The sequence below is a fragment of the Virgibacillus sp. MSJ-26 genome (assembly GCF_018918075.1).
In the GTDB taxonomy this organism is placed as follows: domain Bacteria; phylum Bacillota; class Bacilli; order Bacillales; family Amphibacillaceae; genus MSJ-26.
The window spans coordinates 1-57,671 of the sequence record NZ_JAHLPW010000017.1; the positions used below are offsets into that span (position 1 = coordinate 1).

Below are 57,671 nucleotides of genomic sequence, written 5' to 3' on the forward strand. Positions count from 1 at the left end.
AAAAACAGAAAACTCTAATGCCGCCAAACTTCTAAAATAATTCATTTTTATAATGGATGACAAAAGCACACGCTCTAAGTTTTGAACGTGTGCTTTCCTTTGCCACCACTCCTCCTTTGGAACAAGCATAGGAGGTAAAAGTGATAAAAGATAGTAGTTTTTTTCAAAGTGTCCTTGACATGGGGTCCACTTTATTGTGATAAGCTGTTTTTTTAAATTACGCTAATTTTATTTCTTTTACTTTATCAGCATCAAGCTTTTTAATCGTTTCTACAATTAATTTTACGGCATTTTCAAAATCATCGCGGTGAAGGATTGCTGCATGAGAATGAATGTAGCGTGTAGCAATCGTAATCGATAATGAAGGCACTCCATTTGCAGTTAAATGAATCGAGCCTGAGTCAGTTCCGCCTCCTGCAATCGAATCAAACTGATATGGAATCTCGTTCTCTTCCGCAGTTTCAACAACTAAATCACGTACTCCTTTATGAGAGATCATTGAAGCATCATAAAGAATGATTTGTGGTCCTTCACCAAGTTTACTATCCGCTTCTTTTTCAGAAATCCCTGGTGTATCACCTGCGATTCCCACATCAACGCCAAATCCGATATCAGGCTCAATTAAATGAGCTGATGTTTTTGCCCCTCTTAAGCCCACTTCTTCTTGAATTGTGCCGACACCGTAAACGATATTAGGATGGTCAGCGTCTTTTAGCTGTTTAAGTACTTCAATAGCTATTGCACAGCCAATACGATTGTCCCAGGCTTTAGCTAAAAGCATCTTTTCATTTTTAAGCTGAGTAAATTCAAAATACGGTACAATTGAATCTCCTGGTTTTACACCGAATTCTTTAGCTTCTTCTCTGCTGGAAGCACCAATGTCAATAAACATATCTTTAATTTCAACCGGCTTTTTACGTGCTTCTGCGGTTAAAATATGTGGTGGTTTTGAACCAATCACTCCAGTGACATCACCTTGTGAAGTCATAATTGTCACTCGCTGTGCAAGCATAACTTGACTCCACCAGCCTCCAATTGTTTGAAAGTATACAAAACCTTTATCATCTATTCTTGTCACCATAAATCCAATTTCATCTAGATGCCCAGCTACCATAATTTTAGGACCGTTCTCATCCCCGGTTTTCCTTGCAACCAGACTGCCAAGATTATCCGTAAATACTTCGTCTGCATGAGGCTCGATATACTTGGTCATCACGTCTCTTGCTTCTTTTTCATGACCTGATATACCTTTTGCATCAGTCAGGTCTTTAAGCATGGCTAGTGTTTCATCCAATTTTGTCATATGTAGCTATTTCCTCCTTCAATAACATGTCTTCTTAATTATAACTTTTTTTTGAAAAAATAGACACTATTTAATCTTTACTCTATTGGATATTAATTGCTTTTTCTACTATTACCCATTAAAGCGAGTTGACCGTATATAATTCCCTTAATTAGTAACCCTTATCTTGTCTAATATAGTTCACTTCATTTTTACTTATGTAGGCTTTCCTAATTTCTTCCTCATCGATATCCATTTGAATACCTAACTGTAAATAGTTATTGAAAAGATTTTCATAACTTTTTTGCGTTGGGTTATTGATAAATACAGTACATGCTTCAAAGACATTTAAAAAGACTTCTGTTAACTGTTGTTCTGATTTAGTTAATGGCTTCGAGTTGAAAGAGAGACCTTGATCAATACCCAATGACATAATAAAATGAACACCGTCAACATATTCCTCTAATACAGTCTCTCTAGCACTACTTGGTTTTGTACTCCAAAATTTAAAGCAACGTGTTTCGTTAGCTAATTCGCCTAACTCAACAAGAAGCGCTAAACTTTTTTCATGAAATAGATCACTAGTCAAATCGTGATTTGATTCTATATAGCGGTCTAACTTGTCCTGCATTTTAAATAAAGATGACCAATCCACTTAATACAACTCCTTTGTCAATTTCATTTATTGTATCATTTTTTCCTACACCTTATAAAACATATTCTATCTCTGTTTTATTGTATACACTGTACCGGCTCTATAAAAGACATGAGTAAACAAAAATGGTATAATTTACTTGTACGAACAAGTAATAAAGTTGTTAATATTTTCTTAGTACCTGATCAAACTATTAATAAAAGTAGGAGTGATTTTAATGGGAAGATTAGAAGGTAAAGTCGCATTAATAACAGGTGGAGCATCAGGAATTGGGTTATCCACAGCAAAGCTCATGGCTAAAGAAGGTGCAAAAGTAGTTATTGGTGATTTTAATGAAGAAGGTGCCAAACAAGCTGCGAATGAAATTATAGCTGATGGCGGCGAGGCATCTGGTATATTCCTTGATGCATCAGTACAAGAATCAATTAAAGATGCCATTGATTATACAGTTAATAAATACAATTCCTTAACCATTCTGTATAATAATGTAGGTTTAACTAACCTTCAAAAAGACTTAGACGTTGTAAACATAGATTTAGATGAATGGGATCGTTTAATGAATGTTAATCTTAAGAGTGTGGTTGTAGGTTCTCGTTATGCTATTCCACATATGAAAGATGCAGGTGGTGGTTCCATTATCAACACAGCTTCCATGGCGGCATTCGCAAGTGATTCGATTCGTTCAGCCTACGGAGCCTCTAAAGCTGCTGTGGTACATTTGACTAAATATATAGCTACGCAGTATGGTAAAGACAATATCCGTTGTAACGGTGTTGCTCCTGGACTTATTTTAACACCTGCAGCTAAGAATAACTTATCTGAGGACTTGCAAGCTGAATTTGAAAAACACAATGCTCTTCCTTATCATGGAGAACCAGATGATATTGGTCACGCAGTTGTGTTCCTTGCTTCAGATGAATCCAAATTCATGACCGGGCAAACTCTACAAATTGAAGGTGGCCATTACTTGGCAAACCCGACAACTCCTTTCTTTAATGAACTCGCTAAAAAGAATAAATAACATTATTCAAGCACGAAAGGTATAAGACATTTTCTTTAAAAAAGAAGATGTCTTTTTAGTAGATAAAACATTAATTAATTTTTTAATGATTAATGAAACCTCTTCCCACCTTTTTCCGTATATATGGTAATATGGTTCAGGGAGTCGATTGATCATGATTGTGATAATGTTCCGCATCCTTTTACTTATGGCTTTAGTAATACTTTTCTACACTATTTTACAATATCTTAAAAATCCACAAAGACGACTAGAAATCGCGAAATCTAGCAATGACTTTTACTTTGTGGACGAAGCTAATAATAGTAAAAAAAATCTTCAATTCGTTTATAAAGGATGTCTTTTTGAAGGTGAAAAGTATTTAGGAACTACGGAAGAATCTTTTGAAGTTGTTGATATTCAGATTACAGCACGTCAACCTATGGATTTAAAGGGGTTTACACGTGATGATCTCTATTTTCTAGAAAAAGAAATCCTCATCCGTTATCCTTACGCCAAAATAGAATGGAAACATCCTATCAATCAGCTCTTGTTGAAAATGGATTGAGTCATACAAATCCCTACTTGTACAGTTTCCATGAAAGCTCATCATGTTGTGATGAGCGTTTTCATGTGCTCACTTGGAAAAATTCTTGCCAAGTGATAGTTATTTCTTTTTTTCGTAAAATAAAAATTAAGAATAATAATGAAGATAACATCGAGAAGATGTGCAATGAGGATAAATTTGATAGTTGTTGACCAATTGAGGTATACACGATAGCTAAGGGGATGTTTGAAATAAAGGATGATTTCATATAATCTTTAAAGTTAGCTGTCATGTCTATCAAACATAAAGATAATAGATGAAAGTGAATAAAAGGAACTAAACGCAGTAGAGCTATTTGCGATGTTGTCATCTCCGTACGTTGCCCTATTAATCTCCCTTTTAGCGCCGTCAACCTTTTCAGCATCCTAGGCATTCGTTTGATTACTCCATAAAAAAGAATACTTGATAATGTAATACCAATTAATGAATATAATGTGCCTGCAAGAGTTCCAAATAAAATTCCGCCTGAAATACAAATGAACATGACTGGCAAAAATAAGATGGGCCTTAATAAATGAAAGCTAATGAACAGTAGAGGGCCAAGCAATCCTCCTGTACCAATATACATCATAATATTGTTACCAATTAGTTCCATAACTAACCTCCTTAAGAAGCTATTTTCCCACCTCATTAATATATATGACAAATACCAATCGTATATGACATACATCAGAATTAGAATAGAATAAACTCATCCCCATCGGACTAACGGATTATCTTCTTACATAATAGATATAAACTGTGAAGTAAGATCCTTTACCTTGGTCTATGCGTCTTCGTTCGGCTCCATGCGTCTTCATCCTCGATCTATGCGTTCTCACCCCGATCTATACGTCTTCTTCACGGTTTCATCCTGTGCATAGAAGTCTAAAACAGTGTCCATGGAAAGCAGCCATCCGGAAGATTCCAAACATTCGCGATGACGTCTGCTTTGAAAACAGCCCGTTAGTTACTGCATAGTTTGTGAATTATATGAGATATAAAAAAGATCAAACCGATGACGGTTTGATCTTTTTTATAACAATTAACTTATTTAAGAGCTGCTTTTGCTTGTTCAGCGAGCTGAGAAAATGCTTTCTCATCATGTATTGCAAGTTCTGATAACATTTTTCTGTTAACTTCTACACCTGCAAGTTTTAGACCGTGCATAAGCTTATTATATGACAAGTCATTCATACGAGCAGCAGCATTAATACGTGTAATCCATAGTTTACGGAAATCACGTTTTTTCTGTCTGCGGTCACGGTATGCATATTGACCTGATTTCATAACTTGCTGTTTTGCTGTTTTAAATAAAGTTCTTTTAGAACCATAATATCCTTTTGCTAATTTTAATACACGTTTACGACGTTTACGGGTAACTGTACCACCTTTAACACGTGCCATTGAAATTCCCTCCTAGTACATTCAAAATCTATGAAATGTAAGTTTATAAATTATTTTTGATTTACGGAAGCATATTTTTAATGCGTTTATAATCTCCACTTGCTACAATAGCTGATTTACGTAGTTTACGTTTTTGTTTTTGTGATTTATTTGCAGCCAAGTGACTTGTATAAGCATGGCCTCGTTTCAATTTTCCTGAAGCCGTTCTTTTAAAACGTTTTTGTGAACCTTTATGAGTTTTCATTTTAGGCATAAATATTTCCTCCTTAAATTTCAGTTAAATTTATTTGTCAGAAGACGGAGCTAACATCATAAACATATTACGGCCTTCCATTTTAGGTTTAGATTGAACAGATGCAACATCTTTTAATTCTTCTGCTAAACGTTCTAGAACTTCGCGCCCTAAGTCTTTATGAGTGATCGCACGTCCACGAAAACGAACAGATGCTTTTACCTTATCTCCGTTTTCAATAAACTTTCTAGCATTTCTTAATTTCGTGTTGAAATCATGATCGCCAATTGCTGGTGTAAATCGTACTTCTTTTACGTTAATTACACGCTGCTTTTTCCGTGCTTCTTTTTCTTTTTTCTGTTGCTCATAACGATACTTCCCATAATCCATAATTCGACCAACTGGTGGTTTTGCATTAGGAGCCACCAATACAAGATCAAGATTTCTCGTCTCGGCAATTTCCAGTGCATCTTTGCGAGATTTCACTCCTAGCTGGTCACCATTTGAATCAATAAGTCGTATTTCTCTCGCACGAATTTTTTCATTGACATTCATTTCTTTGCTAATAGCCAGCCACCTCCAAAAATATTTGTGTTGCTGATCTGACATTGACAAGTAAATTATATTCACTACAAAATCTTACAACGAATTGAATGATTGATTATCTTTCGTTTTCTAAACACATAAAAAAATGCAGGCACACAAGGGCACCCACACGTCTCCAACATTTAATAGAAAAATCTTTGGAACCAGTCGACTACGGAGAACCGCGTCAATCAGGTGAGAAGCGGGTGCTTCTACTTGTCACAGATCATTATTGTATTAAACAACTTTTATAGAATAACATAAAAATAAACTACTGTCAATTAGTTTCTTGCTTACCTGCTATTAATAGTATAGCATAGGTCAACGCCAAAATAAAGCGTTCCTATGCTATACACCGTGCTCTTAGTTATTTTTATTTGTAATATTATTTTTTATTTAACACTTTATTATCAATTTCTTTTTTAATCAACTGTTCAAACTCATCATAACTAACTGTATTGGATTCTTTTTCACCATATCTTCTTACATTGACAGCATTTTCCTCAATTTCTTTATCACCGACGACTAAGGCGAATGGAATTTTTTCAGTTTGAGCTGAACGAATTTTATAACCTATTTTTTCGTCTCGATTGTCAACTTCTACACGAACACCATCAAATTGTAGTTTTTCAGCAATCTTCTCAGCATAATCTAAATGTGCATCTAGAGAAACAGGTATGATTTTAGCCTGTACTGGTGCAAGCCATGTTGGAAATGCACCTTTATATTCTTCAATTAAGAATGCGACAAAGCGTTCCATCGTGCCAACTACACCTCGATGAATAACAACTGGACGATGTTCCTTTCCGTCTTTTCCGATGTAGGAAAGATCAAATTTTTCCGCTGCTTGGTAATCAAGTTGTACTGTGGATAAGGTTTCATCATGTCCGAGAGCGGTTTGAACTTGAACATCTAATTTCGGGCCGTAGAAAGCCGCTTCTCCAATTGCTTCAACATAATCTAGATTCAATTCATCCAAAGTTTCTTTTAATGTTGATTCAGCTTTATCCCACATCTCATCATTATCAATATATTTTTCTTTATCTTCTGGGTCACGATAAGAAAGACGGAAATAATAATCTTCGATACCGAAATCTTTATACACATGTTGGATAAGTTCAACGACACGCACAAACTCATCTTTCAACTGATCTGGACGTGCAAAGATATGGGAGTCATTTAAAGTCATGGCTCGTACTCTTTGTAATCCAGCCAAAGCACCGGACATTTCATAACGATGCTGCATGCCTAGTTCTGCAATTCGAACTGGTAGATCTCGATAACTGTGTAGCGTATTTGAGTACACCATCATATGATGTGGGCAATTCATCGGGCGTAAAATTAATTCTTCATTATCCATTTCCATAAATGGGAACATGTCGTCATGGTAGTGATCAAGGTGCCCACTTGTTTTGTACAACTCTTTACTACCTAAGACTGGTGTGTATACATGATCATAGCCTAAACGCTCTTCTATATCCACAATATATCGTTCGATTTCACGACGGATTGTTGCTCCATGAGGTAGCCACAGAGGCAAACCTTGTCCAACTTTTTGAGAAATAGTAAATAAATTTAATTCTTTCCCCAATCGACGGTGGTCCCTCTCTTTGCGTTCCTGTAACAGTTGTAAATAATCATCGACTTGGCTTTTCTTTTCAAAAGCAGTGCCATAAATACGTTGTAATTGTTTGTTATTACTATCCCCGCGCCAATAAGCACCGGAAATACTCAATAATTTAAAAGCTTTAATCTTATTCGTGGATGGAACATGGATTCCTCTACATAGATCGAAAAATTCGCCTTGTTTATAAATCGTGACTTGTTCATCCTCTGGAATATCATCAATCAGTTCTAACTTGAGATTATCCCCTATTTCTTTAAACATTTCTTTTGCTTCTTCTCTTGAAACTTCGATTCTTTCGATTTCTAAATTAGCATCGATAATCCGTTGCATCTCTTTTTCGATTTTCGGTAGGTCATCTGGAGTTAATTTATGTTCCATATCCATATCATAATAAAATCCTTCGTCAATAACAGGACCTACACCAAATTGAACATTCTTATAAAGTCGCTTAACCGCTTGAGCCATTAAGTGAGCTGTAGAATGACGCATCACTTCAATGCCTTCATTATCCCTCGCAGTAATAATTTCAATTGCTCCACCGTGAGTTAATTCTCTTTTTAGATCAATGAGTTCACCATCTAACTTAATAGCCAATGCTTGTTTCTTCAACCCTGGTGATATAAAAGCCGCTATCTCTTCACCTGTTGTTCCTTCGTTAAATTGTTTACTCGCTCCATCTGGAAAAATGATGTTTATTTCTGCCATGTTAACCACTCCTTTAGCAATTTCACTATTTTATTTTCTTAGAATCTCATGAGCTTAAAGTGAGTATTTATTATCTAAAATTTCAAAAAACGCCCGTACCTCTGCTGATATGCAAAGGGACGAGCGTTGTACACGTGGTTCCACCCTTATTTCCGTACTTAAAAAAATTACGAAAACGGCTTTGGTATCATTAACGCTGACAAGCGCTACTGTTTACTTTAGTTCAACAGTAGAGTTCAAAGGTGGTAGTCACTTATAGGTCAGAGGAAACTCTCAGCCTTGGCTTCCATCTCTTATCAAACCTTGTACTTAAATGACCATATCCTTATCGTTACTTTTGAATTTAATAATTTTATAGTATATTATACCGAATTCTGTCATAAATGCAAGCTGTTTTCTTTATTTTTTTAAAAGTTACGTAAGAAAGGGAATTGCTTATAAGATTTAAATTTAACTTTTTCCTCAAAGATATTAATAACAGTAAGTGTCTTTGGCTCGGAAGGAAGATCGCCATATATATGAATATTGTTAGGAGCCATAGCAATTAATGGAGCTAAATTCCATTCATTTTCATCGAGTCCAACAATATATAAAGGCTCTTGTTTCATGAGTTCTTTCAATTCAACTTTACTGAACTTCTCACCATTAGGTTTATAGAATGAAAAAGATGGACCTTGAACTACATAAATAGTTGGATATGTACTTTGTTTATTGGTAACATATTCACGAACCATATTTATAAAAGTCTGATGTTCTTCCTCTCTCTTAAACTCATCAATTGCCAAGCCAACAAAATGAACAAGATTTTCTCTAAAAACATTCAATCGGAAATTAATGATGGAGTCGTAATGAACGGTAGCGGAATCTTCAATATTTGATTTAAACAAGGTATAGAGCAATCCTTTAGGATCTTTGCCTCGTAACAATATTGTATAATCTTTTCCAGTCACAATCCCAAATGCTATAGATAAAATACGTTCAATTTCTTCATGGTTAGAATAATAATATTTTTTCTCAATCACCTCTCTTATCATTTTATTAAGTCGATATTCAATAAAAACGTCTACCATCGACTTAATAATCGCTTCGTCATTTTCATTCTTGGAAGTACATTTTTTAATGATTAATTGATTTCCCCACTCTTCGTTTGTTTTCCAATGTACTTCTATTCTTTTGTTGTAATGAAATACTTGCTCACAAAAACTTATCACTTCTTTATTCGATTCAAAAAAAACTTCTAGCAAACCTGCATCACCCTCATCCATAAAACAAACTGTTACATTATATGGACAAGGAAGTGAAAAAATGTATATTCTTCTAAAACTCACTAATCAATATTTAACAACCAGATTAGTCTCTTCTGTTTTTTCCTTTGACCGGGACTTCTCTACTTACTTGTTTAATTCGTTCAAGCAATCGTCCTGCTTTTACTTTATCTATTCCGTCTCTTGTAGACGCAATCTGGACTTCAAGTTGTTCTAAAGTATAATTTGAAGTAAAGAAAACAGGAAGTCTTTCCATCATTCTATACTGCAAAATTGAACCAAGGATTTCATCTCTAAACCAAGCTGATTGCATTTCTGCACCTATATCATCAAACATAAGAACATCGGCTTTTTTAAAATAATCTACCTTTTCATTTAAAGTGTCATCTTTTAAAGAAGATCTTATTTCGCGAACAAACTCTGGCATATATATAATCATAGATGAAATTTGAAACCTTTTTAGCTCATTGGCAAGAGCACCTAAAAAGTAAGTTTTCCCCACACCAAATGGCCCCGATAAATAAAGTCCTTTTCGAGGTACCTCCGCTTTAGACATTTCAAGAAACTTTATTAATTCCCGAACGGCAGACCCTCGTTTTGGATCTCGATCAATTTCTTCAATGGAGGCATGCAAGATTTCTTTTGGTACGTATAGACTTTGAATTAGTTTTTGCTGTTTTTCTTGTTTCTCATGCATTATTCTATTTGGACATTTTTCATAGCTAAGATGAATGTCATTATTATCCATTTGAAGAATGGGTGAATACCCTTGCAGCATGTTTTGACAGTTTTCAAATGAAGTACATTGTTGGCATTGTTTTGATTGTGTTGCATACTCATATAACTTAATGAGATTTTTATCTATCACATTTGCAGTAAGCTCTGGGTGCTCAGATAAGAAGGTTTTAACTTCTGGGTTATTCAGTATATCATGTTTAATTTTCGTATAGTTCTCTTTAAAGTTTCCGTTATCTTCCATCCATCTTTTCAGAGAGGTTTGTATTGGTTTCATAGAATTCACCCTTGATATAGATTGTTGTCATTTTTGTATTGCTTTAATAAGAGATCTAACTCCTCTTTTTCTTTTTCTTCGTCTATCCTACTCTGTTCATCAATTACATCACTTTTTGGTTTATTTCTATTCTGGAACCAATCGGGGATAACTTCTTTTTGATTTGCTCTCCTATTACGTTGATAAGAACGCTGTTGATTTGGTTTATTTTGAAATTGATTTAATTCTTTTTTTGCAAATTCCATCGCTTCTTTTGCTGTTTTTAAGTTAGCCCTGGACCAGTGACTCGCAATTTTTTCGATATAAGCTTTAGATAGTTTCATATTTGATTGCAGTAATACATAATGAATTAATACGTTCATTACAGGAGCTGGCAGACCTTGGGAAGTCATAACATCACGTATCACACGCATATCTTGTTCAGAAGCTTGATTTCCACTTGATAAGTCAGCTAGTAGTTGTTTTGGGGAAATCGTTTCTAATTCGCGAATGAGCATTTCTTCTTTGGTCTTAGGAGTCTGAAAATTATCTTTCTCCAAATTCATTGTCTTTTGCTTTTCAGATAACTTAATCTTCCTGTTACTTTGTATTGAATTAAACATATTGTGACAAGCTTCTTTGAATTCATCAATATTCAACATATTCTCTTCGTTGAGTGACCATAATAATATTTTCTCTATATCATAAGAAGTTAAATCATATAACGTCATCATTTGCGAAATGACTCGTTTATTCTCTTTATTTAACACTCTTTTAACTGGGATTAGTCTTTGCTTCAACATTTGTTCTATCCAGGTAAAATCAATAGACTCAACATGAGGACCTGTACCTTTTTGCGATGAAGCAATTAATTCGACATTCACGGGAGCAGGCTCAAATGTTTGAAAAACCTCGTCAAACGATACCGTGATATCATTACTATCTTTTAAGAATGTCGGTGGAGCAAAATGAGTTCTTAAATGTTCATATTTTTCTCCACCAAGATGGTGAAATAATAACTGTGAGAGCATCGCATCTTTAAAAAAGTTTCTTGGAGAAAATGGGCTTAATAATCCATATATATAATGTTGATTTTTCGATTCATTCTCTTGATATGTATTTAATAACCCAATTCCCTCAAGTTTTAACCGTGCTTTATACAAGTCATCCAGTGGCATATTCATATAATTCATCAACGTATGGTGGGTCTGTATACACGATTTCTTCTGGAAACTAACCTCATGGAGCAATGTATAATAAAGCATAACAGCCTGCATACCAATTAAAGGTTGATACAGATGAGTTAGAGAAATCGAATAATCAGTAGGTAGTTCTTCATCTATATATACCGTATAGCCATCAATTGGCAGTAACTTTCCAATAAAATTCATTTGAATATTCCTTTCCTTTTATTTTATCAACCGGACGAGAATACTCGTTACTTTAGTCATAAGAGGTCCAATCCTGTGTACATTACTATATAAAACAAAAAGAGCCTACCACCTTGGCTCATCATTCATCTTTATCTGTTGTATTAATTAAGTCTTTCAATTCATCAAGAAAAACACTTATATCTTTAAATTGACGGTATACAGAGGCAAAACGAACATAGGCCACTTCGTCAACTTCTGAGAGACGATTCATTACCATTTCACCAATTTCTTTACTATCAATTTCGGCTACACCTTTGTTACGTATTTCTTTTTCCACATCAAGAACAAGCGACTCTATCGTTTCTATTGAAACTGGTCTTTTTTCACAAGCTTTAATTAAGCCTCTAATCAGTTTGTCGCGGCTATATTCTTGACGGACTCCATCTTTTTTGACAACAATAAGTGGGACTTCTTCCACTCGTTCAAATGTAGTAAAGCGATAGCCACAGCGCTCGCATTCACGACGTCTACGTATTGAACACCCTTCTTCTATCGGGCGTGAATCCAAGACTTTTGTACTTTTATTGTGGCAGTTAGAACATCTCATTTTGTACGACCCCAATCTTTTAAACTCTATGAATGATTGTCTAATAAAGGTAAATCTTTACTAATGTTTTCATATAACTCATTAATTACTTTTGTGCTATGACCAAAGTCCATTGGTATAATTGACTCTGTCATGACAGTAAAGTCGATGGCTGTTTGAAAAGGTCTTACCATAATGACTGTAGCAATAATAAATGCTTTTTTTCCTTTTACCAGATTAACGCTTATTTCGCCATGTTCTTCAGACATTGAGTTTATTTTGAATTTAGGTGAGTTTTTAAAGTAGTTTTCTAAGATAGCTAAACCTTTATCTTTAGTTGTTTTATAATATCTAGTTTGTAATTTTTCATCCCAGTGATTATCTCTTGTTTCGGCACGATTACTGAAAAACCGTGCTAGCTTTTGGCTAAAAGACATGTCTTCCACTCCATTAAAATGTTTTATCTATTTTTGTACATATCTATTATATCATTTTAACATGGATTCGATAAAAGCTATAGTAATAATTGTTTTAAATAAAATCAGTTTTTTCAAAGCCATTAACCTGCAAGTCGATATAAACTTTTCAGTAACTCTTTCTGGCACTTTGAAACCGAAGTTGGTAAGTGTTAGTCCCTCGCTACGGAAATACACTCCGTTTTCCAGGGGGGCGGTGACTTTTAAAATTTAAAACCATTTTCTTCGTGCGATGTAAAGCTGCCGAAGTCTTTCTTGTCCTGCCGGAACAGCAAATGGGTTTCGATGGGGCGAACGATAGTGCAGTCCCACGAGTCCGAAGACCCCGCAAGAAGCGTTCTTTGCTTCTGAGGGGCTGAGGCCGTGCCCGCGGAAAGCATCCGCCCGGAGCAATCCCAGACGGTGGAAACTACGCTTGCTCTGAAAACAACCTTATTGGTACTGCGCAGTTTATGTAAACTGATCATTCTTATTTATATGTCTTATTGAGAAATCAAATATTTTTTGGGGGGAAATAATCGCTGACGTGTTATCTTTATTTTAAAAAACATAAATAAAAAACGCCTCACCTTTTACCAACATGATGAGACGTTCGATTTATAGTGAATAATTTGTTATGAAATTTTTTCTTTAGAGTATAGGCGGTTTCCAACAAGCTTGGTTAAATCAACTACTCGTGCTGAATAGCCCCATTCATTGTCATACCAAGCAAGTACCTTTATTTTATTATCTTCCATGACGATTGTTGATAAGCCATCAATTATTGCTGAATAATTGGTTGTCGTATAGTCAATTGAAACTAGCGGATCCTCGCTATACTTTATAATCCCTGATAATTCATTCTCCGCCGCTTGTTTAAACACATTATTAACGTCTTCTTCTGTTACTGACTGTTTGATATCAACAACTAAGTCGACTAATGAAACATTTGGCGTAGGTACTCTTAAAGCCATTCCGTGTAATTTTCCATTTAAATGTGGTATAACTTCTGATAAAGCTTTAGCAGCTCCTGTACTTGTCGGGATAATCGATTGAGTACAACCTCTTGCTCGTCTTAAGTCCTTATGAGGGTTATCCAAGTTTTTCTGATCATTTGTAAAAGCATGAACAGTCGTCATTAAGCCATTAACAATCCCAAATTGATCATCCAAAACTTTGACAACTGGCGCTAGGCAATTTGTTGTACATGAAGCGTTGGAAATCACATCGTCAGTTTCTTCATTATATTCATCTTCGTTCACACCGATAACAATCGTATTATCTACTTGTTTACCAGGTGCTGTAATAACTACTTTTTTAGCTCCAGCTTTAAGATGACGTCCAGCTTCTTCTTTTGTTACAAATTGTCCTGTCGCTTCAATAACCACGTCGATATCATATTCTTTCCACGGGAGCTCCTCAGGATTTCGAGAATTAACAAGTGATATTTTGTGACCTTCTACTTCTATACCATCATCTAATGGTGTCACATTTGCATCAAAGGCACCATGAACACTATCATATTTAACCAAATGAGCTAATGTAGCTGATGGATAGCTGGCATTAATCGCTACAACCTCTATTTGACTGTCCTTCATCGCCTGTCTAAATACCATTCTTCCAATTCGTCCAAACCCATTTATTGCAATACGTGGCTTTCTCATTTGTGATCCTCCTGTATATGTCATACTTTTTATCGATAATCTAATAATAGTATAACATATTGAGGTGGAAAATGTTCTTGTTTTTGTAAGTTTTAGATGTTTATATATTCAAAAATATCTTTACATTTTTCGCATTATAGAACATGCCATTTTTTCAACAGGGATTCCAACTGGATGTAAGAGTCATGTTTAGACCCATTATTGTCAATCACTTCATCTGAAAGGGTTGCCTTTTCTTTTACAGGCATCTGTGATTTGATTCGTTTAAGCGCTTCTTCTTCTGAATAATTATTACGTTTCATTAATCGCTCCAGTTGTACTTTTTCATCTGCGTAAACAACAATCGTTTTATCCACTAAATGGGTTAGTTTACTTTCGAATAATAAAGGTATATCAAGGACTACACTTTTAAATTGTTTATTTATCAATTCATCTCGTTGACGTAGCATTTCTTTTCTAATCGCTGGATGGATAATATTGTTTAATTGAATTCGCTTCGCTTCATCAGAAAATATTAAATCCCCTAATGTAGCGCGATTTATTGTTTTTTCATCGGTTAAGACTTCTTCACCGAATTGATTAATAATTTCCTTGTATGCTTCCATTCCTGGTTCAACTACATCTCTAGAAATTTTATCCGCATCAATGACAGGTATGTTGAAGTCATCGAACATTCGTGATATCGTGCTTTTTCCTGTAGCAATACTTCCGGTTAAACCAATTGTTAATGTCATAATAAAACTCCTTCATACAACTCAGCTGTACTGGATAAATAGGTTATCACTTAACACCTAATCCATCATACTCTTGGCATTTTGTGCATATGTGAGTTCCCCGTCCACCAACTTTTATTTTTTCAATAGCTTGGCCACAATGTTTACATGGTTGGTTTTCTTGACCGTATACAAACAGTTCTTGTTGAAACATTCCCATTTCACCTTGTCCATTAACATATGACCTAATCGTTGTGCCACCTTTTGCAACTGCTTCTTTTAATATTGAGATGGCTTGTTTCCGGACAGCTTCGACTTCATATTCGGACAATAAATTAGCCTTTTTCTCCGGATGTACGCCAGCTTTAAATAGCGTTTCATCAACATATATATTCCCTAATCCAGCAACCACCGACTGATCAAGTAAGACTACTTTAATGACTCGGCTAGTTTTATTTAATTTATTATAAAAATAATCAAAAGTAAATTCATCATCAAATGGATCAGGACCAAGTTGTTGCAACGGCTTTTGAGACTTTTCCTGTCCCTTAGTAAAGAGATGCATTGTCCCGAATTTGCGAACATCGTTATATCTAAGTTCTGTTTGGTCAGTAAAACTAAATATCACATGAGTGTGCTTCTTTAACGGGGCATCATTAGAATGGAGACTATATTTCCCTTCCATACGTAAGTGGGATACCAGCATATAATCATCCAATTCAAATAATAAAAATTTACCCCTTCGATGTATATCATTGATTCTTTGACCGATTAACATATGTTTAAATGCCTCAATATCATCTGGTTTCTTAATAATATTTGGCCAATAAACACTAACTTCTTTAATTGTCTTATTTAACACTAATTGATTGAGTGTCTTTTTTATTGTTTCAACCTCTGGTAATTCAGGCATCTTGTTCTCTTCCCCTTACTTTGCGTCAAACCAACTGTTCCCGAAAGAATAATCAACTTTTAAAGGAACGTCTAATTGTACCGTATTTTCCATGACATCAGGAACAATGGTTTTTAATTCATCTATCTCTTCTTGTGGAGCTTCTAAAATAAGTTCGTCATGAACTTGCAAAAGTATATTTGCTTCCATTTTTTCATCTTTTAATCTTTTATCTAAATCAATCATAGCTTTCTTAATAATGTCCGCAGCACTCCCCTGAATTGGCGTATTCATCGCAGTTCGTTCTGCAAAACTACGTAAATTAAAGTTCCTACTTGTTATTTCTGGCAGATATCTTCTTCGCTTCATCAATGTAGAAACATACCCTTGATGCTTAGCCTCTTGAACAATATCATCCATATATTTACTAACACTTGGATAACTCTTAAAATATCTTTCAATGAAATGTTTAGCATCCTTACGAGTTATCCCTAAGTTTTGGGAAAGACCATAGTCACTTATACCATATACAATACCAAAATTGACGGCCTTTGCTTGTCTGCGCATATTTGAATCAATCTCGTCACGATTAAGATGGAATACATCCATTGCCGTTTGAGTATGAATATCTGTATCATCTTTGAATGCATTGATAAGTTTTTCATCTTTGGCAATATGAGCTAAAACACGAAGTTCAATTTGCGAGTAGTCGGCTGAAAAAATAACCCAATCTTTTTTTGAAGGAATGAATGCTTGTCTAATCTTTCTACCTTCCTCTAGACGTATAGGAATGTTTTGCAGGTTAGGTTCCACCGAACTTAAACGTCCTGTCTGAGTTAATGCTTGATTAAATCGTGTATGAATTTTATGAGTATCATTATCAACAACTTTTATTAAACCTTCAATATACGTTGATTGCAGTTTCCCCAACTGTCTGTATAAAAGAATCTTGGAAATGATTTCATGCTTATCTTCAAGTTTTTCAAGCACATCAGCAGCTGTTGAATAGCCTGTTTTCGTTTTTTTAATAACTGGAAGTTTTAGATTTTCAAACAGAACAATTCCTAGCTGTTTCGGTGAATTAATATTAAATTTTTCACCAGCAAGCTCAAAGATTTCTTTCTCAATATCATCTAGTCGTTGCTTTAATTCTATACGCATTTCTTCTAGGCGATCTACGTTAACTTTGACTCCAAGATGTTCCATTTCTCCTAGAATTAACGCAAGAGGCATCTCTAACTCTGTTAGCAATTCATATTGTGCATTATTTTGAAGTTCTATTTCAATATCATTTTTCAACTCAAATAAAAGCTTGGTTTTTCTTACGACATGTTCAGCTAATACAGATTGCTCCGGCAAGCTTAATTTTGCGCCTTTACCATATACTTCCTCATCAAACAATACATTTTTCTTGCCGTATCTGTTCGCTATCGCTGGAATACTATGATGATTTTCAGCAGGATTCACTAAATATGATGCAAGAAGCATGTCAAAATCTATACCTGCAAGATGGATCTCTTTATTTAATAGAGCAACCAATGCTTTTTTCGCATCAAAGACTATTTTCTTTTTATCCGAATCCTCTGCCCAGTCTTTGAATATTGTAGATTTAACAGCAACGTCTGTAGGGACAAAATAAGCCTGTTCGCTATTAACTATTCCAATTCCTTCGACTGGTGCTTGATGGTAATTATCGGTTAACATCTCTACAAAAATAGCTTCATTGCCAGTAAATATCGAGCCTGTCACTTTATCTAGAATTTGATATTCGATTTTTTGTAACTCGGCGCTTACTTCTTCATTTTCTGCATCCTCCCCATTTAATTTATTTAATAGGGAATTAAATTCTAAATCCTTGAATAGGTTGTGTACTTTACTTGATTCGAAACCAGTATAAGCAACATCATCCAGTTTAATTTTTGCAGGTGTACTCAAATCAATAGTTGCAAGTTCCTTACTTAAATAGGCATCATCTTTATAAGTAATAAGATTTTCTTTTAGTTTTTTTCCACTCACTTCATCTAAATGCTCATAAACATTATCTAGCGTTTTATATTCTTTCAACAGTTTCACAGCTGTCTTTTCACCAATTCCTGGAACCCCCGGGATATTATCTGACTTGTCTCCCATTAAGGCTTTCATATCAATGACCTGATTAGGTGATATTCCTACTTTTTCTTCCAAAATCTGAGGTGTATAGGCGTCTACTTCGCTGATTCCTTTTCTCGTTAAATTAACTGTTACTTTATCTGATACAAGTTGAAGTAAGTCTTTATCACCAGAAATGACTGTAACATCCCACTCTTTTTCTTTACCTTTTTGAGCAAGTGTTCCAATGATATCATCTGCTTCATATTGATCTAGTTCATAATGAGAAATATGGAATGCATCAAGCAACTCTCTTACTAAAGGAAATTGTTCTGATAGTTCTGGTGGTGTTTTTTGGCGGCCACCTTTATAATCCTTATATGTTTTATGTCTAAAGGTCGTTTTTCCTGCATCAAAAGCTACGAGCATATGTGATGGCTGTTCTTCTTCCAGGATACGAAACAACATGGTAGAGAAACCGTAAACAGCATTCGTGTATACACCTTTATCATTATTTAATAATGGTAAAGCAAAAAAAGCTCGATAAATTATACTATTACCATCAATTAAAACTAATTTTTTATTTGCCAACTGACTACCTCCCAATTTTTACACCTAATTATTTTTCATCATTCTATCAATGATTCGTTTATATCACTAGTTTTTCTAATTAGTAAAAGTTAGTTCCTTAGGAAAACAAACAGTGAAAGAAGAGCCTTTATTAATTTCACTCTCCACATTTATTTTCCCTCCATGAACTTCTACAATATGTTTGACAATAGCTAAGCCAAGACCTGTTCCACCTGTATTTCGGCTTCTAGCTTTATCTACCCGATAAAAACGTTCAAAGAGACGCGGTAAATCATCCTGATTGATTCCTATACCAGTGTCTTTAACGTTGATACGAATAAATTGATCAATTTCATCAATAGTTAATGTAACTTCACCTTCATCGGGTGTATAGCTAATCGCATTTCCAACCAAATTAATTAAGATTTGTTTTAATTTCTCACCATCTGCTGTTAAAATATACTCTTTTTCCATAAAATAATTAAGTGTAATATTTTTCTTTTCTGCTTGAAGCTTTACCATCGGCCACATATCAGCCACGATTTCTGATAGGTTGGTATTCGATATTTTCAGTTGAAAATCATCTTTTTCGAGCGTGGAAAGTGTTAGCAAATCTTCAACTAAAAATTGAAGCCGACTACTTTCTTCATAAATAATATTTAAGAAATGATTCTCAGTTTCTTTATTAGTTGCTTTATTATCCAATAAAGTTTCTGCAAATCCTTTAATAGAGGTGATTGGTGTTTTTAATTCATGCGAGACGTTTGCTACAAAATCTTTTCGCATCATAGCAACTTGTTTTAATTCGGTAATATCGTAGAGTACAATTACTGCACCTTTTAACATCTGTCTTTCATTGAATATTGGCGCACTTACAACTTCTATATATCTATCACCTGCGTCACTTGGAAGCGTAAAAGATTGTTTTATGTTTTTTTCATATAAAAATGCTTCCTGAACGGTATTCTGAATTTTCTCATCCTCGATGACATCGTAGTAAAGATAACCAATGTAATCATCTTTACTTTTGTTAAAAAGACTAAGGAATTTTCTATTGACTAAATGTAAGTATCCTTTTTCATCAACAAGCGCAAGGCCACTCTCTGTATTATTTAAAACAGTTAACAACTGTTTCGTCTTCATTTCTTCTTGAATGGTTAGTTCACTCAAACTCCTAGCTAGTTGATTGATGTTTTGGTTCAAATCAGCTATCATACCTTGAGCTTGATAGCGAACCCTTGCCCTGTAATTTCCCTGCACTAATTCTTCGATTGTTTCAACTGCTTTACTAATAGGTTTTAAGTATTTATTATAGACATAAAGTAACATCATTGAGAGAATAATAAATTCAATCCCTAGTATCGCAATTAAGATAATATATTCATCAGTTAGTCTGCTTAAAATAGCACCTGAGACAATCAGAAGAGCTAGAACTCCTAATAAGTATAGTGATAATGGTTTTTTGAATAGTGGTTTCATATCTTTTCTGGGTCCTCCATTTTATAGCCGAGTCCGCGTATTGTTATAATGTATGTTGGTTTTTTTGTAGATGGTTCAATTTTTTCTCTCAGTCGCCCTATATGAACATCGACAATTCGAGTATCCCCAACAAAGTCATAATCCCAAACATCTTTTAGTAATTGATTTCTTGATAAAACTTTTCCCTTATGTGTTACTAGATATAATAAAAGTTCAAATTCTTTTCGAGTGAATGTTAATTTCTGATGCTGAATAGTTACTTCGTTGCTGTCTGGATAGATGACTAAATCACCTATTTTTATTTTAGTATGTTCTAACGTTCTACTCAATTCAACCCTACGTAATATAGCATTTATACGTGCTATAACTTCTTTTGGGCTGAATGGTTTTGTTAAATAGTCGTCAGCCCCTACCTCTAATCCTTTAACCTTATCCATTTCATTATCTTTGGCAGTTAACATTAGGATGGGTGTATCTACATCGTGTTCCCTCAAATACCTGCATACTTCCATGCCATTTATTTCAGGAAGCATTAAGTCCAATATAATGAGATGGAAATCATGTGACATGGCTTTATTGATAGCATCCTTTCCATTATAGGAAACTTCAGTCATATAACCAGCTCTCTGAATATTAAAAGTTAATAACGTCACAATGGGTTCTTCATCATCTACGATTAAAATTTTTTGCTTCATCCACATTCCCCACTTTAATAAACAAATTGAACGTACTTAATCATTAAAAAATTAATCTCTTTCTATTATAATGCATTTAATCCATATTCGAAAACATTGTGTAAGATATGACAATTAAGGATAGGGCTTTGTTGTTTAAGTTAAATTTTTCTGGTATAATGGTAAGCGCTTACATTGCTGAGGGGGGTACCAAATTGATTGGTAAGAAACGAAAACTTGGTAAAAAAATTGAGGAACTTCGTATAGGTGATACCTATACAGCAGAACATATTATTTTAGATAAAGAATTATTATTGTATTTAGGTTTAACAGATGATGCAAACCCACTTTATATTCAACATGACTATGCATCACAAACACCTTACAATGAACCGATCGTGCCATCAGTCATGTTATTTGGAATGGTGTCTTCCGTTGTATCCATGCATTTACCAGGACCGGGAAGCCACATTATAAGACATGAAATGGCCTTTCCTAAACCTGTACACCATGAATCAAAAGTAAAATTAAATCTCGAAATCACTGCAATTCATAAAAAAGAACATTTTGTAAATATCAATATCGTTGGTTTTGACTTAAATGGTGATGAGGTAATTAAAGGAAATCTCGATGTCCAACCCGCCTACGAACTAAAATCCATCACCGCCAGCTCCTTAGAAAACTTTCTTTAAATAATTATAGAACAAACTTAAACTATCCAACCTTATAACTATAATAATACACAGTTGATATATTATGTGCAGTAACTAATGGGCTGTTTTCAACGCAAGCGTAATCATGACCGTCTGGGATCGCTCTGGGCGGATGCTTTCCGCGGGCACGGCTTCAGCCTCCTTGCCCCGGCAAGGGGTATGCCGGCGTTGTCCGCAAAGGACGGTTTTAGTCGGCCTTCATTAGCTTTACCCACTCTGCGGGGTCTTCAGACTCGTGGGACTGCACTATCGTTCGCCCCATCGAAAACCATTTGCTGTTCCCGCAGGACAAGAAAAACTTCGGCAGCTTTGCATCGCACGAAGAAAATGGTTTTAAATTTTCGAGGAGTCACCGCCCTGCGCTCACCCAGACTATTAAAGTTATTTAATACTATTATAAGCCAATTTTGTACAATGATATTACGCTGAAATCAGCGTAGGAAAAAATGCGGAGACTCCTGTGGGAGCTGAGGCCTAGATGAGACCCCGGAGAGCGTAGCTCGAGGAGGCTCATCAGCCGCCCACGGAAAGCGTAGCGTTTTTTTCCGTAGCGTTCGGATTATCGCTTACTTTCACAGAAGTGGTAAAGATTCTTAATCCAAACTATGTCGCAGTTTATGTATGATGCGATAGTTAGAAAGGTTCATTTAAAAAAGCATCTGTCATTTTGTATGACAGATGCTTAATAAGTTACTTGAGAATAGCAAGGACGTTTTTGACTGAGTCGGCTGATTTGTCTAAGGCTGATTTTTCTTCGTCAGTTAAATCAAGTTCTATTATTTCTTCAATTCCGCTTCCTCCAAGGACTGTTGGCACTCCTAAATAGATATCTGAATAACCATATTCCCCTTCTAAATAGGCAATTGAAGGTAGAACACGTCTTTGATCTTTCAAAATCGCTTCAGCCATTACAGTAAGTGAAGCGGCAGGGGCATAGTAGGCACTTCCATTGCCTAATAAGTTGACAATCTCCCCGCCACCTTTTCTTGTACGTTCTACAATCTCATCGAGTCGATCCTTTTCTATTAATGTTTCAAGTGGAATACCACCTGCATAAGAATAACGAATAAGTGGTACCATATCGTCTCCGTGACCACCAAGAACAAACCCTGTAATGTCTTTAACTGACAGATTTAATTCCTCAGCAACAAATGTGCGGAAACGAGCTGTATCCAACACGCCAGATTGTCCTATAACGTGCTCTTTCGGAAATCCAGACTCTTTAAAAACTGTGTACGTCATCGCATCCACTGGATTTGTTAAGACAACGATATAACAATCTGGAGAATATCGAACAATTTCCTTCGTTACAGATTTCATAATCTTTGCGTTTGTATTAACAAGATCGTCTCGACTCATTCCTGGTTTACGTGCAATGCCTGCCGTAATGATAACTAAATCTGAATCCTTTGTATCTTCGTAATTAGTGGATCCTAAAACATGAGCATCAAAGCCTTGGACAGGACTAGCTTCTAGCATATCCAATGCTTTACCTTTCGTTGGATTTTCCATATCGGGAATATCAACCAGCACAACATCGCCAAGCTCTTTTTGAGCAAGCATTAACGCGGTCGTCGCACCAGTGAATCCTGACCCCATGACCGAAATTTTTTTACGTCTAATTCCCATTGGTAATCCTCCTACTGGAACTTAGTCCATGTTTTTAATTAGTTCTTTACCAAATTCAGATGTCTTAACTTCTTGTGCACCATCCATCATACGAGCAAAGTCATATGTGACAACTTTTGATGCAATGGTTTTATCCATAGCTTTAGTAATTAAGTCTGCCGCTTCTCTCCAACCGAGATGCTCTAGCATAAGGACACCAGATAAAATGACTGAAGAAGGGTTAACTTTATCTAATCCTGCATACTTTGGTGCAGTTCCATGTGTTGCTTCAAAGATCGCATGACCTGTGTCATAGTTTATGTTCGCTCCCGGAGCAATTCCGATTCCACCTACTTGAGCTGCGAGCGCATCAGAGATATAATCTCCGTTCAAGTTCATAGTAACTACGACTTCATGATCTTTTGGACGAGTTAAAATAAGCTGTAAAAAGATATCTGCAATTGCATCTTTCACAATGATTTTACCCGCTTTTTCAGCTTCTTCTTGAGCTTTATTAGCAGCATCTTTACCGTCTTTTTCAACGATACGGTCGTATTCGGCCCAAGTAAATACTTTATCACCGAATTCTTCTTCTGCTACTTCATAGCCCCAAGTTTTGAAGGCACCTTCAGTGAACTTCATAATATTTCCTTTATGAACAAGTGTAACACTCTTACGCCCTTCATCAATTGCATAATTAATTGCTGAACGAACTAAACGCTTTGTTCCTTCTTCGGAAACTGGTTTAATTCCAATGCCAGAAGTCTCAGGGAAACGAATATTTTTTACATCCATCTCGTTTTGTAAAAAGTCGATAACCTTTTTAACCTCAGGAGTTCCTTCCTGCCACTCAATTCCTGCATAAATATCTTCTGTATTCTCACGGAAAATAGCCATATCAACATCTTCCGGATGCTTTACAGGTGAAGGTACACCGTCAAAATAACGAACTGGGCGTAGACATGTAAAGAGATCCAGCTCTTGACGTAAAGCTACGTTTAATGAACGGAATCCTCCCCCAATTGGTGTTGTTAATGGACCTTTGATGGCAATTTTATAATCATCAATTTGATCTAATGTTTCTTGTGGCAACCATTCGCCTGTTTTATTATACGCTTTCTCTCCAGCATAAACTTCTTTCCACTCAATCTTCTTGTCACCGTTATAAGCTTTTTCAACAGCTGCCTCTAAAACATTCTTAGCTGCTGCCCAAATATCTGGACCAGTTCCATCTCCCTCGATAAAAGGAATAATTGGTTCGTTAGGTACATTTAATTTTCCGTCTTTTTCTACAGTTATTTTTTCCCCATTTGTCATGATTAAATCCTCCTATAATCTTAATCCACATTACATATTATCACATTACACTGTTTCTTGCCTTATTTTCATTCGAATATAGATATAAAAGAACAAAAGCTGAAGCGCTCGGTTAGCCTCAGTCAAAGCTTAAGCAATGAGTCGCCGTGGCATCTTATGCCTGCAGAGATTAATTGCTTAAGACCTCGAGGGGCTGGGCGTTGAAGTTAGACGAACACTTTCAATACTAAGTTGACCAACCAGAATTTTTAATGTTATAGCGTCCTAAAGAGCAAGCAAATAGCCGGCATAACCGGCCATTTGTACTTACTTTCTATTTTCAATTGAAACATATTCTTGGGTATTAGGCCCAATATATTCAGCACGTGGACGGATAAGACGATTATTATCATATTGCTCGAGAATATGAGCAATCCATCCTGACACACGACTTACTGCAAAGATTGGTGTGAATAAATCATGTTCAATACCCATACTGTGATAAACTGATGCAGAATAAAAGTCAACGTTTGCTGGTAATCCCTTATCTTTTTTAATATAATCTTCAATTTTAACGGACATATTGTACCACTTTTCTTGTCCTGTTAGTTTTGTTAATTCTTTAGACATTTTCTTAAGGTGCTTCGCACGTGGGTCACCTTTACGGTACACCCTATGTCCCATTCCCATTATTTTTTCTTTTTTAGCGAGAGCATCTTTGATATAAGGAATCGCATTATCTTCTTCGCCAATCTCCGTTAACATTTTCATTACCCGCTCATTAGCCCCACCGTGTAATGGTCCTTTTAAAGCTCCAATAGCTGCCGTTACTCCGGAATACATATCCGATAAAGTGGCTACACATACTCTGGCAGTAAATGTAGAGGCATTTAACTCGTGATCAGCATGTAATACTAATGCTTTATTCATGGCTTCTATTTCAATATCCTCTGCTTCTTCTCCGTTGAGCATATATAAAAAGTTTGCTGCAAATCCCAAATCCTTTTTTGGTTTTACAGGATCTTTTCCTTGTCGAATTCGAGCAAATGCAGCGACAACTGTCGACATTTTCGCTTGAAGTCGGATAGCTTTTCGCATATTAGCGTCTTTCTCAACAACATCGGCTTCTTCATCATATAACCCTAAGATAGACACGACACTTCGAAGGGCGGCCATTGGATGGACAGATGATAAGTCATATGAACGTAAATGATCAATGACACCTTCTGGTACATCCATATTTTTTACTAAGTCCTCTTTTAATTCATTTAATTGTGATTCAGTAGGTAATTTTAAGTTCCATAATAAGTAAATGACTTCCTCAAAACTTGAATTTTCGGCTAAGTCATCAATTCGGTAGCCAACATATGTCAGCTGATCATCAATAATTGAACTGATTGACGATTGAGTTGCTATAACCCCTTCTAAACCTTTTGTTGCTGTCATAACAAACCCTCTCCTTTTTATATTTTTCTAACACTTATAAATAAAATATTAATATTTTATTGTCATCCCCATCCGTAATTATAGAGTATTCTGTCGCTAATGTGAATTGAAACCGACTATTTTCTTATAAATACTTTAATAATAGCAGTTTATATTCATTTTTCTCTATATAAGTAAGGCAACATTTTACACATTTTTCGTGAAAAATTCATTCTTCTAAATTAAGATTTATCAGCATATGTAATAGGGACAATCATATTTTATATTCTATTTAATGGAGTTGTTTATATATGTCTAACCATTATCTACTGATTATCCTAAGGTGTTTACTCGTTATCGGAGCTGTTTTTGTTTGTTATCTTCTATTCAAATATATTTATATATATATTTATCCATTTTTAATAGCAAGTGTACTTGCTCTTCTGATTATTCCATTAGTTAACCGGTTAGAGAGAACTGTCAAATTACCAAGAACAATTGCTACTCTACTTGTGATGGGTGTGATCTTAACAAGTTTATTAAGCTGTTTGGTATTAATTAGCACAGAAGTCTTTCATGGGACTTTGTATCTCGCGGATAAAATACCAACACATTTTCAGACATTCATTTCAATGTTGGATTCATTTATTAGCACAAAAATCATTCCCTTTTACGAAAAAGTCATGTCTTTATTTTATTCATTAAATCCAAATCATCAAGCAACCCTTACGAATTATATTCACAGTTTGAATAATTATATTGCTGATAAGGGGGCTATGCTTGTCCAAAGTTTTTTCTTGAAAGTCCCTTCTTTATTAACCTTACTTCCTAACTCAATTACAGTGACAATTTTTATAATATTAGCTACTTTTTTTATTACTAACGATTGGAAGTTAATTCAAAATCAAGCACTCAGAATTTTCCCTAGTTTACATCATTTAACTCAGGAATTATTAGGACATTTAAAAACAGTGATTTTAGACTATTTAAAGGCTCAATTAATATTGATTTTCATTACCAGCTGTCTCATTTATTCTGGTTTGCTAATATTAAAAATCGAACATGCTTTAACAATCAGCCTCTTTATTGCTTTTGTAGACTTACTTCCTGTGGTTGGAACAGGTTTCGTACTAATACCTTGGATATTATATTTATTTTTCACGGGGAATTATCCATTAACTATAGGATTAATTGTTGTCTACATGGTCGTTGTTTTAGTTCGTCAACTACTCGAACCTAAGATATTAACTGCAAGTATTGGCATTAATCCCCTTGCCGGTTTAATCATTCTTTTTATAAGCATACAAGTATTCGGAGGGATGGGGTTTTTAATGACGCCATTCATCCTTATTTTCTTTGCTGTGATGAAAAAAAGTGAGTTGCATATTAGATTGCTCCTCTTTATTAAAGGCGAAACTTAAAACTGCACTATCAACGACGATAAATTATTTTGTTCTTGGCAATCATTCGTTTAATCGTGTTCATTATCATGTGTTTAAAAATATTGCGTGTCACTGGTATAACCAACATGAATCCGAAAAAATCCGTGATAAATCCCGGGGTGAACAAAAAAACGCCTCCAACAAAAATACATATACCATTAATAATATATTCAGTAGGCGGTTCGCCGGCATTGATGGCTTGCTGGCCGCGGCGCCAAGTTTCTAAACCTTGTTGTTTAGTAATCATAACACCTAGCATACCTGTGACTAAAATTAAAGCTACAACCCACCAAGGTCCAATTATACCGCCAGCCCATATAAACACACCTATTTCAAGAGCTGGCAAAACTAAAAACAATATCAATAACCATCGCATATACAAGTTCACCCCACAAGTTTTAATTAGATATCTTATCTAAACATCTTAAAATCAGCAAAAGAGAAGGGTCTCCCCTTCTCTTCTTATCATAGCAGAGTAATACAAACAAAATAAAGACAAAAACCATTGCTTATAATACGTTGGCATGTCCCTTGTAGATGTCACCTTTCGTTCCATCTACAGTGATGTCTTGACCATCTTTAATCAGTTCAAATGCATCTTCAACTCCTACAATGACTGGAATCCCTAAGCTTAATCCAACAACCGCTGCATGAGAGGTTAGTCCACCTTCAACGGTTATAATTGCGGAAGCTTTTTCAATTGCTGGCATCATTTCTCTATCAGATCCATATGTGATAATAATATCGCCATTTGCAACGTTATTAATGGCTTCTGTAGCACTTTTAGCATGAACAGCCTTACCATAAGCACTTTTCTTACCTATACCTTGTCCTTTTGCAAGTACATCGCCGATTATATGAACTTTCATCAAGTTCGTTGTACCACTTTCACCAACAGGTACGCCGGCAGTTATAATAACTTTACTGCCTCGTTTAAACAGATTGGAACTTAACCCTTTATCAATCGCTACATCTAACATTTCATCCGTCGAGTTTGCTTGTTTACCTATAATAGGATAGACACCCCATGCTAAAGCTAATTGGCGACTGATTGCCCCTGTAAAAGTAACAGCAACAATTGGAGCTTGTGGTCTATATTTTGAAATCATGCGTGCCGTATGACCACTTTCAGTTGGAGTTATAATCGCACTTACTGATAAATTCATAGCTGTATGTGTAACAGATTGGCTAATTGCTTCAGTAATAGACATTGCAATTGATTTGGAACGTTTCTTTAAAATCAATTTATGATCTAGACCTGTTTCTGTTTTAACAGCTATATCATGCATAGTCTGAACGGACTCAACTGGGTAATTACCTGCAGCTGTTTCACCAGATAGCATAATAGCGTCAGAACCATCAAAAATTGCGTTCGCTACGTCAGATGCTTCAGCTCTTGTTGGTCGTGGATTACGCTGCATTGAATCTAACATTTGAGTTGCAGTAATGACTGGTTTTCCTTCAAGATTACATTCTTTAATGAGCTTCTTTTGTGCAAGAGGAACGTCTTCAGGAGGAATTTCCACACCTAAATCACCACGAGCAACCATTACTCCATCACTAACTTCCAAGATGCTTTTAATATTATCTACACCTTCTTGATTCTCAATTTTTGGAATCAAATGAATGTGTGTACCATTATTTTCTTCTAATAGTTCTCTTATTTCAAGAATATCACTTGCTCTTCGCACAAAAGATGCAGCAATAAAGTCAATGTCTTGTTCAATACCAAACAAAATATCCTTAGCGTCTTTTTCAGTAATTCCAGGTAAATTAACACTTACATTAGGAACATTGACTCCCTTATTATTTTTCAATTCACCTGAATTTAGAGCTTTTGTTTCAATCTCGTTAGCTTCATGGTCGATCTTTACAACTTCAAGCTCAATGAGACCATCATCAAGTAATATTTTTGAACCTTTATGAACATCATTAATAAGACCTTCGTAAGTTACTGAGAAACGCTCTGCAGTACCTTCAATATCTTTCATGGAAACATAAACAGTGTCGTCTTTATTGATATACACTTCACCGTCAACAAATTTTCTTGTTCTAATTTCTGGACCTTTTGTATCAAGTAATATGGCAACTGTTTTCCCAGTATTTTTAGAAGCGGTTCTAATATTTTTAATGCGCGCTTGATGTTCTTCAAAGTTACCATGTGAGAAATTCAAGCGAGCAACATTCATGCCTGCATGAATTAATTTCTCTAACGTCTCAACTGATTCTGATGCTGGACCTATTGTACAAACAATCTTTGTTTTCCTCATAATAATTGCCTCCTAATGAATATACTACCCGGTGTCGATTAATCAATTAAATTGATAGTTCTTGTGATAACTTATACATATCCATATTTACCACATGCTTTTCTGCGAGAATCTCTTCAATAGAAAAGTCGATCAATTCATTATTATATAATCCTACCATCCGGCCTTCTTTACCTTCTAATAATAAATCAACTGCTTTTGCACCCAATCGACTCGCAAGCACACGATCAGCTGCTGTAGGAGAGCCGCCACGTTGAATATGACCTAAAACAGTGACTCGGGTTTCTAAGTTAATGGCTTCTTTAATTTTATCACCATACTCTATACCACTGCCAACCCCTTCAGCAAGCACGATAATACTATGTTTTTTACCACGTTTCATACCTTTTTCAAGTCGCTCTATAACATCATCAAAGTCAGCTTGTTTTTCAGGAATTAAAATACTTTCCGCCCCGTCTGCTAAGCCTGACCATAAAGCAAGATCTCCAGCATCTCTTCCCATAACTTCAATCACGTATGTTCTCTCATGAGATGTTGCTGTATCACGTATTTTATCAATTGCTTCAATAATTGTATTCAAAGCCGTATCAAAACCAATTGTAAAGTTTGTTCCTGCTATATCATTATCAATTGTTGCAGGAACACCTATGCATGGAAAACCTTTTTCCGTTAGTTTTTGTGCACCATGAAAAGATCCATCTCCGCCAATAACGACCAAAGCATCAATACCAAATTTTTCCAATTGTTCAATGCCTTTTTGTTGACCGGCGTCTGTTTTAAATTCTTCACAACGCGCTGAAAAAAGGATGGTACCGCCTCGATGAATTATATCACCTACAGAGCCCAATTCCATTTTCTTAATATTACCCTCAATAAGTCCTTGATAGCCATTATTAATACCATAAACTTCCAGACCGTGATATATACATTTTCTTGTCACTGCCCGTATCGCTGCGTTCATTCCAGGGGCGTCTCCCCCACTTGTTAATATCCCTATTTTATTCATTCTTTCACCTCTAATTTACCTTTCTTCAAGAAAAAAGTTTTTAATAAACGAATCATTTTTACCAATTTAATCATGTGAAATTTATTCATTCATTATTAAGATAAACCGACCAGTATAAAATATCAATCAAAAACAAATGAATTATCCATTCTAACTTAATTTCTTAAAAACTTATGACAGATAACTTCGATAAATACTTTCATCTAATGTTTACCCGTAAACCAGTGTAACTAAAAACATTAAAGAGGTTGACCTTTTGCCAACCTCTTTAAATGAAACATTATGATTCTATATAATCCCCGATTTGTTTATACTTTTCCCATCTTTTTTCTAACAAGTCATCAATCGGAATTTCTCTTAATTTTTTTATTGATTGCTCTAATATAATATCTATGTTTTCCGCTTGCTGTTTCATATTTCGGTGAGCTCCGCCTTTTGGTTCGGGAATGATTTTATCAATGATTTCAAGTTCGTGTAGATCATAAGATGTGATTCTCATGGATTCAGCTGCATTTTTTGCTAATGCTGAATCCTTCCATAATAAAGCTGCAGCGCCTTCTGGGGAGATAACAGAATAAGTTGAGTTTTCAAGCATATGAATATAGTCACCAACTCCAAGGGCTAAAGCTCCCCCACTACCACCTTCTCCTATAACAATACAAATAATAGGAATCTTTAATCCAGCCATTTCTACCAGATTACGCGCGATAGCTTCACTCTGGCCACGTTCTTCCGCTTCCTTACCTGGGTGAGCACCTTTCGTATCGATAAAACATATAATAGGCCTATTAAATTTTTCAGCTTGCTTCATATGACGTAACGCTTTTCTATAACCTTCTGGATGAGGCATCCCAAAGTTTCTGCGTATATTCTCCTTTGTATCCCTACCACGTTGATGTCCAATAACAGTAACAGGATTATCCTTATAGTAGGCCACTCCCGCAACAATCGCTTCATCATCTCCAAAAGCACGGTCCCCATGAAATTCAATAAATTCCGTGAAAATTTCATCAATATAGTCCAGCGTCGTTGGTCTCTCCTGGTGTCTGGCCATCTGAACACGATCCCATGGTTTAAGATTACCATATATTTCATCTTCTAAGTGAGCCAATCTTCTTTCTAAAGTACTCACTTCTTCAGATAAATCAATGTCACTGTGTTTTGTAAACTCTTTAAGTTCAGCAATTTTTTCTTTCAAACTAACAATAGGTTTCTCGAATTCAAGGACTTGTTTCACTTGCCAACACCACCTTTAGCATGCATCTCTAATAATGTTTTGAGCAGGTGTTTCATATCATGTCGATGAACAACTTTATCCAACTGGCCATGTTTCATTAGAAATTCAGCAGTTTGAAAATCATCTGGAAGTTCTTCTCGTATTGTTTGCTCAATAATTCGTCTTCCAGCAAAGCCAATCAAAGCTCCAGGTTCTGCAAAATTATAATCACCTACGGATGCGAAGCTTGCCGAGACACCACCTGTTGTAGGGTGTGTCATGACGGAAATCATTAAACCTCCTGCTTCTGAAAACCGACTTATAGCGACTGAAGCTTTAGTCATTTGCATCAAACTTAGAACACCTTCTTGCATCCGAGCTCCACCAGATGCTGTAAATATTATAAAAGGCAATGATTCATTCTTCGCATTTTCAATCGCCCGGGCTATTTTTTCCCCAATAACTGAGCCCATGCTGCCCATTCTAAAACCTGCATCCATGACTGCAAAGGCTGTAGCTTGTCCGTCAATTAAGCCTTTACCGGTAACAACTCCTTCATTTAAACCGGTTTTTTTACGATCCTTTTCAATTTTCTCTTCGTAATCTGGAAAGGACAATGGATTACTAGAAGTCATCGATTGATCCCATTCCTCAAAGGTGTCTTGATCAAACAAACTATCAATTCTTTCCCATGCGCTAAGCTGATTATGAAGTCCGCAGTTAGGACAGACGTTTAGATTTTTCTTCAATTCTTTACGATAATATATTTTATAACAATTATTACATTTTTTCATAATTCCTTCTGGTACTTCTGATTTAACTTGTTCACTTGGTATGGTTGCATATCTTCTTTTTTTGCTAAATAGATCTTTAAAAATGATTAATCCCCCTTTGCCAAACCATATCTTTTATGTTGTTTGTTCTACTTCCTTCTTCTAGTTTATCTTATTTAGGTTAAAAAATATGTCATTATTTGTCTAGAACCATATAATTATTATTTAAAGTGATTTTCAATGTTTTTTAGAAGTTGTGTTAAATACTTTGTTTTGAATTATGATAGTTTACAAATAATCCTTCAATCGCTTGGAAGTCTCTAGCTTCATAAATATGAACAAGCTTTGAATAAAATGAACGCTCATAAAATGATTCACTTATTTGACGGGAGAATTCTTGCATTAATCCCCATATTTTTATTAGAAATAAGTTGTTTGTTCTGTTAAATACATATTCAAAAAAAGCAATATGACACTTTATTGGATTATCTTCATATGAATGAATAATTGACTTTAAATCTTCCAAATTATTTTGTTCTATATCATTAAAAGCAAGCTTTAAACCTTCTTTTTCTAAAGATTGCTTTACAAATAAGATATCCTTCTTTGTATTGCTCTCAAGGAGGATGAATGAAGCTAGCAACTCTACAGTATGAAAGGGACGATAAGTGCTCAAATATGTTCCTTCCCCGTGCCTCACTTCAATAAGACCTAATAACTCCATCGATCTCAATGCTTCCCTAATCGAAGACCTTGATGCCCCAAGTTTTTCCGATAAATCTCGTTCTGAGGGCAATTTATCTCCAGATTGTAAGTTATGCTTTTCAATAAATTTTCGAATCTCGTTTAAAACGTCTTGGTAAACTTTTTGCTTTGGCGACATGGACACAGCCATGATCCACTCCTTTAAGAAATTCCAATCGAATTATTTATCAATTTGTGATAGTTGTCTTGTTCTTTCTGCCACTTCGTCAGGATCGACTTGAATACGAGCTACCCCTGAATCCATAGCTGCTTTAGCAACACTAGCGGCCACGGCTGAAGCAACACGTGGATCAAATGGTCCTGGAATAACATAATCTTCATTTCTCTCTTCATCACTAATTAAAGTAGCAATCGCTTCGGCGGCTGCAATTTTCATTTTTTCATTAATTCGGGTTGCCCTAACATCTATAGCACCACGGAATATACCTGGAAATGCAAGCACGTTATTAACTTGGTTAGGAAAATCTGAACGGCCAGTGCCGATCACTCTAGCGCCTGCCTCTTTTGCTTCATCTGGCATAATTTCAGGTTCAGGATTGGCCATCGCAAAAAGTATTGCATCAGAATTCATCTTACTGACCATCTCTTTTGTTAAAGCTCCACCAACAGACACGCCAATAAATACATCAGCACCTTCTAACACATCTTCTAACTGGCCTTCTAATTTATCTTTATTAGTAAATTTTGCAATTTCTTCTTTCACTTCATTCATGCCATGATCTCGGCCTTCATAAATTGCTCCTCTTGAATCACATAATATTATGTCGCGAACGCCGAAACTATATAGTAAGCGGATAATAGCAACTCCTGCAGCACCCGCGCCATTAGCCACTATTTTAATATCTGAAAATGATTTATTAACTTCTTTAAGAGCGTTGATTAAGCCGGCCACCGTAACAATAGCTGTTCCGTGTTGATCATCATGAAAAATCGGGATATTTGTTTCTTTCTTTAGTCGTTCTTCAATTATAAAACAGTTAGGCGCAGCAATATCTTCCAAGTTAACTCCACCAAATGTTGGTTCCATTAACTTGACGGTTTGCACAATTTCATCGATATTTTCTGTATCTAGACATATTGGAAAAGCGTCGACCCCTGCAAAACTTTTGAAAAGAACAGATTTCCCTTCCATAACAGGAAGCGAGGCTTCAGGGCCTATATTACCTAATCCAAGTACAGCCGATCCATTACTGACGACAGCAACCATATTACCTTTCATTGTATAATCGTACACCGTCTCTTTACGATCATAAATTTCTTTACAAGGTTCCGCGACACCAGGTGAATAAGCTAGACTTAAATCCTCTTCATTTCTCACTTCCACTTTTGCTTTCGTTGTAAGTTTACCTTGTTTTATTTTATGCATATGTAAAGCTTTATTACGCAAGTTTTTCATTGTTACGTTCTCTCCTTTTAACTAGGTGGTCTGACCACTTTATTATAACAGATGGTGCATGTCTGTAAAGAGTGAGCTTACATCATGACAATCATCATCTTTTAGATTAAAATCATTTCCACGGATATCTTTCAAAATTTTTTTACTACTTCACATTTTTTTGGGTCTTATCCTTAACAATAATATTCTGTCTACCAAAATATTCGTTTAAAGTTTGTAAACAATCATAACCCGGCTGAATATGAAATTTCTCTGATAATTTATATGTCTGATTTGATTTTTCATCATGGACAATAACTGGAGTCTTTCCCGGAAATCGCTTGGCAGTTTCTTTAATTTTTTCCATAGCTTTAAAGCTCTTTTGCTCAGTAACTTTGATGAACATACGTTGGTTCGAACTTGATGTTAGATTTTTCACGTTGAAAGTCTCTAATAAATTAATTATAAACTGGACTTGATCATTCCTTAATTCGACTGTTCCTGTTATAAACACCATTTCATTTTCTTGTAATAATCTATTTATCTTACGAAATAAGTCAGGAAAAACAACAGCTTCCATTTCCTTTGTCTCATCACTTAATGTTAAAAAAGCCATTGGATCTCCACGTTTCGTTCTTATCGTTTTTATATTCTGGACAATCACAGCGCTTTTCAAATTTTTTCTTCCGACTAATTTCTGTGCATGGTTTAATGATACATAACCATTTGCACGCAGTTGTTTCCTATGTTCGGCGAGAGGGTGGTTGGACAAATAAACACCAACTAGTTCTTTTTCGTCCGCTAATTTTTTCATATCACTAAAATCATCGATAGAGACATAGGCAGTTTCTAGTTCTAACTTATCTTCAAACAGACTTGGTACGTCACTAAATTCACGGAATAAAGCCCCCTGCTCCATTGCTGTGTCAATCGAAGCAAGTAGACTCGCCCGATTATCATAAAGTTCATCAAACGCTCCAGCTAAAATTAACTGTTCTAATGTTGCCCGATTAATAACTGAAGAAGAAATACGTAAACAAAAATCAAATAAATTTTTAAAAGGGCCATCTGTTCGCGTCTTAATTATTTCATTTACAACTTGATGCCCAATTCCTTTTATCGATAGTAACCCCATCCTGACACCCTGTTTTTCAACAGTATACTTCCCGTAACTTTTATTAATCGACGGAGGAATAATATCGATATTAAGCTCTTTCATTTCATTAATATAAAGACGAATTTTCTCATGTTGATTAGCTATAGAGCTAAGCAATTCCGAGTGAAAGTTTCTAGGATAATGAGCCTTTAAAAATGCAAGTTGATAGGAAATCTTACTATATGCTACAGCATGGCTTTTCGGAAATCCATAATTAGAGAATTTTACAATCCAAGCAAATAGTTCCTCGCTGACTTCCTTCGTATAACCTCGCATCATACATCCGTTTACGAAAGTTTCTTTTTGTTCATCCATAAGTTTATGTTGTTTTTTACTGACAGCACGGCGAAGTAGATCTGCTTCACCTAATGAATATCCAGCAATATCATGAGCGATACGCATGATTTGTTCCTGATAAATTAATACCCCGTATGTCTCCTCTAATATATGCTTCAAGTCAGGGTGAGGATATAAGACATCCTGCTCGCTATGTTTTCGTTTGATGTATATTGGGATAAAATCCATTGGTCCTGGCCGATAAAGTGCGTTAACTGCCACTATATCTTCAAATTCTGAAGGCCTTAAACGTTTTAAGACACTCTTCATTCCAGCTGACTCAAGTTGAAATACACCATTTGTTTTACCATCTTTCAATAATCGGAAGGTTTGTGGGTCATTTTCTGGGATTTTTGTTAAATCAAATTGTTTATTTTCGGTATAGCGAATTGATTTTACAATCCGTTCAATCAGCGTTAAGTTTCTTAATCCAAGAAAGTCAATTTTTAAAAGACCGACTGCTTCTAAATCATTCATAGAGAATTGAGTAAGATGAAGATCTTGCGTGCCGCTTATCAGTGGAACATGGTTGACCAAAGGTTGTTCAGATATTACAACTCCTGCTGCATGAGTGGAAATATGCCTAGGCAATCCTTCCAATTTAATGGCTACTGAAAATAATAACTTCATTTGATTAGATTGCTTAATATACTGTTTTAATTCCGAAGAACTATTTATTACTTCCATTAATGTTTTTCCTGATTGAATCGGAATGGATTCTAAAATATAGTAAGCATCCTGCTGATCGATTCCCATTGTTTTGATTAACTCTCTCATTATAGAACGTGCTCCAAAAGTTCCAAATGTAATAATTTGAGCAACATGTTCATCTCCATATTTTTGGCGCACATAATCAATAACATCATCGCGCCGGATATCTGAAAAGTCTATATCAATATCCGGCATTGTAATTCTTTCCGGATTAAGAAAACGTTCAAACAACAAATCGTGCTTCAGTGGATCCACCTCTGTAATCCCCAGGACGAAAGCAACGATAGATCCAGCAGAAGACCCTCTCCCTGGTCCCACTAAAATATCTTTCGACTTCGCGTATGTAATAAAATCCCATACAATTAAAAAGTAATCGCTGAAATCCATCGATCCGATAACTTCAAGTTCATACTTAAGTCGCTCTATAACTTCATCTGTTATCGCTTCGTATTTCAACTTAACATTTTGAAAGCATATCTCTTCTAAGTAGTTATGGGGTGAAATTTTGCTTGGTACAGGGTAAGAAGGCAACATTCGCTTATTAAAATCGATTGTTAACTGACATCTCTTGGCAACACGATTTGTCTCCTCTAAAACATTTGGCCAAAACGCTTCGAATATTTGTTCCATCTCAAACGGAGAACGTAAGTGGTGATGATTAATCTCAGATGTGGACTGCTTTCCATTCCATTTTACACCTTTTTTCATCGCTTGAAGGCAGTCATAAGCTAATATATCTTTTTCTTTCAAATAGTAAACATTGTTAATAGCTACAACAGGAAGTTTGTAATAATCACTAAATGCTTTTAACGGTTGTTGCAAATTTCTTTCTTCCGTTAAACCATGATCTTGGACCCCTAAATATAAATTTTCTTTATTAAACATGCCTTGCCATACATTAATCTCTTTCATTATTACTTCATAGGTGGAATTTCTAATCATGTTTTTTAACTTACTATGGAAAATAGGTAAAATACAAATGAGCCCCTCTGAAAAGTGGAGTAAGTCATCTTTTTCCATAGCTTCTTTTTCTTTTGTATTAAGCTCAGTACTTAAACGGATCAATTGTTGATAACCTGCTGTATTTTTAGCTAATAATATACATTGCTCAATCGTCTCATCTTGTTCTCTAACATTAACAGTCATGCCAATAATTGGTTTAATACCATGTTTCGAACAAGCCTTATAAAAGGGGATCGCTCCGTGAAGAACATGGTGGTCTGTCAAAGCTAGTGATTCAAATTGGAGTTCTTTTGCTCTCTCCACTAATTTTTCTATGGTGATTGCGCTCTCCATTAAGCTGTAGCCGCTTTTAACTTGTAAATGTGTAAACGACATGTAATCCCACCTTCTAGTGTCTACTATTTATTATAACGAATATAGAAACGTTCTGCATCCACACCATCTTTTCTATGTATATCTCGTCCAAATCGCTCATAGAATGTATGAGACTTGATTATCAAGGTGTTTGCATACTCTTCCATGTAGGTTCCTAACACAATACGTCTGAACTGTTAATCATATGTGCGACTATAGCGTCAAGTTGAGGGTTGGTGATAGAGTGGAAGAAAGATTTTTTGCTTCTTTTATACATTGCTATTTTATAGCCTTTGGGGTTGTAATGGGCGGGACGATTATAGGGAGTATCGGCTCCTTTTTAACAGGAGATGCCCCTTTAACAGCGATGAATCGAATTGCTAAAAGTTTAAGAATTTGGGCAATTGTTGCAGCTATCGGAGGTACATTTGATGCGATAGCCAATTTTGAAAAAGGAGTTTTAGACGGATCAACGATTGATCTTTTCAAGCAAGCAATGCTCATACTCTCAGCAATGGGGGGAGTCAAAACAGCTATTTTGTTGATCACTTGGATTGTTCAGGAGGAAGTCGGATAATGCATATCCCACCCTATCATAAAAAGATGAGTTGGCAGCGTTTTTTCATCGGTCTATTTTTTGGTGCACTTATTTCTTATGGAATTGTTATTTATATGTATGGTCAAATGTATGAGGACTTACTTGAAAAAAACTTAGCTTTACAGTCAGAATTAAGTGATGTTAAAAAACAAAATGAATCCTTATTAAAAACCAATGAGGATTTAGATGAACAATCTAAAAAACCGATTACTGTTGAGTCAATAGATATGGTTATTGAGAATAAAGAAGAACTTAAACTAGATACATTTACCGTTCACAAGTTAGAAGACTTGATCAAACAAGAAATAGATCATCTCGTTGGCCAAGATGTATATATCGTTTCAGAGAGTGAGGAACTATTAATCGCGGCTATAGAAAATAATGTTTATGAAGCGGATGATTTTTCTTATGAATTTGAAATCTCCAAGCTAACTATCTCAAATCATATTAAAATAACAGTAGATGCAAAATTATCTTAAAAATCTATAGCACATTTTTTGTATGACAGCATATACTATCTTTATATTCAAAAGGGGGCTGCTATATGGAAAGAATTATGCGAGAACAAAAGGTCAACTTACTTAAGAATGGTTTTTCCGCATATGCTGAATCAGCTGAGTTAATCCGTTTAATTAAACGCGATATTTTTAATTATGCGCTAAATGTTTTTTATGACGAGACTTCGAGCGGTTGTTGGTTTATACCTCTCTCGTCAGAAGATACTTCTGAAAGTGTTTAAACAAACCACATTCGTTCTAATGACAGAAGGACGTTAACGCCCCCACGGTGGGGCGAATCAATTAGTAAGAGCTGATTCCCTTTTGGAGAATCAGCATATTTTTAATTAATGATTTTTATCAACCTGATAGGATCGGCATGCTTTATCTAAGTCATTCATCACCTTATCATAATCTTCCCAATGATAGATCGTTGCGCCTGCCGCGAGTGGGTGTCCACCCCCATTATATTTTTCCGCAATTTTATTAATGGCAGGTCCTTTTGATCTAATTCGTACCCTGATAGAATCTTCTTCATCGACAAAGATTGCCCAGGTACAGATTCCTTCAATATCACCAAAGGTCCCAACAAGTTGACTTGTTTCTAGAGCGGTTACGCCATATTCTTTTAAAATGTCATGAGTTAACTTAATTGAACTTACCCCTGTAGGTGAAAGTTTAAAGTTTTGTAAAATATAGCCTCTTAGCTTTGCAATATTATTTTTTTCGCTATACATTTGTGTATATAAAGTTGGTCGGTCAAAATTATATGTCACCAAATCTGCTGCGAATTGGAACGTTTTTTTCGATGTACTTGGGAATAAGAATCTTCCCGTATCACCGACGATTCCAGCATAAATTAGTCTTGCAGCCTCATCGGTTAAATGGAATCCCTGTGATTTAGCTTGAAGATAAAACTCATAAATCATTTCGCATGTAGAACTGGCTGAGGTGTTCACCCACTGAACATCTCCATATTGATCAACTTCAGGATGATGATCGATTTTAATGAGCTTATCAGCCAAGGTATATCTCGAATCGTCAATTCTTCCCCTATTTGCGGTGTCACAAATAATCGCAAGAGCGCCTTTATAAGTTGCATCATCAATTACTTGCATACGTGTTAAATAGTTTAATGACTGATCCTCTTCACCTACAATATAAACACTTTTCTCAGGGAAAGTTTGCGTAATTATCTCCTTTAACCCAGCTTGAGAACCCAAAGCATCAGGATCCGGACGGACATGCCGATGAATAATAATAGTATCGTACTCAATAATCGAATCGATAATCTTTTGTATACTCATATGTACTTACTCCTTCTTAATTTACTATCCATATTTGTAAACATACTGTACTAAATAACAGCTTACTCTGGAAAACTTGTACAATTAAAGTTATAATAAATGAAGTAAGTCTTTAAATCAAATCAGGAGTCGATAAGATGTCATTTACTATAATTTTCCCTATAATTATTGTTCTATCAGTTGTTTTATATATCTATTATAAAGTAGCTATTTTAAAAACAAAAGATGACTTAAAAAAAGCTTACTTCAATGCGAAATCTCGAATTTGTCTTGGAAGTTTAGTTTTCTTTTACGGCATTAACCAGTACATCTTTTATGAGACTAGACTTTCCCTTTTTATCGGTATAGTCTTTCTAATCTTAGGCGGTATGCAATTAAGATTCGGTTTAAAACTGACCAAGCATTACCGAAGTGAGTGGAGACGTCTTTACCCTCAATAAAAAATAAGAGCTAACCAGCACTGGTTAGCTCTTATTTTTTATGCATAATTATCGATCCATCAGTTGAGCCATGATCATCCCTTTACCAACAAGTTTTCGTCCATAGTGTACACTTACATCAAGTTTTGCATAGCTGCGACCTGCCTCAAGTAGAACTGGTTTAATAATCAGTTTGCTATCAATTGGAACCGGTTTAATAAAATATACAGTTAAATTCTCTACAACTAAATCACCTTTATTATAAACCTTTAATAATCGACTGCTTGCCTCAGTAATTAAGGCTGTAAAAACACCATTAGATAGTGTTCCTAATTGATTTGTCATTTGTGGTATAACTTTAACCTCAAATATTGTCTCATCGTCATCAGTCGCTTCTAGGTGACGCGTAACAATGTCTTGAAGTGTATCACCTACTTGAGGTTGTCTTTGGATCTGTTGTAGAGCTTTTAAAACATCCTGTCTAGAGATAACTCCTTCTAAGGTATGATCATCTGTTACAACAGGGATTATTTCAATCCCTTCCCACACCATCATATGTGCCACAGAAGCCAGTGAAGTTTTTTCTTGGACAACAAGAGGTTTCTTTGTCATTAACCTTCCTATACTTACATCTCCAGCTTCTCCCATGATATCTTTAGGAGTGATCATACCGACAACGCGTTGTTGATCATCTAACACGGGATATCTAGCATGTCGTGATTCTTCATTTAACTCATACCAGCGTTTCACTGGATCAGAAGCATAAACATAGAAGGTTTTATCAACAGGAGTATAGATATCTTCTACAAAAATAATTTCCTTTTTAATAAGTTGATCATAAATAGCACGATTAATCATCTCAGCAACAGTGTATGTATCATAGCTTGTGGAAATAATAGGTAACTTACGCTCGTCAGCCAGTTTTTTTATTGACTCATCAGTATCAAACCCACCAGTAATCAAAACTGCAGCACCTTCATTTAAAGCCATTTCATGTGCTTTCACTCGGTTACCAACAATTAATAATGAATCTGGTTCTGTATACTGTTCCATCGCTTCTAGTTGCATGGCACCAATGAGGAATTTGTTTAGAGTTTTATGGAGCCCCTCTCTCCCTCCTAAAACTTGTCCATCGACAATATTTATAACCTCAGCATATGTGAGTTGTTCAAAGTTATCTTTTTTCTTACGTTCAATTCGTATTGTACCAACCCGTTCAATTGTACTGACTAAACCTTGATTTTCCGCTTCTTTAATCGCACGATACGCTGTACCCTCACTGACATTTAACGACTTTGCGATCTGCCTAACAGAAATTTTCTTCCCTACCTCTAGTCGTATAATATGCTGAATAATTTGTTCATGTTTTGTCGTCATTTTAGTCACCGGCTTTCAACTGTACTAATCCCATATCTGTTATTAATTATACAGTTGATTAGGCCTAAACTCAAAGTCTATGCCGTTCTCGTTGTCTTGTCTCTTTCTGTTCTATTATTGGAGGTGCTACCATTTGTAAAAGTGTTGCAAGATTTGCTCCAACGACAAGAAGAAAAAAAACAAGCCATGCTCCCCAAAAAAGGAGTTCTAATTGAGTGACAGCTTCTGGTATAAATGGCCAAGCAAAGTATAATAAAAAAGCTGCGAATAATAAACGTAAAATTGCGTAATGTTTCATTATATCTCCTCCCGTATCTTATTACTCATCTTATGTATGTCCAGCTCAGTTAAGAACTGAGAGACAGTAAGAGGAACAAAGAAAATGGGATAGTATATAGATAAAATCAAAAAACCGAACAATGAGTTTATATTAATTGTCATTGTTCGGTTAATTTATGTTACCTTTTTACCAAAGCAAAGTAGAAAATGGATAATTCTTAAAAAAATCACGTTGTGTCGCTACCGTAGCATTCCTTGTTCAGCAGAGAAGTGCTTTCGGTGGGGCAAGCATTTAAGCGCAGCCCCATAAGCGGCCCCGTAGATCGTAAAGGTGAGGACCGACTAAAAAAGAAGAATGAACTCCAATTCTCTCCCCCTGCGGAAAGTGGAGTGTTTTACCCTAGCCATGGTGTGGATATATATCGTTCATCTTTAATGTTTCACCTTATCTCCTCAAATTTATAATTTAAGTACCTCGCCAACCTTCATTGCTTTTCCTTCACCCGTTTTTACCTTTGCAGCAAAATCATCTGGATCTTGCTTAATGACTGGAAATGTATTGTAATGTACAGGAACAACAATTTTAGCATTAATCCAATCTGCTGCAATGAGTGCATCTTCAGGTCCCATTGTGAAATTATCTCCAATCGGTACGAAAGCTAAGTCAATATTATTCATTTCGCCGATCATTTTTAAATCAGAAAATAAAGAAGTGTCCCCTACGTGATAGATGGTTTTATCATCAATAGTTAATAAAATTCCACCGGGCATTCCGGTGTATACAAACGTACCATCCTCCTCTTCATATGACGAACCGTGGAATGCATGGGTGTACTTTACGCGACCAAAATCAAAATCATACTTCCCACCTATATTCATTGGATGAGTCTTCAATCCTTTTGAACCTAAGTACACTGCTAGCTCATTTAAAGCTACGACAAGCGCATCATTTCGTTTGGCGATTTCAACCGTATCTCCGACATGATCGTTATGTCCATGTGTCAAAAGAATGACGTCTGCTTCAACGGTGTCTGGATTTAAATCACACAACTCGTTTCCTGTTATAAACGGATCAATTAATATGGTGTGTGTGTCTGTTTTCATTTTCACTACTGAATGTCCATGATAAGAAATTTCCACTCTTAATCTCTCCTCCTAATGTATCGGTTCTTATATATTTCTACAAAAGGTCGAAATACCTTTACATCAAAGTGTAGATGTTAGGTGGCAAAACGTCAAAGCATACAATTTAAATTTTGCGATAAAGAACAAAAGCGCGGGGCGCCCGTCTAGCAACGTACGGACTGGACTGAGCCGTAGGAGATAAAGGAAACATGCCCCTGCAAAAGGGGTATGCCGACGTTAGCCGCAAAGGCTGAACTTAGTCGGCCTTCCTTAAGTGGAGCCGTTTGGGAGGTTCAGTTAAAACCGCGACGTCCTGGGGCTGCAGCAAGCTTCGCCCCATCGAAAGCCCTTTGTCGCAACACTGAACTACCCACCTCCTGTGGGTATTATCGTGTCATGAGGTGAAGAAAGTCTCGCTAGTTGCTGGGCGCCCCCAGCTGAACGTGGCCAATTTCAGTATAAAGTTATCCACAGAAGTTTTAATGTTATAGTACGCTAAACGATAAAAAATGGGAAGTGTTCCCCTTGAGGCCCCTTCTACCTGGATATCAACTATTTTTTCCCATTGATTTCTTTAATTCAGCTAGTTCATCTTCTATATCATTATCCAATTTAGCAAATTCATCATCTAACGTATGACTTTCTCTAGACAGGTCTTCACTTGTTTCAGCTTCAGCTTCATATTGAATCACTCGTTCTTCCATTCTTTCAAAGCCCTGTTTTGAAGCGTCACTGCCAATTGCTGACATGGTATGATTAACTTTAGTTTTTGTTTTAGCTGATTCTGCTCTCGCTTTTAATGAATCTTTCTTTAATTTCATTTGATGATATTCGCTTTTCATCTCATCAAGTTTACTCTTAAGTTGTTCAGTATCTTGTAATGCATGTTCCCAAGAATCTTTTAAAACGTTTACTTGTTCTTCATATTCTTTTTTATTTTGAAGTGCACGACGTGCCAAATCTTCTTTGTCAGCTTCAAGGGCTTGCTCAGCCTGCTCCTGTCGCTTATTAATCATCGCTTTATTATCATCGAGCTTCCTCTTTAGTATTTTTTCATTTGCAATTTGCTTAGCAACAGCTGCTTCAACATCCCGAATATCTTCCCCCATTTCTCTCATGAACTGATCAAGCATTTTCACCGGATCTTCTGCTTTATCTAACATGGAATTCAATTCAGAACTTACTACGGTTTTCATTCTCTTAAATAATTTGAACATAATTAATCCTCCTTTTAAAGAATATATAATTAAGTGTATTCCCTATGTAATACGTGGTTATACCGAAAAAGTTTCATACGAATGAGAAGATTTTACATTTTATTATATTTTATAATTTTATCTGTCTAATAAAGCATATATTATCCAAATAAAGTTGTCCATCTTTTTCAAAAAGATGGACAACTTTACTTTTATTTACTCTGATTGTTATACGTGTAAATGTTTTTATTATTCTCTAGGTGATCTTCTACCACACCATTTTGATAACTCTCTAATAGTTGATTTTGTACAGCTTGGACACCTTTTTTATCTTCAAATATCTTTTCTCGTTTGTTGTTTTTCTTGGACATAAAATCACCTCCACTTATAGTTTGCTCTATTTTAGGAGTTAACTACCTGTTTTCTTTTTCCAAAACAAGCCCTTTATAGTGTATAATAGAAGTAGAGGTTAGATTTGAAATATTTTAATAAAGGGAGAGATGAGCCGTGGAAGCAGTTGAATACAATAATATTGTCGTTGCAGTTGATGGATCAGATGCATCAAAAAAAGCTTTTAAGAAATCACTGAACATTGCAAAACGTAATAATGCTCGTCTAATCATTACAAACGTCGTAGATTCTCGTACTTTCGCTACTGTTGAAGCTTATGATCGAACATTAGCCAACCGAGCAGAAAACCATGCGAAAGAATTGATCGATGATTATGTAAATTTAGCTCATAATGAAGGTGTAACAAATCTTGTGCGTTGTATTGAGTATGGTTCACCTAAAGTGAAAATTTCTAAAGATATTGCTAAAACATTTGATGCCGATTTAATTATCTGTGGTGCTACAGGATTAAATGCGGTGGAGAGGTTTCTAATCGGAAGTGTTTCAGAAAGTATTGCACGTTATGCCACCTGTGATGTGCTTATTGTTCGCTAATATGTTGGATTTGCTCCAATGGGGGGAGCTTCCCCCCTAAATTTAACTACTGTCATTCTTTAATGTCTTTTTTTATTTCTCCTACGACATGATTGAGTTCAGGTAAAATTAATCGATTCATTGCCAGCTTCACTGCTCCTGATGAGCCCGGCGTGGAAAAAATTGCTGTATGTTTATAAACACCTGCAATAGCGCGTGACATAATAGCAGCTGAACCGATATCTTCTTGATAACTTAACATTCTAAATAACTCGCCAAATCCTGATAGTTCTTTTTCTAATAAACTTTGAACTGTTTCATAGGTGACATCCCGGTGAGATATACCCGTTCCTCCATTAATAAGTATCGCATCAATCTTTGGGTTTTCTGCCCCATTTTTTATTAACTCAGAAATCTTCTTTTTATCATCAGTCACTATATCTCTCATTTTTATTTTATGATTATTTTCGTTTAGCAGATCAAACATTAAGTTCCCACTTTTATCTGTTTCAGATGTTCGTGTATCACTCACTGTGATAATCATACAATTAACTGGCTTTTTGTCTTTTTTGTGATTATGTACTGACATATGTACTCTCCTCTTTTTATTTAATTAAAACCTAAAAGGCTCTGGTATCTTTAACATACCAGAGCCTTTATTATTTTGCTAATCTAACTGTATCCCTTGCGATCATAACTTCTTCATCAGTAGGAATCACTATAACTTTAACAGGCGAATGAGCGTAGTTAATAAACGCCTCTTTTCCCCTTGTTTTATTTAATGCTGGATCCCAGTAAACACCCATAAATTCAAGTCCATTCAAAACACTCGCTCTAACTGTATCACTATTTTCTCCTATACCTGCTGTAAAGATAATTGCATCTACACCGGACATCCGTGCGGCATATGATCCAATAAATTTGTGGATACGCTCAGCAAACACATTAAGAGCAAGATCTGCCCGTGGATTTTCACCCGCTTCTTGCTCAATGTCTCTTAAATCACTGGAAAAACCTGATAAAGCAAGCATCCCACTTTCTTTATTCAATACTTCTAGTACTTCTTCTGCTGTTTTACCCGTCTTTTCCATAATGTATGGAATTAATGCTGGATCAATATCTCCAGAACGAGTTCCCATTGTGACACCTGCTAAAGGAGTAAAACCCATAGAGGTATCAAGTGACTTCCCACCCTCGATTGCTGTTATACTTGCTCCATTTCCTAAATGACAGGAAATTAAACGTAATTGTTCTAATGGAACTCCAAGTAAATCTGCTGCACGTTCAGAGACATATTTATGAGACGTTCCATGGAAACCATATTTACGAATACCGTACTTTTTATAATACTTGTAAGGTAAGCTATATAAGTATGATTCCTCTGGCATTGTTTGATGGAATGCCGTATCAAAGACAGCAACCATTGGGACCTCAGGTAATACTTCCTGGAAGGCTCTGATACCTGTTAAATTTGCTGGATTATGCAGTGGGGCCAGTTCAGATATTTCTTCTATTTGATGGATAACATTATCATTAATTTTAACAGAGTCATTAAATCTTTCTGAACCGTGCACAATCCGATGACCAATCGCGTCAATTTCGTTTAATGATTGAATAATCCCTGAGGTTGTCAGGGAATCTAATAGTTTTTTAACAGCAACTTCATGATCAGATATATTTAAAGTCTCTTTCTTCTCAACGTCATTAACTTTTATTTTAAAGACAGAGTCAGATAATCCGATTCTTTCAATTAGCCCTTTGGCTAATACTGTTTCCTCAGGCATTTTAAATAACTGAAATTTCAAAGATGAACTCCCAGCATTAATTGATAGTATTTTAGACAAGATAACCATGCTCCTTCATTAACTGTTTAATTGGTTGTGAGAGAACCAGTTATTCATTTGTCGTAAAATATCTTCCATTGCAACCGTGTTTTTTAATGAAGGTAATTTTACGAGCAAAGGTTGTTTTGGTGCATTAGTGTTTACCCCTTTTTTCTGCAGAATTAAAATACTTTTTGCGTGCTGTTTAGATTTAAAAATCGTTTCAGGTAACTGAAGTAAGCCGACAATATGTGCGTGATTATGGATGAAAGCATGAAGCTTATCAGCTTGGTCACTTTCAAACAAAGTATCAGGGACAATTAGAACTAAATATCCACCGTTCTGGGTATAATTCATGGACTGTTCAATAAGTAAATGATGTGCGTAGGAATGACCCTCGTCAGCTTTTAATTCGAATTCAGTTGCTCTAATATCATCCGGATAATAGCCTACCGGTAAATCAGCAACCACCACATCTACAGGATCTAATAAAAACGGTCGCAAACTATCTTGTTGGAAAAATTCCACGTCAATTTTTTGCAAATTAGCACTTGCTAGTGCCAAATGAAGTAACGACCCGTCAATTTCACTGGCAAAAGCCTCTACTTGCTTTTCTAACGTTCCAACGACAGTTAATAATAAATTACCTGTACCACAAACTGGATCAAACATCCGAAACGTTTCTTTATTAGCTGTTAATTTTTCCACAAGATATTTAACCAATAAAGCCACAGTTTCCGGTGTCATCAGGTGGTGCTGTTGTGTTGAGTCTTTCATTCCTTTTAATATGGCCAATTGAATGGCTTTACGAATTTGTTCTCGATTATAGGTGTCTATATGAATACTTTTTAAGTTTTCCTCGAGTTTATGGGTCAGCAGATCGTCCATTTCTGGTGAAGTCTCACCAAAAAATAACGTTTCTAAAGCCATTGACAAGCTATCCAAGTATGGTTCATTTTCATGTTGTTGTATTGTGTTTGTTGTTTCATCTAACCAATTAAAAATTATTTCTACATTCGATTTATCCATTTTTAAAACCCTCTCTTCTAGACAAAATACAAGCAACTGGTTGCTCTTAGCCTCGTTAAAAAATGTATGATTAGAGCAAATATTTATTGACCTTATTAATCATTCGCTGTATCTACCTTATCAACCAGAAACACTATTTTATCAAATAGTTTATTGCTTGCATAATTTTAGAAGGTTAAAGATGGACCATTTCACAATATTAAGTCTCCCCCTTAGAACAACTAAGAGAGAGACTTGTAACTGCTAGTCATTTTGCCTTTTTAGCTTGAGCTAAAGCCTCGTCATAATTCGGGTGATCGGTCACTTCATCAACATATTCAACATAAGTTATTTTATCCTCTGAATCAACGATAAATATAGCCCTAGCCAGCAAACGTAATTCCTTAATTAGAACACCATATTTTTCTCCAAAATCAGCATTACGATGATCAGAAAACAAATCAACATTTTTTACGTCATTGACTTCACGCCATCTGGCTTGTGCAAAAGGCAAGTCCATACTAATCGTTAAGACATTAACGTTATCCAGTTTTTCAGCTTCGTCATTAAAACGCTTTGTTTGTTTTGAACATACGCCAGTATCTACAGATGGAACGACACTAATGAGTTTTACTTTCCCCTCATAATCCTTCGAACTAACTTCCTTTAAATCATTTGACAAGACTGTAAAGTCAGGTGCTTGATCCCCAACTTTTAATTCATTACCAACTAATGTAACTGCTTCTTGTTGGAATGTAACTTGTACCATTTTTTTCATTCCTCCCCTTGTCTAGATTATACCCTTTAATTATGAATAATAAGCGTCAACTTGTCCAATAAAGTGCAATGTTTCACAACAACTATGAAACATACTAAATCTCAAAATTAGTTGACTCTGACACACCCTTTTTCTTAGGTTTACTTTGATGATTCGTTTCTTTTAAAATTTGCTGTATTTTGTCCACTGCTTTAGGGGCAAAATCAATCATCTTTTCATAAATGTGAATATTTTCATCCAAATGAACCATTTTTACACCTTTAGAATTTACAACAAGAAATGCGATAGGAGTTATTGATACACCACCACCGCTTCCTCCTCCAAAAGGCAACACTTCTTCATTATCTGAAGATGATTGACCTGCCTCAAATTCACTCCCCCCAGCTGCAAAACCGAATCCCAATTTTGACACTGGAATTATGACACTGCCATCAGGTGATTCCACAGGATCACCAATAATTGTATTAACATCAATCATATCTTTTAAGTTTTCCATTGCCGTTGTCATTAATCCTTGTATTGGATGTTCTTCCATGTAATAACCCTCCTCTAAGTTGATTAAATAAAACTTTAATTTAGTCGGTTTGTTTTGTTTTACTAGCGCCAATCATTTTTATTAATATGAATATAGCTTTAACTATTTTAATCGAAAAAATGCACATAAAATCAGATTTAAACACTTTATGTTGAAAATAAGGAACAAGCCCTATTTGCGGCTGACAGTACAAGGTGTTAAGCAAATGTGTTGAACGCTCAACTGCTCCTTTAACTGCCCATAAGCCTCCTGAAATAAGTCCAGTTGAACTAGCATCACCTGTACCTAAATAGGTAATCCAATCGAGCTTATGTATCATAGTATTCCTTATTAATAATTCTCCCACTTGTTTTATCTCTTTTAAAAATTGAACTACGTCACAAAACCCTTTATCTATTTTTTTATTCTTCAAGCCCGTTACGTATTCAACAAGGTGTTCATCAATAATAGATGGCTCTATATCGTCTATACTGTCCCACCTTTTTTCATAAATCTTCAATTTTAGGAGTGATATCCTAATGGAAGCGAACGGTTGTCCATTTATAAAACTTAGATGAACATTGACATATATCGGAAAAAAAATAATAAAAACAATTAGTATCAATAAAATTATTAAACTAATTAATATGATCATCAAAGCCACTCCAAATATTAGTTGCCTATAGTTTGCTACATCCCCGTTATTTTTAATCATTATCTGTTTAATATTAGGAGAATTAAACAGATAATGATAATATGAAATTACAAGTTTTAGAGGAGGCAAGATCCATGACAGACAGGAAGAGTATTTTTTTCTACTATAAACCCGAAGATAGGTTAAACAAAAAATTGGAACCTCTATTTGATTTAGCAGCCAACAATGGATTTAAAATTGTAAATGACGCAAAAGAGGCCAATATTATTATCAGTATTGGCGGAGATGGTGCGTTCTTACAAGCTGTGCGCAAAACGGGCTTTAGGCAGGATTGTCTCTACGCCGGCATCACACGTGAAGATGAATCAGGACTATACTGTGATTTTGAATTAGATAACTTTGACAAAATGATAGAAACTATGCAGTACGCTCCACTAGAAGTTCGTCGTTTTCCAGTTATTGATGTTTGTATTAATAATGAATCTTCTTTTAAGTGCATTAATGAAGTAAGTATCCGATCACAAATCATTAAAACAATTGTCATTGATGTCATGATAGATGATATGTTTTTCGAAACATTTCGAGGTGACGGGCTAATTGTTGCAACGCCTACAGGTAGTACAGGGTATAATAAATCAACAAATGGAGCCGTTATTGATCCATTGATTCCATGTTTTCAAGTGTCGGAATTGGCTTCTTTAAATAATAATCGCTATCGTACCTTAGGTTCATCCTTTATTCTGAGCAAAGGACGTGCCTTAGAATTAGACATCATTCAAGACGGCAATGACTACCCAATCATAGGACTCGACAATGAAGCTTATTCAATTAAAAACATTAAAAATATCACAGTAACCATGGATGACAGCGTCATTAAAACCGTAAAACTAAAAGATAACTCATACTGGAACCGTGTAAGAAAAACTTTTCTGTAGTTCAACAAACTTAAAGGACTATTCTCAGTGAAGAGAATAGTCCTTATCCATCATTTTTAAGTTTTATTGATTTGAGTAACCACTATATTGTTGTTCAGCCATTTGAACAAGACGTTTAGTAATTTCTCCACCTACTGATCCATTAGATCTTGAAGTGGAATCTGCACCAAGCTGTACGCCAAATTCAGAAGCAATCTCTGTTTTCATTTGTTCTAGAGCCTGCTCTGCTCCTGGTACTACTAATTGGTTAGAACTATTGTTAGCCATGTTCTCACCTCCTTGGTACACCTTATATTGTGTACTTAGGAAGGATTTCATTCACTTAAATTTTTGGTAAGTCTTGTAAACGATAAAACGATCTTATAATCAATTTTTTCTTTATAATAAATCTTTGAAAGCATCTTCTTCATTTTTATGATCATTAACTTTAATTAACTTACTCTCTTCCACAGCGGTTCCAAGCAACTGCTTATAATCCATTTTAGCTTCGAACTGATTTACTTTGTCACGTCTTGGTCTTGTTTTAGGTGACTTAGGAACAAATACCGTACAACAATCCTCGTATGGTCTAATTGAAATATCGTAAGTCCCAATATCTTTTGATATGTTTATAATTTCACTTTTGTCCATAGCGACTAATGGACGAAGAATAGGATAATTAGTCACCTCATTAATCGCATTCATACTTTCCATCGTTTGACTTGCTACTTGTCCAAGACTTTCTCCAATCGTGATTGATAAAATCCCTTCTTTTTCACAAATTGCTTCACTAATTCGCATCATCATCCGTCTCATGACTGTCATGGCATAGGCTTCAGGAATTTCTTTAAAAATTGCTTGTTGCAATTCAGTAAATGGAACAATATGAATCTTCACTTGATGACCGAAAGTCATTAATTCTTTAGCTAAATCAATAACCTTTTGTTTGGCTCGTTCACTTGTGTAAGGTGGCGAGTGAAAATGGACTGCCTCGATTTCAACTCCCCGCTTCATTGCAAGATATCCTGCCACTGGGCTATCAATACCACCTGATAGCATTAATAACGTCTTTCCAGCTGTTTTAACTGGTAATCCACCTGCCCCTTCAATCACACTTGAAGTTATATACGTTGCTTCCACTCGAATTTCTACTTTAATTATGACATCTGGGTCATGTACATCGACAGTATAACCAGTTGAATTCTTCAATAAATGTGCACCTAACTTTTGATTCATTTCCTGTGACTGGATGGGAAACTCCTTATTTGCACGCCTAACTTCTACTTTAAAAGTTGTTCCTGATGGATGATCAAGCAGTGTCTTTAATACCGTTTCATTGATTATTTCTAATTCATTGTCTACTTTAACTGCCAAACTCAGACTATGAATTCCGAATATTCGACGGCATTTTTCTATAATTGGTTCCGGGTCTTCTCCATTAAGTAAGATAAACATTCTTCCTTGTGTTTTCTTAACCTGAACCTCTGGGAAATCCATTAATTGGTGTCTAATATTATTTTGAAGTTGGTTTATAAACGTTCTTTGATTTCTGCCTTTTAATGCTAACTCGCCATAGCGAATCAATATATGGTCATATTTCATCATAATCTACTCCATTATTAGTTTTAATTGATTAACTATTTTCTTAAAAATATTTAAAAACGTATTTATATCGTCTTCTGTTGTTTGATAAGACATACTAATTCTTAAAGCTGTTGTAGCTCGTTCAGAACTAAAGCCACAGGCCGTTAAAACACGGCTTTCAACATTATTTTTGGAAGAACACGCTGATTTTGTCGATATAAAAATATGTTCTTCACCGAGTGAATGAATAATGACTTCAGGTTTTAATCCTAAAACAGAGATATTCATTAAATGGGGAGCCCCATTTAATGGTGTATTGATAATAACCCCTTTTATTTCCCCGAGTTCTTGTCGTAAATGATTGTTTAAATCGGTTATTTTATCTATATTCATCTTCATATTTTCCATACTCATTCTCAATGCTTTTACTAAGGATACAGCACCAGCTAAATTTTCAGTACCTGATCGATAGAATTCTTCCTGTCCCCCTCCATGTAAAAGAGGATGTAGTGTGACTCCCTCGCCAACATATAATATTCCTGTCCCCTTTAATCCGTGGATTTTATGGCCAGACATCGTACACAAATCAATACCATATTTTTTGAAGTTTAATGATATTTTACCTAAACCTTGCACATAATCAACGTGAAAAAACAATTTTGGATGCTCTTTGGCAATTTCACCTATCTCTTCGATGGGCTGAATGGTTCCTAACTCATTATTCACATGCATAATACTGATTAAAATTGTATCTTTACGAATAGACTTTTGTAATTCAGTAAGTGAAACAATCCCTTCTTCATTTACAGGCAAATAGGTAACCTTAAAACCTAATTTTTCTAGACTTTGACAAGCCTCATAAACAGATGGATGTTCAGTTTGCGAAGTTATAATATGTTTACCACGATTTTGATGTTCAAGTGCAATACCTTTAATAGCTAAGTTATTACCTTCTGTACCTCCAGAAGTAAATACGATTTCCCTCTTGTTGACCCCTAGTAATTCGGCAGCTTGTTCTCGTGCTCTTGTCAAAAGAGTCTCTGTTCTGCCTCCCAACTGATGGATGGAAGATGGATTAGCAAAAAATTGAGTTGATGCATTTTGAAAGCTTTCCAATACTTCAGGGTACGGTTGCGTTGTTGCACTATTATCTAAATATATCATTTGAAACACTCCAACTAATTAACTTTTTAAATAAGAGAAGGCTGACTTTGAAGAGGTGTACGTCACCTATTCTAAAGCAGCCTTTCGAGCCATTCAAATTATTATTTAATTTAATACAGATAAAGATTGATATTCTTCTATTTTCTTTAAAGCACCAGGCTCCACATCTTCAATCGCCTTTGCCGCTCTTTCTAAAGCTAATTCATAATCATATTGTCTAAAAAGATTTTCTGCTTCAGAAAGCTCAGCAGCTAACGCTGGGACTTTACTTCGATATCTATTGGCATATTGTATGACCTGTTCTGTAAGATAGGCTTGATCAAGCATCATATCTGTTTGTTCAATTAAATAATCTACTGCTGTCTTCGCTTCCTCTAGTGTATGCTGAACTTTGTTCATATCAAGTGGCTGTTTTTCAATAACACTTAAAACCTGTTTACATTTATTACTCGCTTCTTCCATATAACCCCAAATAAACCGAGGTACTCCAGGAATATTACTCTTTTGGATTCGCCGATTGGTTGTATTAATTTTTTCACGTAGAGCTGATAACTTTTCTTGTGCTTCAAGTTCATCTTTTCGCAAGCTTTGAATCGTATCGCGAAATTCCACTAACTCTGTTTCTAGTTCTTTAACTTGGCTAAATCCTTTTTCAAGTTGCTCTCTTAATTCCGTATGTGACGTGCCTGATTCACTAATTTGTTTGTCCATCATTTCTTTTTCATTTATTAATCGGTTAATCGCTTTATCAATGGACAAATACTTTTCTAAGTCACGATCATCAAAATAATAAGATTCCTTTAATTGCTCTACCTCGTGCTTCGCTTCAGTAAAATCATTCGCAATTACTGATAAATCCTGAGCATAAGTTGTATAATGCGTTTCAAGATAATTTCTAGCAACAGCTTCTTTTTCGAGTAACAAATACATTTCTTTTATTCTTTCATCAATATCTTTAACTGTGTTTTTAGGTTCTTCAGTTTTATTTTGTTCAAGGGCTTTAACACAGTCTGATAAGCGTTCGATGTATATGTTGATTTCTTTTTCAAATCCAAGATGTTCTACACGATATCCATCATCTTTCATTTCCCTAATGCCTCTAAGTAATTCATTTAATTGATTTGGTAAATCGTTTTTACAAGCTGTTAACAAGTCTGGAAAGTCATTAATACTTTCTTCAAGCTCTTCTAGTTTTGCATAAAGAGTTTCAACAAGTTGACTAGCCTCAATATAATTTCCTGATTCTACAAGCTCGTTATATGTATCGAGTTGAGTTTCAAACGTATCAATCTCTTCTTCAAAATGGGTAATCGCCTTACCGTACTGATACCTATTTTGTATCAATACTTTTTTTAGTGCTTTAAGATTGGGTTGGATTTCTTCTACCCTATGCCGGCTTTCTTCTTCAGAATTCATCAGCTCATCCAGCTCATTTAAGATTTGCTCTATATCATGTTCAATCGTTTTAAGAGCTTGATCTGTCTTGCTGATAGCTTTTTTAGCACTTGGAAAACGATAATGATCTGCGGCCTCTTCTGCATCAAATAGATGCTCTTCAATATCGGTCAAATCCTTTTCCACAATATGCTCCCAGCGTTCTTTCCACGATTCAAATTTCTCCTGGGTCTCACCAGATAAATTTAAACTCTTAATACGGGATAGTTCTGAGGCAATATTACGATCCATAATATCCATTTTCCAATTTTCTTGCCGATCCACTTCATCGTAAACACGTTTTCGCATAATTAATCCAACAATAATTAGTGTAATAATGACTAAAATGATTCCAATAACGTATGCCATATAAAGCCTCCTAATATATATATTTCTGGATAAAAGGAGAGTCCTTTTTTAAGTTTACAGTTAAAAAAGTCAAATAAACTCTTTTTACAGATTTAAATTACAATTTTCAACATAAAAAACGATTTTTCCTCATTATACATATGATACCATGTTCCCGACCTGTTTGGCTAAAAATATTGTATAAAATATCGATTTTATTTTTCATTATTTATTTTTGTAACAACACATAAAACTACTTGCACACCAAGATAATATTATAGTTACTACGTTTTTACTAATGCACGGTTGATATAAACTACGTAATAAATGTCTTCGTCCCGGTCTATGCGCCTTCGTATGTGAATTTGTTACTTAATATGTACTACACTGTTCGTCATCTGTTTTCTTTCTAGGATAATAAAGTCCAACCATTCTTCTATAATTTTCACATAGCGATTAACAAACATCTCATCCGAGTGGTCGCCGCCTAGTTGATTTCGCCATTCATTTTGCATGACGTAAGGTGTTAATAACATTCCTTTTAACTGCATTAATAAAAGATGGCGATCACCACTTTTATTATTATATTCCTTTAAAGCCTGATAAAACAATCGACTGATATAGTGGTTTTCTTTAGCTAAATAAGTCACCGTCATTTCCCTTACAAAAACTGAATCCAAGGAAAGCTCTCGATGGATAAAACACGTTAATTGATGATTACTTTGTTTATACTGTATAATGGAAAAAATTAATGATTTCAGCTGATTTAAAGTAGAAAGTGATTGCGCTTCTTCCAATGCTTCTTCTATATGTTCAAAATAAGTTTCATAAAATTGAGTAACAGCATATTCAAGCAACCCTTGTTTCCCTTTAAAATAGTAGCTAATCAATGATACATTGACATCTGCTTTATCTGCTATATCTCTGACTGATGTCCCGTCAAATCCTTTTTGAAAAAACAAGGCTGTTGCTGCTTTAACTACATTACTTTTAGTAGGATTAGTTGTTTTCATTGTTCTTCAACTCCTTACATCTGATTTACGACAAAAAAAATAATTATCCTGCATCAACTTATCGACAATATGTTCAGTATGTGTCGAATTATAGAATAAGGAAAGGAAAATGCCAATGTTTGAGGTTCAACAATATTCAGGAAGTCGAGAAAAAGACTACGAGCAATTATTAAAGCAGCTTGGTGCGCTCATTGATGGGGAAACCGATGTAATAGCTAATTTATCTAATGCATCAGCATTATTAAATCAATTTTTAAGTGACATCAACTGGGTTGGGTTCTATTTATGGAAAGAAGATGAACTTGTTCTTGGACCATTCCAAGGTCTTCCGGCATGCATACGTATTCCATACGGTAAAGGTGTCTGCGGGACAGCTATAGAAGAAAGTCAAACTCAACTTGTCGACAATGTCAATGAGTTTCCTGGCCATATTGCGTGTGATAGCGCCAGCAAGTCAGAGATTGTTATTCCGATTATTG

Annotated in this window: 57 protein-coding genes and 2 other annotated features (1 of these 59 running past the window's edge); of the genes, 11 read left to right on the plus strand and 46 right to left on the minus strand. The window is 35.4% G+C overall.

Features of this window, described 5'->3' with window-relative positions:
* Window positions 1-217: 217 nt before the first annotated feature.
* Together KQI49_RS14680 and KQI49_RS14685 are read right to left on the minus strand one after the other, a co-directional pair.
* Window positions 218-1,303, minus strand: a complete 1,086-nt coding sequence (locus KQI49_RS14680) for a M42 family metallopeptidase (protein ID WP_216490158.1) — start codon at window positions 1,301-1,303, stop codon at window positions 218-220.
* A gap of 151 nt (window positions 1,304-1,454) precedes the next feature.
* Window positions 1,455-1,937 (minus strand): dUTP diphosphatase, encoded by a 483-nt coding sequence (locus KQI49_RS14685; RefSeq protein ID WP_216490159.1) that lies wholly within the window; start codon window positions 1,935-1,937, stop codon window positions 1,455-1,457.
* 217 nt (window positions 1,938-2,154) lie between these two features.
* Between KQI49_RS14685 and KQI49_RS14690 the strand changes: the two genes are divergently transcribed.
* The gene (locus tag KQI49_RS14690; RefSeq protein WP_216490161.1) at window positions 2,155-2,958 is read left to right on the plus strand and encodes an SDR family NAD(P)-dependent oxidoreductase; all 804 of its coding nucleotides are present in this window, start codon (window positions 2,155-2,157) and stop codon (window positions 2,956-2,958) included.
* A gap of 154 nt (window positions 2,959-3,112) precedes the next feature.
* Window positions 3,113-3,502 carry a sigma-w pathway protein ysdB gene (locus KQI49_RS14695; RefSeq protein WP_216490163.1) on the plus strand — a complete coding sequence of 130 codons (390 nt, stop codon included), beginning with the start codon at window positions 3,113-3,115 and terminating at the stop codon, window positions 3,500-3,502.
* 61 nt (window positions 3,503-3,563) lie between these two features.
* On the opposite strand, the gene KQI49_RS14700 is transcribed toward KQI49_RS14695, so the two are convergent.
* The 16 genes from KQI49_RS14700 to KQI49_RS14775 form a co-directional block, all read right to left on the minus strand.
* The gene (locus KQI49_RS14700; RefSeq protein WP_216490165.1) at window positions 3,564-4,136 is read right to left on the minus strand and encodes a TVP38/TMEM64 family protein; all 573 of its coding nucleotides are present in this window, start codon (window positions 4,134-4,136) and stop codon (window positions 3,564-3,566) included.
* 434 nt (window positions 4,137-4,570) lie between these two features.
* The gene (gene rplT / locus KQI49_RS14705; protein ID WP_216490166.1) at window positions 4,571-4,927 is read right to left on the minus strand and encodes a 50S ribosomal protein L20; all 357 of its coding nucleotides are present in this window, start codon (window positions 4,925-4,927) and stop codon (window positions 4,571-4,573) included.
* 61 nt (window positions 4,928-4,988) lie between these two features.
* On the minus strand, window positions 4,989-5,180 hold the full coding sequence (gene rpmI / locus KQI49_RS14710) for a 50S ribosomal protein L35 (RefSeq protein ID WP_216490168.1): 192 nt from the start codon (window positions 5,178-5,180) through the stop codon (window positions 4,989-4,991).
* A 30-nt stretch (window positions 5,181-5,210) separates the two neighbouring features.
* Window positions 5,211-5,714 carry a translation initiation factor IF-3 gene (gene infC, locus KQI49_RS14715; protein ID WP_216490288.1) on the minus strand — a complete coding sequence of 168 codons (504 nt, stop codon included), beginning with the start codon at window positions 5,712-5,714 and terminating at the stop codon, window positions 5,211-5,213.
* A gap of 124 nt (window positions 5,715-5,838) precedes the next feature.
* Window positions 5,839-5,968, minus strand: a sequence feature (ribosomal protein L20 leader region).
* Between the two features lie 161 nt (window positions 5,969-6,129).
* The gene (thrS, locus tag KQI49_RS14720) at window positions 6,130-8,076 is read right to left on the minus strand and encodes a threonine--tRNA ligase (RefSeq protein ID WP_216490170.1); all 1,947 of its coding nucleotides are present in this window, start codon (window positions 8,074-8,076) and stop codon (window positions 6,130-6,132) included.
* A 112-nt stretch (window positions 8,077-8,188) separates the two neighbouring features.
* Window positions 8,189-8,417 (minus strand) — a binding site (T-box leader).
* A 66-nt stretch (window positions 8,418-8,483) separates the two neighbouring features.
* Window positions 8,484-9,320, minus strand: coding sequence for a sporulation protein YtxC (ytxC, locus tag KQI49_RS14725; RefSeq protein WP_216490172.1), 837 nt, complete (start codon window positions 9,318-9,320; stop codon window positions 8,484-8,486).
* 106 nt (window positions 9,321-9,426) lie between these two features.
* Window positions 9,427-10,353 (minus strand): primosomal protein DnaI, encoded by a 927-nt coding sequence (dnaI, locus tag KQI49_RS14730; RefSeq protein ID WP_216490174.1) that lies wholly within the window; start codon window positions 10,351-10,353, stop codon window positions 9,427-9,429.
* Window positions 10,354-10,358: 5 nt separating this feature from the next.
* Window positions 10,359-11,723, minus strand: a complete 1,365-nt coding sequence (locus tag KQI49_RS14735) for a replication initiation and membrane attachment family protein (protein WP_216490176.1) — start codon at window positions 11,721-11,723, stop codon at window positions 10,359-10,361.
* Window positions 11,724-11,844: 121 nt separating this feature from the next.
* On the minus strand, window positions 11,845-12,312 hold the full coding sequence (nrdR, locus tag KQI49_RS14740) for a transcriptional regulator NrdR (protein ID WP_216490178.1): 468 nt from the start codon (window positions 12,310-12,312) through the stop codon (window positions 11,845-11,847).
* Window positions 12,313-12,338: 26 nt separating this feature from the next.
* Window positions 12,339-12,728: a cytosolic protein gene (locus KQI49_RS14745; protein ID WP_216490180.1), complete on the minus strand. Its 390-nt coding sequence runs from the start codon at window positions 12,726-12,728 to the stop codon at window positions 12,339-12,341.
* A 653-nt stretch (window positions 12,729-13,381) separates the two neighbouring features.
* Window positions 13,382-14,410 (minus strand): glyceraldehyde-3-phosphate dehydrogenase, encoded by a 1,029-nt coding sequence (locus tag KQI49_RS14750; RefSeq protein ID WP_216490182.1) that lies wholly within the window; start codon window positions 14,408-14,410, stop codon window positions 13,382-13,384.
* 134 nt (window positions 14,411-14,544) lie between these two features.
* A complete protein-coding gene (gene coaE / locus KQI49_RS14755; protein ID WP_216490184.1) occupies window positions 14,545-15,144 on the minus strand; it encodes a dephospho-CoA kinase in 600 nt (199 codons plus the stop codon).
* A gap of 46 nt (window positions 15,145-15,190) precedes the next feature.
* Window positions 15,191-16,036, minus strand: coding sequence for a DNA-formamidopyrimidine glycosylase (gene mutM / locus KQI49_RS14760; RefSeq protein ID WP_216490186.1), 846 nt, complete (start codon window positions 16,034-16,036; stop codon window positions 15,191-15,193).
* A 15-nt stretch (window positions 16,037-16,051) separates the two neighbouring features.
* Complete coding sequence (polA, locus tag KQI49_RS14765; RefSeq protein WP_216490188.1) at window positions 16,052-18,694, minus strand: DNA polymerase I; 2,643 nt, start codon at window positions 18,692-18,694, stop codon at window positions 16,052-16,054.
* A gap of 75 nt (window positions 18,695-18,769) precedes the next feature.
* The gene (pnpS, locus tag KQI49_RS14770; protein ID WP_216490190.1) at window positions 18,770-20,152 is read right to left on the minus strand and encodes a two-component system histidine kinase PnpS; all 1,383 of its coding nucleotides are present in this window, start codon (window positions 20,150-20,152) and stop codon (window positions 18,770-18,772) included.
* Window positions 20,149-20,847 (minus strand): response regulator transcription factor, encoded by a 699-nt coding sequence (locus KQI49_RS14775; RefSeq protein WP_216490192.1) that lies wholly within the window; start codon window positions 20,845-20,847, stop codon window positions 20,149-20,151. Before KQI49_RS14775 ends, pnpS begins: the two co-directional genes overlap by 4 nt.
* 194 nt (window positions 20,848-21,041) lie before the next feature.
* Between KQI49_RS14775 and KQI49_RS14780 the strand changes: the two genes are divergently transcribed.
* Complete coding sequence (locus KQI49_RS14780; RefSeq protein ID WP_216490194.1) at window positions 21,042-21,518, plus strand: MaoC/PaaZ C-terminal domain-containing protein; 477 nt, start codon at window positions 21,042-21,044, stop codon at window positions 21,516-21,518.
* Between the two features lie 711 nt (window positions 21,519-22,229).
* On the opposite strand, the gene mdh is transcribed toward KQI49_RS14780, so the two are convergent.
* From mdh to citZ, 3 genes are all read right to left on the minus strand, one after another.
* Complete coding sequence (mdh, locus tag KQI49_RS14785; RefSeq protein WP_216490196.1) at window positions 22,230-23,168, minus strand: malate dehydrogenase; 939 nt, start codon at window positions 23,166-23,168, stop codon at window positions 22,230-22,232.
* 21 nt (window positions 23,169-23,189) lie between these two features.
* The gene (gene icd, locus KQI49_RS14790) at window positions 23,190-24,464 is read right to left on the minus strand and encodes an NADP-dependent isocitrate dehydrogenase (RefSeq protein ID WP_216490198.1); all 1,275 of its coding nucleotides are present in this window, start codon (window positions 24,462-24,464) and stop codon (window positions 23,190-23,192) included.
* A gap of 306 nt (window positions 24,465-24,770) precedes the next feature.
* Window positions 24,771-25,889 carry a citrate synthase gene (gene citZ / locus KQI49_RS14795; RefSeq protein ID WP_216490200.1) on the minus strand — a complete coding sequence of 373 codons (1,119 nt, stop codon included), beginning with the start codon at window positions 25,887-25,889 and terminating at the stop codon, window positions 24,771-24,773.
* 290 nt (window positions 25,890-26,179) lie between these two features.
* Between citZ and ytvI the strand changes: the two genes are divergently transcribed.
* Window positions 26,180-27,289, plus strand: coding sequence for a sporulation integral membrane protein YtvI (ytvI, locus tag KQI49_RS14800; protein ID WP_216490202.1), 1,110 nt, complete (start codon window positions 26,180-26,182; stop codon window positions 27,287-27,289).
* Between the two features lie 10 nt (window positions 27,290-27,299).
* Here ytvI and KQI49_RS14805 read toward each other — a convergent pair whose 3' ends face one another.
* From KQI49_RS14805 to dnaE, 8 genes are all read right to left on the minus strand, one after another.
* On the minus strand, window positions 27,300-27,686 hold the full coding sequence (locus KQI49_RS14805) for an FxsA family protein (protein ID WP_216490204.1): 387 nt from the start codon (window positions 27,684-27,686) through the stop codon (window positions 27,300-27,302).
* Between the two features lie 133 nt (window positions 27,687-27,819).
* Entirely contained in the window at window positions 27,820-29,580 is a 1,761-nt protein-coding gene (pyk, locus tag KQI49_RS14810) for a pyruvate kinase (protein ID WP_216490206.1), read from the minus strand.
* Between the two features lie 46 nt (window positions 29,581-29,626).
* Window positions 29,627-30,586 carry a 6-phosphofructokinase gene (gene pfkA, locus KQI49_RS14815; RefSeq protein WP_216490208.1) on the minus strand — a complete coding sequence of 320 codons (960 nt, stop codon included), beginning with the start codon at window positions 30,584-30,586 and terminating at the stop codon, window positions 29,627-29,629.
* Between the two features lie 280 nt (window positions 30,587-30,866).
* A complete protein-coding gene (gene accA, locus KQI49_RS14820) occupies window positions 30,867-31,823 on the minus strand; it encodes an acetyl-CoA carboxylase carboxyl transferase subunit alpha (RefSeq protein ID WP_216490210.1) in 957 nt (318 codons plus the stop codon).
* Window positions 31,820-32,680: an acetyl-CoA carboxylase, carboxyltransferase subunit beta gene (accD, locus tag KQI49_RS14825; RefSeq protein WP_216490290.1), complete on the minus strand. Its 861-nt coding sequence runs from the start codon at window positions 32,678-32,680 to the stop codon at window positions 31,820-31,822. The genes accA and accD overlap by 4 nt, the downstream gene beginning before the upstream one ends.
* A gap of 154 nt (window positions 32,681-32,834) precedes the next feature.
* Complete coding sequence (locus tag KQI49_RS14830) at window positions 32,835-33,470, minus strand: FadR/GntR family transcriptional regulator (protein WP_216490212.1); 636 nt, start codon at window positions 33,468-33,470, stop codon at window positions 32,835-32,837.
* 30 nt (window positions 33,471-33,500) lie between these two features.
* Complete coding sequence (gene ystJ / locus KQI49_RS14835) at window positions 33,501-34,736, minus strand: NADP-dependent malic enzyme (protein ID WP_216490214.1); 1,236 nt, start codon at window positions 34,734-34,736, stop codon at window positions 33,501-33,503.
* Window positions 34,737-34,881: 145 nt separating this feature from the next.
* Complete coding sequence (dnaE, locus tag KQI49_RS14840) at window positions 34,882-38,256, minus strand: DNA polymerase III subunit alpha (protein WP_216490216.1); 3,375 nt, start codon at window positions 38,254-38,256, stop codon at window positions 34,882-34,884.
* 223 nt (window positions 38,257-38,479) lie between these two features.
* On the opposite strand from dnaE, the gene ytrH reads away from it, so the two are divergent.
* The 3 genes from ytrH (at window position 38,480) to KQI49_RS14855 (ending at window position 39,572) form a co-directional block, all read left to right on the plus strand.
* Window positions 38,480-38,812, plus strand: a complete 333-nt coding sequence (gene ytrH, locus KQI49_RS14845) for a sporulation membrane protein YtrH (protein ID WP_371817578.1) — start codon at window positions 38,480-38,482, stop codon at window positions 38,810-38,812.
* Window positions 38,812-39,312 (plus strand): sporulation membrane protein YtrI, encoded by a 501-nt coding sequence (gene ytrI / locus KQI49_RS14850; RefSeq protein WP_216490220.1) that lies wholly within the window; start codon window positions 38,812-38,814, stop codon window positions 39,310-39,312. Before ytrH ends, ytrI begins: the two co-directional genes overlap by 1 nt.
* A 65-nt stretch (window positions 39,313-39,377) precedes the next feature.
* A complete protein-coding gene (locus KQI49_RS14855; RefSeq protein ID WP_216490222.1) occupies window positions 39,378-39,572 on the plus strand; it encodes a YtzJ family protein in 195 nt (64 codons plus the stop codon).
* Window positions 39,573-39,677: 105 nt separating this feature from the next.
* On the opposite strand, the gene KQI49_RS14860 is transcribed toward KQI49_RS14855, so the two are convergent.
* Window positions 39,678-40,637 carry a DHH family phosphoesterase gene (locus KQI49_RS14860; RefSeq protein WP_216490224.1) on the minus strand — a complete coding sequence of 320 codons (960 nt, stop codon included), beginning with the start codon at window positions 40,635-40,637 and terminating at the stop codon, window positions 39,678-39,680.
* 137 nt (window positions 40,638-40,774) lie between these two features.
* Between KQI49_RS14860 and KQI49_RS14865 the strand changes: the two genes are divergently transcribed.
* Window positions 40,775-41,077, plus strand: a complete 303-nt coding sequence (locus KQI49_RS14865) for a YtpI family protein (protein WP_216490225.1) — start codon at window positions 40,775-40,777, stop codon at window positions 41,075-41,077.
* A gap of 48 nt (window positions 41,078-41,125) precedes the next feature.
* Here KQI49_RS14865 and KQI49_RS14870 read toward each other — a convergent pair whose 3' ends face one another.
* From KQI49_RS14870 to KQI49_RS14890, 5 genes are all read right to left on the minus strand, one after another.
* Window positions 41,126-42,433 (minus strand): DRTGG domain-containing protein, encoded by a 1,308-nt coding sequence (locus KQI49_RS14870; RefSeq protein WP_216490233.1) that lies wholly within the window; start codon window positions 42,431-42,433, stop codon window positions 41,126-41,128.
* 70 nt (window positions 42,434-42,503) lie between these two features.
* Complete coding sequence (locus tag KQI49_RS14875; protein ID WP_216490235.1) at window positions 42,504-42,731, minus strand: hypothetical protein; 228 nt, start codon at window positions 42,729-42,731, stop codon at window positions 42,504-42,506.
* A gap of 440 nt (window positions 42,732-43,171) precedes the next feature.
* Window positions 43,172-43,852, minus strand: a complete 681-nt coding sequence (locus KQI49_RS14880; RefSeq protein ID WP_216490237.1) for a metal-dependent hydrolase — start codon at window positions 43,850-43,852, stop codon at window positions 43,172-43,174.
* 533 nt (window positions 43,853-44,385) lie between these two features.
* The gene (locus KQI49_RS14885; protein ID WP_216490239.1) at window positions 44,386-45,054 is read right to left on the minus strand and encodes a PspA/IM30 family protein; all 669 of its coding nucleotides are present in this window, start codon (window positions 45,052-45,054) and stop codon (window positions 44,386-44,388) included.
* A gap of 191 nt (window positions 45,055-45,245) precedes the next feature.
* Entirely contained in the window at window positions 45,246-45,404 is a 159-nt protein-coding gene (locus KQI49_RS14890) for a hypothetical protein (RefSeq protein ID WP_216490241.1), read from the minus strand.
* Between the two features lie 136 nt (window positions 45,405-45,540).
* On the opposite strand from KQI49_RS14890, the gene KQI49_RS14895 reads away from it, so the two are divergent.
* Window positions 45,541-45,978 (plus strand): universal stress protein, encoded by a 438-nt coding sequence (locus KQI49_RS14895; protein ID WP_216490243.1) that lies wholly within the window; start codon window positions 45,541-45,543, stop codon window positions 45,976-45,978.
* A 52-nt stretch (window positions 45,979-46,030) separates the two neighbouring features.
* Here the strand turns inward: KQI49_RS14895 and KQI49_RS14900 are convergent, their stop codons facing one another.
* From KQI49_RS14900 to KQI49_RS14925, 6 genes are all read right to left on the minus strand, one after another.
* Window positions 46,031-46,546: a MogA/MoaB family molybdenum cofactor biosynthesis protein gene (locus KQI49_RS14900; protein WP_216490245.1), complete on the minus strand. Its 516-nt coding sequence runs from the start codon at window positions 46,544-46,546 to the stop codon at window positions 46,031-46,033.
* A gap of 70 nt (window positions 46,547-46,616) precedes the next feature.
* Window positions 46,617-47,801, minus strand: coding sequence for an acetate kinase (locus KQI49_RS14905; protein WP_216490247.1), 1,185 nt, complete (start codon window positions 47,799-47,801; stop codon window positions 46,617-46,619).
* Between the two features lie 18 nt (window positions 47,802-47,819).
* The gene (locus KQI49_RS14910) at window positions 47,820-48,809 is read right to left on the minus strand and encodes a class I SAM-dependent methyltransferase (protein ID WP_216490249.1); all 990 of its coding nucleotides are present in this window, start codon (window positions 48,807-48,809) and stop codon (window positions 47,820-47,822) included.
* Between the two features lie 247 nt (window positions 48,810-49,056).
* A complete protein-coding gene (gene tpx / locus KQI49_RS14915; RefSeq protein ID WP_216490250.1) occupies window positions 49,057-49,557 on the minus strand; it encodes a thiol peroxidase in 501 nt (166 codons plus the stop codon).
* 103 nt (window positions 49,558-49,660) lie between these two features.
* Window positions 49,661-50,101, minus strand: coding sequence for a GerW family sporulation protein (ytfJ, locus tag KQI49_RS14920; RefSeq protein WP_216490251.1), 441 nt, complete (start codon window positions 50,099-50,101; stop codon window positions 49,661-49,663).
* Between the two features lie 40 nt (window positions 50,102-50,141).
* A complete protein-coding gene (locus tag KQI49_RS14925) occupies window positions 50,142-50,600 on the minus strand; it encodes a DUF2953 domain-containing protein (RefSeq protein WP_216490253.1) in 459 nt (152 codons plus the stop codon).
* A 269-nt stretch (window positions 50,601-50,869) separates the two neighbouring features.
* Between KQI49_RS14925 and KQI49_RS14930 the strand changes: the two genes are divergently transcribed.
* Window positions 50,870-51,670, plus strand: coding sequence for an NAD kinase (locus KQI49_RS14930; protein WP_216490255.1), 801 nt, complete (start codon window positions 50,870-50,872; stop codon window positions 51,668-51,670).
* Window positions 51,671-51,733: 63 nt separating this feature from the next.
* Here KQI49_RS14930 and KQI49_RS14935 read toward each other — a convergent pair whose 3' ends face one another.
* The 5 genes from KQI49_RS14935 to refZ form a co-directional block, all read right to left on the minus strand.
* Window positions 51,734-51,937, minus strand: coding sequence for an alpha/beta-type small acid-soluble spore protein (locus KQI49_RS14935; protein WP_216490257.1), 204 nt, complete (start codon window positions 51,935-51,937; stop codon window positions 51,734-51,736).
* Between the two features lie 111 nt (window positions 51,938-52,048).
* Window positions 52,049-53,251, minus strand: coding sequence for a tRNA uracil 4-sulfurtransferase ThiI (thiI, locus tag KQI49_RS14940; RefSeq protein ID WP_216490259.1), 1,203 nt, complete (start codon window positions 53,249-53,251; stop codon window positions 52,049-52,051).
* A gap of 6 nt (window positions 53,252-53,257) precedes the next feature.
* Window positions 53,258-54,397 carry a cysteine desulfurase family protein gene (locus tag KQI49_RS14945; RefSeq protein WP_216490261.1) on the minus strand — a complete coding sequence of 380 codons (1,140 nt, stop codon included), beginning with the start codon at window positions 54,395-54,397 and terminating at the stop codon, window positions 53,258-53,260.
* A gap of 105 nt (window positions 54,398-54,502) precedes the next feature.
* Window positions 54,503-56,200, minus strand: coding sequence for a septation ring formation regulator EzrA (gene ezrA / locus KQI49_RS14950; RefSeq protein ID WP_216490263.1), 1,698 nt, complete (start codon window positions 56,198-56,200; stop codon window positions 54,503-54,505).
* 347 nt (window positions 56,201-56,547) lie between these two features.
* The gene (gene refZ, locus KQI49_RS14955; RefSeq protein ID WP_216490265.1) at window positions 56,548-57,192 is read right to left on the minus strand and encodes a forespore capture DNA-binding protein RefZ; all 645 of its coding nucleotides are present in this window, start codon (window positions 57,190-57,192) and stop codon (window positions 56,548-56,550) included.
* Between the two features lie 115 nt (window positions 57,193-57,307).
* On the opposite strand from refZ, the gene KQI49_RS14960 reads away from it, so the two are divergent.
* Window positions 57,308-57,671, plus strand: partial view of a GAF domain-containing protein gene (locus tag KQI49_RS14960; RefSeq protein WP_216490267.1) — the 5' portion only. It continues 119 nt past the right edge of the window; the window shows 364 of its 483 coding nt (coding positions 1-364); the start codon lies at window positions 57,308-57,310; the stop codon falls past the right edge of the window.

Bases quoted from the DNA above. Each gene is read 5' to 3' on its own strand.
- KQI49_RS14680 (WP_216490158.1), bottom strand. From the start codon at position 1,303: ATGACAAAATTGGATGAAACACTAGCCATGCTTAAAGACCTGACTGAT.
- KQI49_RS14690 (WP_216490161.1), top strand. From the start codon at position 2,155: ATGGGAAGATTAGAAGGTAAAGTCGCATTAATAACAGGTGGAGCATCA.
- KQI49_RS14695 (WP_216490163.1), top strand. From the start codon at position 3,113: ATGATTGTGATAATGTTCCGCATCCTTTTACTTATGGCTTTAGTAATA.
- KQI49_RS14700 (WP_216490165.1), bottom strand. From the start codon at position 4,136: ATGGAACTAATTGGTAACAATATTATGATGTATATTGGTACAGGAGGA.
- rplT (WP_216490166.1), bottom strand. From the start codon at position 4,927: ATGGCACGTGTTAAAGGTGGTACAGTTACCCGTAAACGTCGTAAACGT.
- rpmI (WP_216490168.1), bottom strand. From the start codon at position 5,180: ATGCCTAAAATGAAAACTCATAAAGGTTCACAAAAACGTTTTAAAAGA.
- infC (WP_216490288.1), bottom strand. From the start codon at position 5,714: ATGAATGTCAATGAAAAAATTCGTGCGAGAGAAATACGACTTATTGAT.
- thrS (WP_216490170.1), bottom strand. From the start codon at position 8,076: ATGGCAGAAATAAACATCATTTTTCCAGATGGAGCGAGTAAACAATTT.
- dnaI (WP_216490174.1), bottom strand. From the start codon at position 10,353: ATGAAACCAATACAAACCTCTCTGAAAAGATGGATGGAAGATAACGGA.
- KQI49_RS14735 (WP_216490176.1), bottom strand. From the start codon at position 11,723: ATGAATTTTATTGGAAAGTTACTGCCAATTGATGGCTATACGGTATAT.
- nrdR (WP_216490178.1), bottom strand. From the start codon at position 12,312: ATGAGATGTTCTAACTGCCACAATAAAAGTACAAAAGTCTTGGATTCA.
- KQI49_RS14745 (WP_216490180.1), bottom strand. From the start codon at position 12,728: ATGTCTTTTAGCCAAAAGCTAGCACGGTTTTTCAGTAATCGTGCCGAA.
- KQI49_RS14750 (WP_216490182.1), bottom strand. From the start codon at position 14,410: ATGAGAAAGCCACGTATTGCAATAAATGGGTTTGGACGAATTGGAAGA.
- coaE (WP_216490184.1), bottom strand. From the start codon at position 15,144: ATGACATTAACAATTGGTTTAACCGGAAGTATTGCTACAGGAAAAAGC.
- mutM (WP_216490186.1), bottom strand. From the start codon at position 16,036: ATGCCTGAATTACCAGAGGTTGAAACAATAAAAAAGACACTCAATCAA.
- pnpS (WP_216490190.1), bottom strand. From the start codon at position 20,152: ATGAAACCACTATTCAAAAAACCATTATCACTATACTTATTAGGAGTT.
- KQI49_RS14775 (WP_216490192.1), bottom strand. From the start codon at position 20,847: ATGAAGCAAAAAATTTTAATCGTAGATGATGAAGAACCCATTGTGACG.
- mdh (WP_216490196.1), bottom strand. From the start codon at position 23,168: ATGGGAATTAGACGTAAAAAAATTTCGGTCATGGGGTCAGGATTCACT.
- icd (WP_216490198.1), bottom strand. From the start codon at position 24,464: ATGACAAATGGGGAAAAAATAACTGTAGAAAAAGACGGAAAATTAAAT.
- citZ (WP_216490200.1), bottom strand. From the start codon at position 25,889: ATGACAGCAACAAAAGGTTTAGAAGGGGTTATAGCAACTCAATCGTCA.
- ytvI (WP_216490202.1), top strand. From the start codon at position 26,180: ATGTCTAACCATTATCTACTGATTATCCTAAGGTGTTTACTCGTTATC.
- KQI49_RS14805 (WP_216490204.1), bottom strand. From the start codon at position 27,686: ATGCGATGGTTATTGATATTGTTTTTAGTTTTGCCAGCTCTTGAAATA.
- pyk (WP_216490206.1), bottom strand. From the start codon at position 29,580: ATGAGGAAAACAAAGATTGTTTGTACAATAGGTCCAGCATCAGAATCA.
- pfkA (WP_216490208.1), bottom strand. From the start codon at position 30,586: ATGAATAAAATAGGGATATTAACAAGTGGGGGAGACGCCCCTGGAATG.
- KQI49_RS14830 (WP_216490212.1), bottom strand. From the start codon at position 33,470: ATGGCTGTGTCCATGTCGCCAAAGCAAAAAGTTTACCAAGACGTTTTA.
- ystJ (WP_216490214.1), bottom strand. From the start codon at position 34,736: ATGAAAAACTTGCGTAATAAAGCTTTACATATGCATAAAATAAAACAA.
- dnaE (WP_216490216.1), bottom strand. From the start codon at position 38,256: ATGTCGTTTACACATTTACAAGTTAAAAGCGGCTACAGCTTAATGGAG.
- ytrI (WP_216490220.1), top strand. From the start codon at position 38,812: ATGCATATCCCACCCTATCATAAAAAGATGAGTTGGCAGCGTTTTTTC.
- KQI49_RS14855 (WP_216490222.1), top strand. From the start codon at position 39,378: ATGGAAAGAATTATGCGAGAACAAAAGGTCAACTTACTTAAGAATGGT.
- KQI49_RS14860 (WP_216490224.1), bottom strand. From the start codon at position 40,637: ATGAGTATACAAAAGATTATCGATTCGATTATTGAGTACGATACTATT.
- KQI49_RS14865 (WP_216490225.1), top strand. From the start codon at position 40,775: ATGTCATTTACTATAATTTTCCCTATAATTATTGTTCTATCAGTTGTT.
- KQI49_RS14870 (WP_216490233.1), bottom strand. From the start codon at position 42,433: ATGACGACAAAACATGAACAAATTATTCAGCATATTATACGACTAGAG.
- KQI49_RS14875 (WP_216490235.1), bottom strand. From the start codon at position 42,731: ATGAAACATTACGCAATTTTACGTTTATTATTCGCAGCTTTTTTATTA.
- KQI49_RS14885 (WP_216490239.1), bottom strand. From the start codon at position 45,054: ATGTTCAAATTATTTAAGAGAATGAAAACCGTAGTAAGTTCTGAATTG.
- KQI49_RS14890 (WP_216490241.1), bottom strand. From the start codon at position 45,404: ATGTCCAAGAAAAACAACAAACGAGAAAAGATATTTGAAGATAAAAAA.
- KQI49_RS14900 (WP_216490245.1), bottom strand. From the start codon at position 46,546: ATGTCAGTACATAATCACAAAAAAGACAAAAAGCCAGTTAATTGTATG.
- KQI49_RS14910 (WP_216490249.1), bottom strand. From the start codon at position 48,809: ATGGATAAATCGAATGTAGAAATAATTTTTAATTGGTTAGATGAAACA.
- tpx (WP_216490250.1), bottom strand. From the start codon at position 49,557: ATGGTACAAGTTACATTCCAACAAGAAGCAGTTACATTAGTTGGTAAT.
- ytfJ (WP_216490251.1), bottom strand. From the start codon at position 50,101: ATGGAAGAACATCCAATACAAGGATTAATGACAACGGCAATGGAAAAC.
- KQI49_RS14930 (WP_216490255.1), top strand. From the start codon at position 50,870: ATGACAGACAGGAAGAGTATTTTTTTCTACTATAAACCCGAAGATAGG.
- KQI49_RS14935 (WP_216490257.1), bottom strand. From the start codon at position 51,937: ATGGCTAACAATAGTTCTAACCAATTAGTAGTACCAGGAGCAGAGCAG.
- thiI (WP_216490259.1), bottom strand. From the start codon at position 53,251: ATGAAATATGACCATATATTGATTCGCTATGGCGAGTTAGCATTAAAA.
- KQI49_RS14945 (WP_216490261.1), bottom strand. From the start codon at position 54,397: ATGATATATTTAGATAATAGTGCAACAACGCAACCGTACCCTGAAGTA.
- ezrA (WP_216490263.1), bottom strand. From the start codon at position 56,200: ATGGCATACGTTATTGGAATCATTTTAGTCATTATTACACTAATTATT.
- refZ (WP_216490265.1), bottom strand. From the start codon at position 57,192: ATGAAAACAACTAATCCTACTAAAAGTAATGTAGTTAAAGCAGCAACA.